Source organism: Paenibacillus praedii, assembly GCF_049725345.1.
Classification (GTDB): Bacteria; Bacillota; Bacilli; order Paenibacillales; family Paenibacillaceae; genus Pristimantibacillus.
In genome coordinates this window covers 57672-115342 of sequence record NZ_JBMWAM010000004.1, presented here as the reverse complement: position 1 = coordinate 115342, position 57671 = coordinate 57672, and the positions used below count along the sequence as shown (strand labels likewise).

Sequence of the window (57671 nt, the reverse complement as noted above, 5' to 3'; positions counted from 1 at the left end):
TGGACGAAGGCTACGAATTCCGCTTCCAGCAGAACGAACATCCCGGCGAGGCCAAGAAACACGGCCGCCATTGAAATAACCATATGAACGACCTTCTCCAGGCTAACCATCAGCACGGCTCCGCAAATCATAATCGCCGATATAATAAAGAAAGCGACAAACTCGCCTGTAAAATCAATATTGAACAACTATTTGCCGCCTCCTTTGGCCGGCGCGCCGATGTTGTTATTGTCCTCCCGTACGAGCGTGTTATTATTCGTCAGCCATTCTACATCCTTAAATAAATCATCGCGGCTAAACGTCGACAGCTCAAAGTGATTCGTCATCACAATCGCCTCAGTCGGACAAACCTCAGTGCACAGGTCGCACAAAATGCATATTTCAAAATTAATATCAAACGTGTCGATAACCTTCCCCTTTTTGTCCGGATCCGGGTTCGGCTTGCCTGTCAGCGTGATGCAATCGGTCGGACAAATACGCGCGCATTGGTTGCAGACGATACACAAATCTGGAATGAAATGCTGAATGCCGCGGAATCGATCCGGCATGTTAAATGGCACGTCAGGGTAAGAAGTTGTCACTTTAGGCTCCGTCATCGATTTGAGTGTTACGCCTAATCCTTTAATCAATCCGTTCATGTTGCTCGCCCCTTTGCTATCTTTTGATAAACAGCTCCAAATAGGCAGCGGTCAGAAACACGTTCAGCAGCGCAACCGGCAGCAGCACCTTCCAGCCAAGCCCCATTAACTGATCAACGCGTACGCGCGGGAAGGTCGCCCGAATCCAAAAGAGGAAAAACACGATAAACGCAAACTTAAGCAGAAACCAAATGATTCCCGGAACAAAATCGAGAAACGGTGCCGGCGCATGCCAGCCTCCCAGGAACAGTACTGTCGTAAGCGCAGCAATCGCATACACATACACGTATTCTGTAAGCATGAAGAACGCGAATCGAAACCCGCTGTACTCGACATGATAGCCCGCAACAAGCTCCGACTCCGCCTCCGGCAAATCGAATGGCGTACGGTTGAGCTCTGAGACCGCCGCAATGATAAAGACGACGAACCCGATAATTTGGGGAAGGAAGTTCCAATTCCAAAACCAGCCCCCATCCTGCGCCGCCACAATATCGCGCAGATTCAGGCTGCCGCTGAGCATCACTACACCGACCACCGATATAACGAGCGGCACCTCATAGCTGATCATTTGCGCCGCCGAGCGCATACCGCCGAGCAAGGCGTATTTGTTATTCGAAGCCCATCCTCCAAGCACAATCGCAAGCGTCGAAATGCCTGACAACGCCACATAATAGAGCAACCCGACATTCAAATCGGCGAAATAAAGATTTTGCGTATAAGGAAGCACCGCCAGCACGGAGAAGGCAGGGATGTACGCAAGCACCGGAGCAAGAATGAACAGCATCCTATCCGCCTTGCGCGGAATCGTATCTTCCTTAAGAAGCAATTTTAATATATCTGCAACCGTTTGGAACAGTCCCAGCGGCCCTACCCGATTAGGACCGATACGCAACTGCATCCAGCCAATAACCTTGCGTTCGAAATAAATTGCGTAAGTCACGAAGCCAAGCACGATGAATAGAAAGACGACCGCCCACAAAAACAGTACAAGCGCATTGCCCCATGTGAGCGGTTCACTCAGCCATGGCATCAGCAATCGACCTCCCCGACGACAATATCGATGCCGCCCAGAATCGTAATGAGATTCGTCATCGTTTCACCGACCAGCAGCTTCGGCAAGATTTGCAAATTCACGAAGGATGGCCTGCGGAACTTCAGCCGATACGGCTCAGCCTTTCCTTTCGAGACGATGTGGCAGCCGATTTCGCCGCGCGGTGACTCAATACGAACATAAACCTCGCCTGCCGGCGGCCTGATCACCCTCGGCACCTTGCCCATTGTTTCGCCGTTATTCGGAAACTGCTGGACTGCCTGCTTCAGAATGCGCAGGCTTTGCCTGATTTCCTCGAGCCGAATCCGGTAACGATCATAGCAATCGCCCTTTTGTCCGAGCGGCACGTCGAATTCAAATTGGCTGTATAAGCTGTACGGCTCCGCTTTGCGGAGGTCCCAATCGACACCTGTGCAGCGAAGATTTGCGCCTGACAAGCCGTAATCGATCGCGGTCGCCGCATCGTATTGACCGACTCCTCTGATCCGGGCAAGAAAAATTTCATTGCCGCTGACCAGTCTGTCGTACTCCTCCAGCTTCTTCTCCATATACGGAATAAAGTCGCTCACCTTATCCATCCAGCCTGGTGGAGCATCCCATTTGACGCCTCCAACACGCATATAGTTATAAGTCAATCTCGCGCCGCACAGCTCATTAAACAAATCGATAATCATTTCCCTGTCGCGGAACGCATACAGGAACGGGCTCATCGCCCCAATATCGAGCAAATACGTTCCCCACCATACCAAATGACTTGCTACGCGCTGCAGCTCCATCACAATCAGCCGGAGAAATTCAGCGCGCTGCGGCACCTCAAGCCCCATCATGGTCTCAACCGCATGAACAAGCACATAGTTGTTCGTCATGGCCGAAACATAATCCATCCGATCCGTATAAGGAATAATTTGCGTGAAATTCAAGTTTTCCGCGATCTTCTCAGTGCCTCTATGCAAATACCCCATGACCGGCGTCGCCTCGGTAATGACTTCTCCATCAAGCTTAACGACGATACGGAATACACCATGCGTGCTGGGATGCTGAGGACCAACGTTTAAGAGTAGCTCTTCTGTACGGATCAAGGGCTGCTTACACCTCCGAGTCTAACGGTTCATAGTCCTTGCGAAGCGGATGCCCGACCCAATCATCCGACATCATAATGCGTCGCAGATCAGGATGTCCAGAGAAATCGATGCCAAGCAAATCGTAGATTTCACGTTCGTTCCAATTCGCTGTCGCCCAGACCGGTGTCACGGAATAAACAGAGGCGTTCTCCCTCTCCGTCTTCACCTTAACGGCAGCCTCACGCTTACTGCTTAGCGATACCATATGATAAACCACTTCCATATGCGTCTCATAATCGACGCCCGATATATTCCGCAAGTAGTTGAATTGCAGCTGCTCGTGCTGCTTAAACAGCCTGGCGGCATCGCGCCAATGCGCATTGCTCACAACGAGGGTCGGCATATCACCGTTCAGCTCATTGACATAGGCATCCTCCACCGCTCCCTCCGCAAGCTGCTCCTTGAGCAGTGCCGTGATGGCGTCCAGCTCAGGCTGCTTCGGTGACGGCTGCTTCGGTGGCGGCGGCGCTTCCGCCGCTTCGGCATCAGCCTTTTCCTTCGCAGCCGCTCGTGCTGCTCGCGCTTCCGCCGCTGCCTTTAGCTTGGCCTCCCGCTCTGGGTCGACAGGCGTATCCGTAAGCGCTTTCTCTTCTTTCTTCTCCTCGCTCATCTGCCGGTCACCCGCTTCCCGGTTTTCGCCTCGTAGCGAATCTTCTCTTGCAGCTTATTTATGCCGTATATGAGCGCGGCAGGATTAGGCGGGCAGCCAGGAATATACACATCTACAGGCACGATCTGATCCACGCCTTTAATAACCGCATACGACTTAATATACGGCCCGCCCGCAGTAGCGCAGGAGCCCATCGCAATTACCCATTTCGGCTCCGGCATTTGGTCGTATAAGCGACGGAGCAGCGGTCCCATTTTCTTCGTTACCGTACCGGCTACGATCATGACGTCAGACTGGCGCGGCGATGTACGGAACATCACGCCAAAGCGGTCTAAATCATAATGGGAGGCACCCGTCCCCATCATCTCGATCGCGCAGCAAGCGAGCCCGAAGGTTAGCGGCCATAAGGAGTTGCTTCTTGCCCAAGCCTTCAATTGCTCGAGCGTGCCCATAAAAACATTCCGTTCCAGTTCTTTGCGTTCTTCCAGTGAAATCGACTCTAAACTGAATTCCATTTGAGCACCTTCTTCTTCCAGGCATATAACAAACCAATGAGCAGCATGCTGGCAAAAATCAACATTTCTACGAGCACAAATAAGCCGAGCTTATTATATGCAACGGCCCACGGATATAGGAAAACGGTTTCTACATCAAAAATAACAAACATTAATGCAAATAGGTAATACCTGATGTTAAAACGGATCTGTCCTTCACCTACGGGCAAATTGCCGCTCTCGTAAGTGGTTTGCTTGGACGCTGTCGGCTTATTCGGCCGCAGCAGCCGGCCTACAGTCAAAGCAACAACCGGCAGCATAATTCCCAAAAAAATAAAAATAGCCACGACGACATAGTTATTGGCGTAGTTCTCCACACAATCGCCTCCGTCAATAGAATTGGTACGGACCGTTGCCGCTTGGTCAATTTTCCTCACAATTATAACAAATGCTTCCACAGTCGTCTATGACGGAGTTAGGCATGCTGGAGATGGCTGCTTGTCCCGCGGAACAGCAAAGCCGCAGGTCCATTTTCTCAATGATACCCGCGGCTCTTCATGGTCATCTCATTCGTGATTCCGTCAGCTTGAATTGTCCGACAAGCTGCTGCAGCAGTGTCGTAATCGATTCTACCCCTTGGGATGTTTGCCGTACATTGGTCATTTCACCAATGAGCTCCTGCATGTTCCCCTCCACATCTGAAGACACTCTCCGGTTTTCTCGGCTGACCAATGCAATTTTCTCCATGAGCTGGACAACCTCGTCGACGACCTGCGTCTTGCGCAGCTCATCCGCATGCGCTGCCGCAAGAATGCTTGCCGCTGCAGCCACGAGCTGATTCCCTTCATCTACAACCCGTGTTCCCTCATCCATAGAAGCATAGGCCTGCTTCGCATCATTATAGATGTGGCCTGTAATCGCGTGTACCTCCTCGGTCGACTTCTTGGTCATATCGGAAAGCTTGCGAATTTCCGAAGCGACAACGGCAAAGCCTCTTCCTTGCTCACCGACCCTTGCCGCTTCTATAGAAGCATTAAGCGCCAGCAAATGCGTCTGCGCCGATATCTGTTCAATGACTTGAAGGACGCCTTGGATTTCCTGCACCGTCTCCATAAATTTATGAATCGTTTCGTTTGTTTCGCCAACCTTCGCAGAGATATGGTGCATCTTGTCACCGATTCGATCCACCTCGGTTTTGGCGACCGCGATTTGCTCGGCTGCCTGCTCTTCGATTAGCCGCAGCGTCGAACGCATATCACCAGCTGCGTCCTTGGCCATATCAATATCCTTTAGCTGCAGCCTGATGCTGCCGATCATGTCATTGACCTTTTCACTAACCCGCTCAGTGGATGCGGCCGTTACGGCAGCCGATTCATTAAGCACAAATTGACTGGATAACACATCTGTCGAAGCCTGCTGCACCTTGATCATAATGCCCTCTAAGGAATCGATCATATTGTTTATCCATTTCGCAAGCTCCTTTGATTCATCATTGTCGAATTCGCTGAGCGTCAGCCGCTGCGTCAAATCACCTTTACCTTCCGCATTCATTCGTATAAAGCTGTTTATTTTGCGTAAATGCTGAACGACACGCTTCGATTCCTTCTTCTGGAACGCCCCGCTGTATAGCAAACCGAATAATAAATTAAAGCCTCCCGCTGCCGCTGCTGTAACCCACGGAGAAGCATTCATCGCAATAAGCACAACAAGCAGCGCAGTCAGCATACTTAAGCTTAATACAGCGATCAACTGCAGCTTGCGTTGTCTCCAGCCAATGCTTCGGATGCGGTACACCTCCTCTAAATCGCCTTCGCACATCATGCCCCACATGTCCGGACAATGCGGAAGCTGGAAGGTTACTCCTTTCCCGATAACCGGGATGTGACGATAATCCGAATAGCCCGGAAATTCGACAAACAGATTACTGCCGTTACGTATCGTATTCGCTACACCTGGGTGCAATTGGCCAGTTGCCGGATCAGTGAACATAATTTCAAGCTCTGTATGCTCCCGAATTGACACCTTACCCCAATCGGTCGTAACGCCGTCCTTCAGATTCTCGCCATGTGTGAAGGTCTGATCTTCGAAGCGGCTGCGCGATAAGGCGGTGCCCGGCTCGATATGTGTATTTAAAGCAGCCTTCGCCATAAATAAATAGTTGTCTCCGGAATCCGGATAAACATGACCGGATTCACGTTGTATTAAATCACCTAACACATCGTTTGGCACTCGTCCGCATAACGTTCCGACAAATTCCCCTTCTATTTGAAGAGGAAGCAGGAACATTAATGTCATTTTGTCGTGAAAAGAAGAAGAGCGCGGTCCGAGCTGCAATGTGACAGGATCGCTGTAAGGCCCGAATAAACATTTCTGCAGTTTGCCTTTCTGATTTGAATACGCTAGCCCCTTTTGCAGGCAGCTGATTGACAGGTAGGCCGTTCCTTTGTGAGACATATTCGTTGAGATGACAACGTTGTGTCCCTCATCCAGGAGGAAAATTTCAGTAAAATCAATGGCTCTCGCATAAGCTCTCTCAAACAAGCGTTCAATATTGAGTTGTGCGGAGGCGCTGCTAACCCTCTCTCCCGGTACAAGCACCCCTGACACTTGCTCAGCCAGTCGATCCATATGATTCCAATAATCTTTTGCCCAGGCGTCCAATAGCTCCTTGCGTGTTTCTGCAATCCCTTCGAAGCTTTGCTCGACATCCTCCTTAAGATCCTTGTTAAGATGCCATGAGACCCAAAGCGGCAATCCTGCCTTCATCCCTAACCAGTCAAACATGTTCCCTTCCCCCTGCCAATATACCTATTTATATGTAAATTATAATAACATACAATTTACACACCTTAATACTGAATATTAATGAATTCATCAAAAAAAGACACATAATGACGGATTTTTCGTCAAATGTATCTTTAAATACGAATATTAGATGAGAGATAACCTGTCTTCGAGCGGCTCGCAACATCGATTACAATTTCATCACCACTAGAAATACGTTGATAAATTTAAAAAAAGCACCGTTCCTGCATGGTTAGCGGGAACGATGCTCCTTATTCAATTATTTCTGCTTCGTGTTTATTCGGTTCATAGCGCGCTGCAGAGCCAGCTCTGCGCGGCGATAATCAACCTCATCACGCTTAGCCGCAAGACGCTGCTGAGCACGCTGTTTAGCAGCTTCAGCACGTTCAATATTGATATTGGCAGCGATCTCCGCGCTCTCAGCAAGGATAATAACCTTATCCTTGCGTACTTCAACGAAGCCGCCGTTTACCGCAACAACATCTACTTTTCCATCGCGTTTAATGACCACTGGAGCGATGCGAAGCGGCGTTACGAGCGGAATATGATTTGGCATAATACCAAGCTCACCTTCAATGCCTGTTACGCTAACCATGTTCGCAGTCTCCGCGTATACTTTACGCTCTGGAGTTACGATTTCTACCAAAAAGGTACTCATGTGGATTCCTCCCGCCTTTCGCTATTAAAGCGTTTTGGCTTTCTCCACGGCTTCTTCAATCACACCAACATATCGGAAAGCTTCTTCCGGAAGGTCGTCATGTTTGCCCTCGAGAATTTCTTTGAAGCTGCGAACGGATTCTTTAACAGGTACATATTTACCTTTAATACCTGTGAATGGCTCAGCAACGTGGAACGGTTGTGACAGGAAGAGTTGAATTTTACGTGCGCGAGACACGGTCAATTTATCTTCTTCGCTCAGCTCGTCCATACCAAGGATCGCGATAATATCTTGAAGCTCTTTGTAGCGCTGCAGAATTTTCTTAACGCCTTGAGCCACGTTATAGTGCTCTTCACCCAAAACCGAAGGGCTTAGGATACGGGAAGACGATGCGAGCGGATCTACCGCAGGGAAGATACCCATCTCAGAGATTTTACGCTCAAGGTTCGTCGTTGCGTCCAAGTGGGCAAAAGTCGTAGCAGGAGCCGGATCCGTGTAGTCATCGGCAGGTACGTAGATCGCTTGGATTGAAGTAACCGAGCCTTTTTTCGTCGACGTGATACGTTCTTGCAGTTGACCCATTTCAGTTGCCAGCGTTGGCTGATAACCTACCGCGGAAGGCATACGGCCTAGAAGGGCAGAAACCTCGGAGCCTGCTTGCGTGAAACGGAAGATGTTATCGACGAACAATAGAACGTCTTTGCCTTCTTCGTCACGGAAATATTCAGCCATAGTCAGACCCGTCAAAGCAACACGTTGACGTGCGCCTGGCGGCTCGTTCATTTGTCCGAATACCATCGCTGTTTTGCTAAGTACGCCGGAGTCTTTCATCTCGTGGTAAAGGTCATTACCTTCACGAGTACGCTCACCAACGCCAGCGAATACGGAAATACCGCCGTGCTCTTGTGCGATGTTGTTGATCAGCTCTTGAATCGTAACCGTTTTACCTACGCCCGCGCCGCCGAAGAGGCCGATTTTACCGCCTTTTGCGTATGGAGCGAGAAGATCGATTACTTTAATGCCTGTCTCAAGAATTTCCGCTTGCGTGGACAATTCGTCGAAAGCAGGTGCCGCGCGGTGAATCGGAAGGTTAATTGCCGATGTAGCATCGCCAGCTTCGTCAATTGGTTGGCCAAGTACGTTAAATACACGGCCAAGAGTTGGAGCCCCAACCGGAATGGTGATTGGTGCGCCTGTATCTACAGCGATCATACCGCGTACAAGACCGTCTGTCGTACTCATAGCTACGGCACGTACCTTATTGTCACCGAGGTGAACGGCTACTTCAAGCGTCAAGTTAATATCAATGCCGCCTGCTTCGCCCTTTTGCTCGATTTTGACAGCGTTCAAAATTTCCGGCAAATTGCCGCGTTCGAACTCTAAGTCTACGACCGGACCCATGACGGATACTACGTGTCCTTTTTTCATGGTTTTCCCTCCTGGTTCCTTCTTGTTACTGCACGCCGGTCAGCTTATCACAAGCGCCTAGCCCTTGCAGTGTATAGGTTACGATTGAGCATTTGCCCCTGCAACGATTTCAGAAATTTCCTGCGTAATCGCCGCTTGACGCGCTCTATTGTAAGTGAGTGTCAATTGGTTAATGATCTTCGTCGCATTTTTCGTTGCGCTTCCCATGGCAGTCATACGTGCGCCAAACTCACTTGCTTTACCGTCTAGTACCGCGCTATAAATGAGCGTTTCCGCATATTTAGGCAGCAGCACTTCAAGCACGCCTTCTGGAGATGGCTCGTATTCATACGATGTGACAGATGCGTTTCCACCCACTTCTTCAAGCGGCAATAAACGTAATGCTGTCGGAATTTGAGTAATCGCATTAACGAATTCGTTATAGTACAAGTAAAGCTCATCATACGCGCCTTCAGAGAAATTCTTAACCGCGGAATAAGCAACCGATTTGATGTCAGCAAAAGTCGGTGCGTCTGGCAAGCCAGTCACTTCCTCAACGATGGGCATGTTACGGCGACGGAAATAATCGCGACCCTTCCGTCCGATAACGAACAGCACATACTCATCGCTCGACTTATGTTTTTCACGAATCGTTTGCGTTACTTTACGAAGAATGTTCGCGTTATAGCCGCCTGCAAGACCACGATCGGAAGTAATAACGAGATAACCCGTCTTCTTCACCGGACGTGTCTCCAGCATCGGATGCTTCACATCTTTTGTACCGGCTGCGATGCTAGCTACAACTTCCTTCAGCTTCTCAGCGTACGGACGCGCTGCTTGCGCTGCCTCCTGCGCTTTTCTTAAGCGGGAAGCGGCAACCATCTCCATCGCCTTGGTAATCTGCTTCGTATTTTGTTTACTCTTGATTTCGCGTTTAATATCGCGCATACCTTTTGCCATTTGGTTTCACCCGCCTTTGTTGCTTTGGACCTGCTCCAAAGCCTGGTGTTGGTGGAGTAAGTAGCCTAAGCCCGAACTTTATGGACGGGCGTAGGCATATATTGAAATATAAGACGGTATAAGGTTCACCAGTACACGAAGCTTATATTTCACCGCGAAACACAAGCCTCGCCACAGAAGTGGCGACAGCTGTCTACGCTTGTTTATGCCGATACGGAGAAGCTTTTCTTAAATTTATTGATTGCATCAACGAGAGCTTTCTCGTTATCAGCAACAATATCCTTCGTATCGCGGATCGATTGGCCGATTTCAGGGCTATTCGAATCCAGGTACGCATGGAACTCTTTCTCAAAGCGAAGGATATCCGAAACCGGAATCTCATCCAAATGACCTTTAACTGCAGAGTAGATCGAGATAACTTGCTTCTCAACCGGCATCGGCTGGTTAACGTCTTGCTTCAGAATTTCCATCGTACGCGCACCGCGGTTAAGACGGGCTAGCGTCGATTTATCAAGGTCTGAGCCGAATTGCGAGAACGCTTGAAGCTCGCGGTAAGCCGCAAGATCCAGACGGAGCGTACCCGCTACCTTCTTCATCGCTTTAATTTGAGCGGAGCCACCTACACGGGATACGGAGATACCAACGTTAACCGCTGGACGCTGACCCGAATAGAATAGATCTGCTTCTAGGAAGATTTGACCATCCGTAATCGAGATAACATTCGTAGGAATGTATGCTGATACGTCTGATGCTTGTGTCTCAATGAATGGCAATGCAGTCATTGAACCGCCGCCTCTAGCGTCACTTAGCTTAGCAGCGCGCTCAAGCAAACGGGAGTGCAGGTAGAATACGTCACCTGGGTATGCTTCACGACCCGGTGGACGGCGAAGCAAGAGTGAAAGCTCACGGTAAGCTGCTGCTTGTTTCGATAAGTCATCATAGATAACTAGAACGTGTTCGCCTTTGTACATGAAGTACTCGCCCATTGTGCAACCAGCGTAAGGAGCCAGGAAGAGCAATGGAGCCGGCTCGGAAGCACCTGCTGTTACGACGATTGTGTACTCAAGAGCGCCGTGGCGGCGAAGAGTTTCCACAACGTTTGCTACAGTAGATTGTTTTTGACCAACGGCAACGTAAATACATTTCACGCCGTTGCCTTTTTGGTTGATGATCGCATCGATCGCGATCGCTGTTTTACCCGTTTGACGGTCACCGATGATAAGCTCACGTTGACCACGGCCTACCGGTACCATCGCGTCGATTGCTTTGATACCTGTTTGCATTGGCTCATGAACCGATTTACGGTCGATAACGCCTGGTGCTTGAGATTCAATCGCACGGAATTGAGTTGTATTGATTGGTCCTTTGCCGTCAAGCGGCTGACCAAGCGGATTAACCACGCGGCCAAGAAGCTCTTCGCCGACAGGTACTTCCATGATGCGGCCAGTACGTTTTACTTGGTCGCCCTCGCGGATGTCTGTGTAAGGTCCAAGGATAACGACACCGACATTGCTTTCCTCAAGGTTCAAAGCCATACCGACAACACCGTTAGCGAATTCGAGCAATTCGCCCTGCATCGCGTTTTCAAGGCCGTGTACGCGAGCGATACCGTCACCGACATTGATGACAGTGCCGACGTCTACGACTTGAATTTCGGATTTATATTGTTCGATCTGTTGTTTAATCAGCGTGCTGATTTCATCAGGTCTGATACTCAATTCGTTCACCCCTATCTACAGTGCATTAGATTTTAATCGATTTTTGTAAACGATCCAGCTTGCCGGACAAGCTTCCGTCATATAGACGGTCGCCAATGCGTACTTTCACGCCGCCGAGCAATTCTGGCTCTAAGATTTGCTGTGCGATAATTGTTTTGCCGGTCAATTGTCCAAACTGGGCTGCTACCACAGCAAGCTCTTCTTCAGACAGTCGTTTGGCGGAATAAACCGTCGCATGCGCCTGACCGAGCATTTCTCCGGCAATCTTCGTGTAAGCGGCATAAACAGCAGCAATCACACCGTGGCGTCTGCGAGAAATAAGCAATTCCAACGTATTAAGCACGAGCGCAGAGATATGATCACCAAAAGCTGATTTTAGCAAAGCAGCTTTCTTCTCCGCTTCGACGTTAGGCAAGGATAAAAACTTTTGAATCTCTTGATCCTGTTCAATAGATTCGGCGACCAGCTTCAGCTGAGCCTCAACCTCGGCCACAACCTGCTGCTGGGAAGCTAGTTCAAACAAGGCTTTAGCGTAGCGCTTCGCTACGACCGTATCGCGGCTCATTTGCTGCCAACTTCTTTCAGATATTGATTAACCAACTGCTCCTGCGATTTCTCGTCAACCTGCTTCTCCATAATTTTCGAAGCGATTTTGACTGAAATATCGCCAACCTCCGTACGGAGAGCTGCAATTGCTTTATTCTTCTCAGACTCAATATCTTTGACCGCATCATCTTTCAGACGAGATGCTTCATTTTTAGCCGATAGAACAATATCATCCGCTTGTTTCGTGCTTGTTGCTCTCGCTTGCTCGATGATTTCATAAGCTTCCTTGCGGGCTTGATCAAGCGCCGCCTTCTGCTCTGACATCGCTTGCTCTGCTTGCTTACGGCTGGATTCCGCTGTATTCATTTGCTCGAGCACCAGCTGTCTGCGCTTCTCCATCACGCCGAACAAAGGTCCGAATGCAAATTTATTCAAACCCCAGTATAAAAGCAGGAATGCAATGATCGTAATTACCGTCGATGACCATACAAAATCCAAAGCTGCCACTCCTTTCTTAACCTGCATAATGGCCTTTAATCAAAACAAAGGCGAAGAGGGCTAGGCCTTCCCCGCCAGTCGTGTATGTTGCCTATTAGCTGAAGAATGCTAGGAAACCGATAACAACGCCGATGATAGGTACAACTTCGACGATACCGGCACCGATAAACATTGTTGTTTGAAGAGCGGCTTTTTGTTCTGGTTGACGAGCGATACCTTCAACCGTTTTACTTACGATCATACCGTTACCAATACCTGCGCCAATCGCGCCCAAACCTACTGCAATAGCTGCTGCCAATACTTCCATTTGAAAAATCCTCCTCAGAATTAAATGTATTTTATTTGGTGATATCTATTCGGTCTAGCTCCTATTCGACGAATTGCTATCAATGCCGCCGTTCTAGAGCTAAAGCGTAACCTTAGTGTTCCTCATCATGCACTGTTGCTTGTGAGATGTATACCATTGTAAGAACTGTAAACAAGAAAGCTTGAATGGCTCCGATAAAAATACTGAAGCCTTGCCATACAACCATGAACGGTAAACCGAACCAGCCAAGCATGATGATCGTTGAGATTAGAACCTCACCCGCATAAATGTTAGCGAATAGACGAAGAGCCAACGTAACCGGCTTTGCAACCGTCTCGATAAGGTTTACCGGCAAAAATACCGGGTACGGATGGAAATAATGCTTCAAGTAATGCTTTTTGTTCAATCTCATCCCCAGATAATGAACGAGAACGAACACAATGAGCGCAAGACCCGCTGTCACGGATAAGTCCGCAGTAGGGGATTTCCACCAAGCAACGTGAGCTGCTCCGCCATGGGAATCAAGATAACTTTGCGTGATGCCGATACCCGGAAAGGCTTCATGGAAGTCCGTAACGATCAGCAAAGGCAGTCCCAGTAAGTTGGAAATAAAGATGAACATAATAAGCGTCATCCCTAATGCCAGATAAGGTCTTACTTTATGGACTGGCATCGAGCTTGCAATGGTGGAATGTATGAATTCTACAGCCCATTCCATAAAGTTCTGCATCTTGGTTGGGTTGTCCACCGACAAGTTGCGAACGGCAAGTCTTGCCACTCCGAACGTGATAATAACGGAAACGAGAATCGCAAGAATCGCAGCGATATCGAAACGTATGCCATTCCACTCCGCCATGGGAAACAAATGCATATAACTATTTCACCCCTTTCCGTTATTATTTTCTTTCACATTGTGAATAATTGCTGCAACTAAAATCACAAACGGCATGACCATACTGCCAATTAATGCAGCAGGCATATTTAGAGTCTCTGGATAACGATAAGCAAGCATCGCCACCAGCAGAACCGTCGCTATGCGGCTGCCAAATCCCAGACCGCGTTTCCGAGAACCCTCTTCCAATGTTGCTTGTGCGAGCATATTCACTCTGCGCTTTAATAAAAACGCATTCATCGCACTTGCCGCCAAGCCTACCATTAGACCAAGTGTTACCGTTTGCCATTCCGGTAGAACAGCCCACAAAATGAGACAAGCCGACATCATGTAGATGATTGTGCGTATGGCCGACCTCATTATTTTATCCATCGGAATCCTCCATAACCTTCTTCACGAGCAGGATGGCTGAGAGTAATCCGACAGCCAGACCGACTAGTATGCCTGCGATCGTCCATCCCTTTCCATCGCCTAAGCGATTATCCAGGAATGACCCGAACCAATATCCGAAAAAGATACAAACAGCGACCTGAATGCCCATTGCACCGACAAGAGCGGCGGCAATAAGCGGATTGTCTCTTTTGTTCTTTTTGTTCATAGGCGTATACCCCTGTCAATCCTCATTTATTTTATCGAAGCGGCGTAAGGTTTGTCAATTGATATAACTGCAAAATTTCCGTGAACAGATTGATAAAATCCCTTGATATATATGCATTTAGAGCCGCAATAACCGTACAGTACTACTGTATGCTGTATATTCTGGGGACAGGTCTCTGATTTAGTGTGAACTATGAACGTTGTGTGAACACGTCAGGACGTTCGCTTCGTTTGCCAAAATGATGCAATATCGCATCTACGATGCGCTCTGATGCGCGTCCATCGCCATAAGGATTAGCTGCCTGGCTCATGCGGCCGTAAAGCTGGGCATCGTTCAGCAAAGCTTTGGCACGGCTGTAAACCTGTTCCTCATTGGTGCCCACCAGCTCTAGTGTGCCCGCTTCAATTCCCTCCGGCCGTTCTGTCGTATCGCGAAGCACCAGCGTCGGCACGCCGAACGATGGAGCCTCCTCCTGCAAGCCGCCGGAATCAGTCATAATCATGTACACATGCGGGTAGAAATTGTGAAACTCGAACACATCAAGCGGCTCAATCAGACGAATCCGAGGATGATCTCCAAGAATCTCATTCGCAGGCTCTCTTACAGCAGGGTTCGGATGCACGGCATATACAATCGCTACATCCTCATGCTCATCCGCAATTCGTTTCACCGCGCGGAATATATTCCGATGCGGCTCACCTAGCGCTTCGCGGCGATGAGCGGTCATCAGAATCATCCGCTTGCCTTTCGCCCAATCGATGACCGGATGCGAGAACGATTCATCCACCGTATATTGGAAAACATCGGCAGCCGTATTCCCAGTCACATAAATGGCAGCATCCGACTTGTTCTCTTTACGCAGGTTATTCGCCGACCATTCTGTCGGAGCGAAATGCACATCAGAGAGCACGCCCGCAAGCTGCCGATTCATTTCCTCCGGATACGGAGAGAGCTTGTTCCAGGTACGAAGGCCCGCCTCAACATGGCCTACCTTTATTTGCTTCAGGAACGAAGCATAGCTTGCAAGAAAGGTCGTCTGCGTATCGCCATGCACGAGCACAATATCCGGCTTCGCCTGCGCAAGCACGGGATCGAGCCCTTCAAGGACGCGAACCGTTGTCTCAGTCAGCGTCTGACGATCCTTCATCACATTCAAATCATAGTTCGGATGGATTTCAAAAAAATCAAGCACCTGGTCCAGCATTTGCCGATGCTGAGCCGTCACGCAAACGATCGATTCAATCTCTTCCTCTCGTTTTTGCAGCTCAAGCACGAGCGGCGCCATCTTGACCGCTTCCGGGCGCGTCCCGAAAATCGTCATTACCTTCAGTTTAGACAAAAGATTCCACTCCTAAGATGAATTCGCGCCGCGAAGCGCTAATTTGTGCCGAACATGCGGTCTCCGGCATCGCCGAGACCAGGCACGATATAACCTTTCTCGTTCAGACGCTCATCCAGAGCAGCGATATAGATATCCACATCCGGGTGAGCGTCCTGCACCGCCTTCACGCCTTCCGGCGCGGCGATCAAGCACATAAGCTTGATTTGATCGCACTTATGATTTTTTAATGAGTTAATCGCCGCAATTGCCGAGCCTCCGGTAGCAAGCATCGGATCAATCACAATCAGCAGACGATTAGGAGCGTCCGTCGGCAAATTAATGTAGTACTCCTTCGGTTGAAGCGTTTCGTGATCGCGCGCAAGTCCGATATGCCCCACCTTCGCCGATGGGATCAGCTTCAAAATACCATCCACCATGCCAAGTCCTGCTCGCAAGATAGGAACAAGCCCAAGCATCCTTCCGGAGATGACCTTTGAATCCATTTCTGCGACAGGCGTTTGCACCTTAATCGTCTCGAGCGGAATTTCCCTCGTAAGTTCGTATAGCATTAATGTAGCGACTTCATCAACCAATTCCCGAAAATCTTTCGTATTCGTCTCTTTATTCCGAATAAAAGTCAGCTTATGCTGAATTAACGGATGGTCGCAAATGATTAGTTTGCTCATGGAGCGGTATTCCTCCCGTTTATAGTTGTAGGCATGGACACAATCTTGTATATTATAGCATTGTAACTAGACCGTTGCATCTTGCGTTTTACATGTTGCTCTCCAATTGAATAAATACGGAGGGTATGATACAAAAGAGCAGCGCCCGATAGCGCTGCTCTTTTCATTAAGGATTTTACAGGGCCTCTCTTTATCAGCATGGTCATCTCTGAAAGCCGCCTGAAAAGTAATGGCAGATGACCAACCCTTAACTGCTGCTGCAGCCGCCGCCGCTGCCACAAGAGGGGCCTCCGCCCGAGCCTCAATCGTCACCTCCGGCAGCTTCTCTGCCGTCATCTGAGGAGCCGCTGCAAACGTAGATGGAGTCGCCGCTCCCGTTCGCTTTGCGTTCCTCCTCCGTCAGTTCCCGGTCCATTTGCTGGGCGAAGGCATCAGGACTGGTTATCGAGTGGTAAATAAGCAAGCCGGAGAGCATCCCCGATGCTCCGAGAACAGGATCATAACCGTTGTTATACACGGAGCGTCCTTCTCTCCTAAATGATTTGTTATTGCTGTGAGCGGCCGCCAGATTTCCCATTATCCATATATTAACACATTGAAGGAGAGGGCTTTTAAAAACTGTCGCTGTAAAAAAGGAAATCAAGGATACCGTTTATCCATGTCAAATCGTCCTCATGTAAAAAAGGCCGTACCGCAGCAATCTGCTGACACGGCCTTCTATGTTATACAGATGCATAATGACAAGCGGCAAAATGCCCTTTCTTCACTTCCAGCAGCGCCGGTGCATCCGTCTTGCATTTATTCGTTGCAATCGGGCAGCGCGTATGGAACTGGCAGCCAGTCGGCGGATTGATCGGGCTTGGCAGATCGCCCGCAAGAACGATACGCTCACGAGATTCCTCCACTTCCGGATCGGCAATCGGAATCGCCGATAACAAAGCGCGCGTATAAGGATGAGCAGGATGAGCGTATAGCTCGCTGCTCTCTGCGATCTCTACGATTTTGCCGAGATACATTACCGCAACGCGGTCACTTATATGCTTAACCATCGACAAATCGTGGGCGATGAACAAATAAGTCAGGCCCATTTTGCGCTGAAGATCCTGCATCAGATTGACGACCTGCGCTTGAATGGACACGTCCAGCGCAGAGATCGGCTCGTCCGCGATAATAAATTTCGGATCGACCGCCAGCGCTCTGGCGATCCCGATTCTCTGCCGCTGGCCTCCGGAAAACTCATGCGGGTAGCGTGTTGCATGATCGGGATTGAGACCAACTAAATCAAGCAGGTCTTCCACTTTGCGCTTACGTTCCGCACCGCTTCCAGCAAGCTTATGAATATCAATGGCTTCGCCAATGATGTCCATGACCGTCATACGCGGGTTAAGCGACGCATACGGGTCTTGGAAAATCATTTGCATATCCCGGCGCAGCGCCTTAAGCCCGGAGCCCTTCAGTTTATAGATATCCCGTCCTTCAAAAGTAACGCCGCCGCTGGTCGGCTCATACAGCCGCATAATTGTGCGTCCTGCAGTCGACTTGCCGCAGCCGGATTCACCGACTACGCCAACAGTTTCGCCTTTTCGAATGGATAGGCTTATATCATTAACCGCCTGAAGCGTGGCTCCCCCGCCCAGGTTGAAAAATTTGCGCAGATTGTTTACTTCAACCAAAGTCTTGCTCATAGCGACACCTCCTGTTTGGCATAAGGATGCGCCATCCAGCACGCAGAGGCATGCGATTCATTGCCGTCCACCGGAAGCAATTCAGGATCATTGTCCACGCAGACTCTCATTGCTTCATCACACCGGGCACAGAAGCTGCAGCCCTTCGGCGGTTTAATTAAATCCGGCGGCATGCCGTTTATCGGAATAAGCGGCTCGTCCTTTCTTTGATCGAGGCGCGGTACCGAACGGAGCAGCCCTTTGGTATACGGGTGCTTAGGGTTTTTGAATATTTCCCATTTCGTTCCTGTCTCGACCACTTTGCCAGCATACATGACGATAACGCGATCGCACATATCTGCTACAACGCCCAAGTCATGTGTAATCAGAATGATGGAAGTGCCCATCTTCTGCTGCAGATCTTTCATGACGCGCATAATTTGTGCCTGAATCGTTACATCAAGCGCCGTCGTCGGCTCATCCGCGATTAACAGCGACGGATTGCAAGCAAGCGCTATGGCGATCATTGCCCTTTGCCGCATCCCCCCGGAAAACTGATGCGGATATTGATTGATCCGCGCCGGAGCGTTCGGAATACCGACAAGGTTTAGCATTTCAATGGCCCGCTCGCGCGCCTTCGCGCCGCTCATCCCTTGATGCTTAATCAATCCTTCTGTAATCTGGGTGCCGATCGTCAGCGTAGGGTTAAGCGATGTCATCGGATCCTGAAAGATCATCCCCATCTCTTTGCCTCGGATGTCTTCCATCTGACTGTTTGACAATTTCAATATTTCTTGGCCTTTAAAATTAATCGAACCGCTAATCACCGCCGGCGGCGATGGTATCAAGCGCATGAGCGATTGAGCGGTCACGCTCTTGCCGCAGCCAGACTCTCCGACAATAGCCACAGCCTCGCCTTTATTTACATGAAAGTTAACGCCGCGTACCGCTTGCACGATGCCGCCGCGAACTTTGAAATTCACACGAAGGTCTTGAACATCAAGTATCCGTTCCATTATTCGAACCTCCTACTTCTTCATCTTCGGATCCAGCGCGTCTCTGAGGCCGTCACCAAATATATTAAAACAAAGCATCGTAAGACTGATAATGACCGCAGGGAAGATCATTCTCCACGGGTACAGCGTCCATGCCTTTATCGCATCGTTAATCATCGTACCGAGCGATGCTCCAGGAGACTGCACGCCCAATCCTAGGAAACTGAGAAAAGCTTCGGCGAAAATAGCGCTTGGCACCGTCAGCGTCAGTGTAACGATAATCGGTCCCATGGCATTCGGAATGAGATGGCGGAACAGAATACGTGCCGAGCTGGCTCCCAGAGCCTGTGCGGCCATGACATATTCCTGATTTTTGAGCTGCATGATCTGCCCTCGTACGATCCATGCCATGCTTATCCACCCGGTTATACTAAGAGCAAGAACGATCGTGAACATGCTCGGATTCAGTACAACCGTTAGAAGAATGATAACCAGCATACTCGGAATAGAGTATAAAATTTCACAGAACCGGTTTAGAATTTCATCCACCCGGCCGCCAAAGTAGCCCATAATTCCGCCCATAATGACGCCCAGCACCAAGTCGGCAAGAGCGGCATATAAGCCTACCTGAAGCGAGATACCCGTTCCCATCCAGGTACGGGTGAACATGTCGCGGCCAAGATCATCCGTGCCGAACCAGAAGGCAGCCGAAGGCCCTTCATTTTTTTCCTTCAGGTTATTCGTTTGATAATCATGTCCGGAAATCATCGGGCCGATAATGGCCATCAGAGCGATTATGATAAGGATGACCAGACTCGCCATCGCCATTTTGTTGGAACGCAGCCTTAGCCATGCGTCTTTCCATGCAGATATACTTTCACGGGCAATCGTTTCCGGCTGCTTCTCTTCTTTGCTGAGCTTGGCAAACTGATCTGGCGTTAAAGTGTTATCCTTCATCCTTTAACCCCCCTTCCCTTTGGAAAGCTTAATTCGCGGATCGATTAAGCCATAGGCAACATCAGTTAAAAACCGCGTAGCCATCAAGATGATTCCATAAAATAAGGTAAGCCCCATTATGAGCGTATAGTCACGGTTACTAATACTTTGCACAAAGTATTTCCCAATTCCGCCGATACCGAAAATCTGTTCGACAACAACGGACCCGGTAATAATGTTCGCCGCCATCGGTCCAATATAAGTGACTACGGGCAGGATGGCATTGCGAAGCGCATGGCGCACTAAAATAATTCGACCGTTCAGCCCTTTAGAGCGCGCGGTCTTAATATAGTCGGCAGAGAGCACCTCAAGCATCGTTGAACGCGTCAAACGCGCGATAAACGCCGCCGGAAGGAATGATAGCGCAAGCACCGGCATAATGAAATCAGTCGGATCATTAAGACCAGATACATCGAGCAGCCGCAGCTTGCTGCCTAATACATACTGCAAGATCGAAGCTGCAAGAAAATTGGGGATCGAAACCCCAAGCACGGCAATAATAATGGTAACGCTATCCAGCCATTTGCGATGATTCAGCGCGGCTACTATACCCAGAATAAGGCCTGCAGCCAGCGACAGGATAATGGCAAAAATTCCGATCTGCGCTGAATATATAAAGCTTTCTTGAATAATTCGAGTAACAGACATATATTGCTGCTTCATTGACATCCCTAGATCTCCATGAAGCAGATTGTTAAGATACATCAAATATTGCTTCCATATCGGCTGATCGAGGCCGTACATGGCGAAGAGATGCTCTCTAATTTTCTCGGGAATGGCTTTCTCCTTGAGAAAGGGATCGCCCGGCAAAATTTTCATAAGAAAGAAGGTGGCCGATGCAAGCACAAACAACGAAACAAGCATAGAGAAAAACTTCTTGGAAATATATTTTATCAACGCAATGGACACCTCCTTGCATAATATAGACAACTCGATTGATTCACGTAACAAGAGCGGACGGACCAATAAGCTAGGGATATATGCGGCACCCCGCATATATCCCTAGCTTCAGGTGCCGGAAGGACGACTATTGTGCTTCGTAATATCCTCTTGTATAGTCGATATCGCCTTTATAATCCAAGAAGATGTTTTTAAAGCCAGGCTTCAGCATGTAAACACTGCTGTAGTAGTAGATCGGCATAATCGGCATTTCTTCCATCAGAATCTGCTCGGCTCTTGTCATAGCCTCAATACGCTCTTTCTGATCGTCGGTAGCGTAAGCTTTCTTGATCAGTTCGTCGTATTCTGCAGAAGCGAATCCGGTTTTGTTCTGTCCGCCGTTCGTAACGAACATATCCATGTACGTCATTGGATCGTTATAGTCCGCTCCCCAGCCTGCGCGCTGCATTTGATAGTTCATGTCCGTACGGTTTTTCAGCAGTACAGGGAACTCCTGGTTCTCAATGCTTACTTCGATACCCAGGTTTTGACGCCACATTTCGACAATCGCTTCCGCAATTTTTTTGTGGCCGTCGCTTGTGTTGTAAGTCAAAGTGACTTTCGGGAAGCTTGTAAGGTTCTGCTCAGCAAGACCTTCAGCAAGCAGCTTCTTCGCTTCTTCTACATTCTCGGTGAAGTAATCATCCTTCACTTCTGTACGGAAATCTTCGTTAAGACCTTTGATACCTGGCGGAACAAAACCGAAGGAAGGTATTTCTCCTGCCATTGTTACATTCTCAACAATCAATTGACGGTCAATCGCCATCGAAAGCGCCTTACGAACCTTCACGCTCTTGAATGGCGCTTCCTCTGTGTTAAACATGTAGTAGTACGAGCTTGCGATACCTTTTTGATAGAACTCATCCTTCTTGGAATCTTTAAGGATAGGCACTTGGTCTGCAGGAATTTCGCCAGTCGGCTTACCAGTGTAATCGAGCGCGTCAGTCTCATAGTTTGCCAATTCTGTAGCAGAATCCGCAATCATTGTAAAATTAACGCCAGCAAATTTAATTTCGTCTTTTGCATAATAATTTTCGTTAGGCACCAAATTGATCGATGTGTTGTGCTTCCATTCACTAATTTTGAAAGGACCATTAGCTATAATCGTAGCCGCATCCGCTGCCCACGCGTCATTGTCCTTAGCCGATTGGTGTGTCGGAAAATACGTATAGAACGAAGTCAGGCTCAAGAAATAAGGTGTCGGCGATTTAAGCTTAACCTCCAGCGTCCCAGCATCAAGCGCTTTAATAGCAACGCCATCAGCATTAGCCGCAGTGCCCTCGTTGTATTCTTGCGCGCCGGCGATGTAATAGAACTGATAAGCATAGGTAGAGCCAGTTGCAGGATCAAGCGCACGTTTCCATGCAAATTCGAAGTCATTCGCCGTAACCGGGGCTCCATTGCTCCATTTCGCATCCTTACGGATCGTGAACTTGTAAGTGAGTCCGTCTTCAGACACATCCCACTTCTCAGCCATACCAGGAATGATTTGACCATTCTCGTCTTTACGTGTCAAACCCTCATAAATACCCGCTGCAATCGTACCCGACACGTTGTCTTCCATTAGTGCTGGGTCAAGCGACGAAGGCTCCGAGTGCATGTTCATACGGAATACTTTCGCTTCCGCTGCCTCGCCATTTGCGCCGCCGGTGTTCGCACCATCGTTGTTCTTCGGTGTACAGCCAGTAACAACAATCGCGAGAATGAGCAAAGCAGCAATAAATGAAAATGCAGACTTTCTTGTTCTCATTGAAAATCCTCCCGTTTTGTCTACCATGTTTTGATCGGACCGAAAAGCTCACTTTATGTCGAAAATACAAACGTTTGCATCGTTTTTGTAGCCTGTCCAACACAAAACCTGTACTCCGCATTCCATGAGCGCTCTTTCCACTCAAACATCTAGAGTGATGTGAATTAATAATTTTCACTATACATCCATGTTAAATTTTTATCAATATTTTGTTAGGTGTAAATTTGTGTATTTTCACAAAAATAACGCATTACTTTAGTGCTTCGACGCGTTTATTCAAGTTTATATTAAAGCTTTACAGCGTTTATTGAATTAATTGTATTTAATGATTTCATTCTTCGAAGCATATGAATACAATATAATCCATAATAAGATTTATATGAGATATATGAAATCAGGCTGTCTTTCATCATAGTTCCCAATTTTCTATTGAATAGATTGTTCGCACCTGTTCTTGTTAAGCTCCAATCCTGTTTTTTAACAAGACTTCTTATCTATCGAATACTTCTCATGTAAATTATTTATTGACTTATTTCGGTATTAAATATTTTATTACTAAGAATAAGTGCTTGTTTTTGGAAATCGTTTGCACCATAATTTATGCCGCAAACTTTTACAAAGGAGCACAAAAAAAGACCCATTCGGCAGTTTAACACCGAATGAGTCTTTTGGGATAGCTGAAAGATTTGGTATTTAATAACTCATGCCTGGGTACAATGGGTATTGCCCCGTAAGGTCGCGAACCATGCCGCGGGCCTTCTCAAGCACTTCTTGATCCTGCGGGTTTTTAAGAACAAGCGCGATAACCTCTGCGATGACCTTCATCGCCTTCTCGTCCATGCCCCGGGCTGTTGCAGCCGGCGTGCCGACGCGGATACCGGATGTAACGAATGGGCTGGTAGGGTCAAACGGAATAGCGTTTTTGTTAACGGTGATGCCGACTTCGTCAAGCACATGCTCTGCTACTTTTCCCGTAATGCTCAGGTTACGCGTATCAATTAACATGAGGTGATTATCGGTGCCGCCGGATACGATATTGATGTCTCTGGCCAACAGCTCTTCAGAAAGCACCTTCGCGTTATTTACGACCTGCTGTGCATATTTCTTGAATGCCGGCTCTAACGCTTCGCCAAGAGCGACAGCTTTTGCCGCAATAATGTGCATCAAAGGGCCGCCTTGCGAGCCGGGGAATACCGCTTTATCGATTGCAGCAGCCCAAGGCTGGCGGCAAAGGATCATACCGCCGCGAGGTCCGCGCAGCGTTTTGTGGGTAGTTGTCGTTACAAAATGCGCGTGCGGCACTGGGCTTGGGTGAAGGCCTGCAGCTACAAGACCGGCGATATGCGCCATATCGACCATGAATAATGCGCCTACGTCATTAGCGATTTTGCCAAGCTTCTCGAAATCGATAATACGCGGGTATGCGCTCGCGCCTGCCACGATCATACGAGGACGGTGCTTGAAAGCAAGCTTGCGCACTTCTTCGTAATCAATCGTGAAGGAATCCTCTTGCACGCCGTAAGCAACGAAGTTGTACAGCAAGCCGGATGCATTAACCGGGCTTCCGTGAGTCAAATGTCCGCCATGCGCCAAGTTCATACCAAGAACGGTATCTCCAGGCTGCAGAGCAGCAAGGTATACGGCCATGTTCGCTTGCGCGCCGGAGTGCGGCTGAACGTTCGCGTGCTCAGCACCGAACAGCTCCTTCGCGCGGTTTCTAGCAATGTCCTCTACGATATCCACATGCTCACAACCGCCGTAATAGCGTTTGCTTGGGTAGCCTTCCGCATATTTATTCGTAAGTACCGATCCCATTGCTTCGAGCACTGCTTCGCTTACGATATTCTCCGATGCGATAAGTTCAATGTTGTCACGCTGACGCTGAAGCTCAAGACCTAGCGCTTTTAGTACTTCCGGATCTTGTTTACGCAAATTTTCCATTTTAATAATCCTCCTCAAATTGGTTGTGCTTATCTATTAATTTAGAACATAACATCCAAACCTCATCATTCCTGAATCATTATTCACAAGTGCCGGCAGATTGCTCCGGCTTTATATTGGTCTCCAGCTCGTACACCGCACGAGCGCCGCCGATCAGCTTCGGTCTCGTCACCGCCATTGTGACATGCGCCGCGCCAATGCTGCGAATGGAAGGGCGAACAGGCACCGCGACACGCTTCAGATGCATGCCGATAAAGGTGTCGCCGATATCAATGCCTGCATGGGCTTGAACGGCTTCTGCCAGACACGGCTCTTCCAGCTGGCGATATGCGTAAGCGGCCATTGAACCGCCTGCCTTCGGCACAGGAACCGCAGCGACAAGCTCCAGTCCATAACGCTCGGCAGCGGCACGTTCCATTACAAGCGCGCGGTTCAGGTGCTCGCAGCATTGGAAAACCGGCACGAAGCCAATCTCTTTGCGGACAGCCTCTACGCCTGCGTAAATTTGCTCAGCCGCTTCTACCGTGCCAGCCGTGCCAATCCGCTGTCCCAGCACCTCACTGGTGCTGACGCCAATGACAAGCAGCTGACCCCCAGCCAGCCTGCCTGCGGAGGCTAGCTCACGAACGATCGTCTCCACCTGTGCAGCTATGTTATACAGCTGTGAATCATCGTTTATTGTCATCGTGATAAGCTCCTCAATTAGGACTTTCCGGCATACTTATCTTCGATTTGCTTCACTTTATTCAAACGTCCAACATGACGTTCGCCGCCCGAAAACGGGGTTTCGAGCCAAATACGCACAATTTCCTCGGCTATGCCGGGACCGATAACACGCTCGCCCATGGATAGGACATTCGTATCGTTATGGTCGCGAGTCGCTTGCGCCGTGAACAGGTCGTGCACCAAGGCGCAGCGGATGCCCCTTACTTTGTTCGCCGCAATCGACATGCCGATTCCCGTTCCGCAAATCAATATCCCCCGATCTGCTGTTCCGCTCGTAACAAGGTCGCATACAGGCAATGCGTAATCCGGATAATCGACCGATTGTTCACAGCTGCAGCCTACATCCTCAACCTCGTGACCAAGCGATTTCAGAAAAGGTACGATAACTTCCTTCAGGCTGTAGCCGCCATGATCAGCACCAATAGCAATTTTCAACGGAAAAGACCTCCTTCGATATGAAACCTCACAGCTCTAGTATACCTATTTTTGCGAAAAAAGACGAAAAAAGAGCAAGACATGCTTATCAGCATGCTGCTCTTTGCCCAGGCGACCGGCCGTATATTCCGATGCTCCACCGTGGTTAGCCCACTTCCGTCGCCAGTTACATCGGAAACCGTATATTGTTCTTTTATAATAGCCTAAGCGTCCGGAAAAATCAATCCATAACGAAGAAGTAAACCACTTAATTATCGCTTTGCCAGCTTGTCCAGCAGACTCATAAGCGCCGTCTCAATCTCATTGGCGCAGCTCTCATAGACGGACAGCGTGCCGCCGAACGGGTCGACAATATCAAAGCTAGGAATGCGCCGCTCCAGCTCGAGCAGCCGATTGCGCTCTCCAGCCGTCAGCTGCTGTCCAAGCGCTTGCTTCATATGCAGCTCTGTATACAGCCCCTCGAGCTCCTCGATATCCGCTTGCACCTTTTCATTCTGATGCGCGTATTCCTTCAGCGTGTAGGTCTTGTCAATCGCGTCCGGGAACCACTGCAGCAGTCCCCGCTTATGGTTAGCCGTCATGGTCAATATAAGATCCGCCCAACTCACAGCCTCGCTCGTTAAGGCCAGCGAAGTGCTTGCATGCTCTATCTCGCGCTGCCGCAGCGTCGCCGCAGCATGCGCTGAAACAGGCAGCCCGTCTACGGTCGAAATGCCCGCCGAGCGCACTGCAATAGTAATCCCTCTATATGCAGCCATACGCCGCAGCATCGCTTCCGCCATCGGTGAACGGCATGTATTGCCTGTACAAACGAATAATATGCGCTTCATACTGCCAGCCCCTTTCAACCCATGATGAGCAGTCATTCATTTCAAAAAATAAAAAAAATGCCAAATATGAGCAAAATCGCCCCTCCGCACGCCTCACCATACTCGCCGAGATTGCCGCTTACTTTACGTCCTAGCATTAAGCCCAGCACCGACATTAGACCGCCAAAAAAACCAAATAACATAACCGTTACCCATATATTCGCCGCAAACATGCCTAGTGTGATCCCGACAGAAAAGGAATCGACACTAACACTAAGCGCCAGCACAAGTAATCCCCACAAGGAGCGATGATCGAAGGATTGCACCGCCTCCCCGCGCAGCGAGCTGTAAATCATATGGCCCCCGAGCAGCACAAGCAAAATTCCAGCGGCTGTCGTAGCCACATCCCCTAATAAGCTGCTTACAAATTGCCCTGTAACCATGCCTGCCAAAGGCATAAGCATATGAAAGAAAGCAATGACGACTCCCAGCTTCAAAATATCTCTCAGTCTTATACCCTTAAGGCCAATACCCAGTCCAAGCGAGAAAGCGTCCAGCCCAAGCGCCAGCGCTATAATAAGCAGCGTCAAAAGCTGCCCGACCTGCAATTGTGCTTCGATCAAAGCCGATCTCCCCCCATATCCGCCCATATTCTCTACCAAACATATGCGGACATGAGGACAAACATACTAAATGCCGTGACCAGCTAATGTAAACTTTAAAGCCTCAAACACTCACCTATACTCGCACGATTCGATTGCCTGCTGCCTTCGCCATCCGGTTCATAAGCGCTGCACCGATGCCCTTTTCTGAGCAGCACTCCGCCCAAATGCGCTGAGCTCCCGCCGAATCAAAATCCCTTAGCGCGGCGTATAGACGCTGCGCTGCCGCTTCGGGCGCAAGCTCGCTGCCGAGGGACAAAACCTTGTCTGCCGAGTAAGCGGGCAGGCGCTCCTCGAATGCCAGCACACCCGTTACCTGGCTGCGCTGCCGAGCCGCTTCCGTCTGTGCTTCAATATAGCGCACAACGTCCTCCGGCTCGCCCTGTACAAGCTCAAGCTCCCCTTGGGGCGCATAATGCGTATACTTCATCCCAGGCGAGCGCGGAGCCGCTTCCGGCGCTTCAATTGATACGCTGTCAATTAGCGCATTCGGAGCGGCTTGTTGAAGCGCCTCTTGCGTTACGCCTCCAGGCCGAAGAATACGGATCCCCTCTTCACCAATAAGCTCAATAACCGTTGACTCGAGGCCAACGCCAGTAGGACCATCGTCGATAATGCCGTCCATACGGCCATCGAGATCCTCCAGCACATGCGCGGCCTCCGTCGGGCTTGGCCTGCCTGAGCGATTGGCGCTCGGAGCAGCAACCGGACAGCCTGCCAGCGCCAGCAGCTCCAGCGCCGTTCGATGATCGGGCATTCGAACGCCTACCGTATTCAGTCCCGCTGTCACAAGCGGTGACAGCGTATTAGGACGAACTGGAAGCACGATTGTCAGGGGACCAGGCCAGAAACGGTCCATTAGCTTGCCGGCCAGCTCCGGATAAGACAGAACCCAATCCTCGAGCTGCCTCCGGTCCGCGATATGCACAATCAGAGGATTATCAGAAGGTCTCCCCTTCGCCGTGAAAATTCGCTCTACCGCCGCTGTGCTGCGAGCATCTGCTCCAAGCCCGTAAACAGTCTCTGTCGGAAAAGCAACAAGACCGCCATTGCTTAGAAGCTTGGCCGCATCGGCAAGCTTGTCTCGGCGCTGAACGTCATTTCCTTCATAGACGCGCCATACTTTTGTTATCGTCATCTCTATTCTTCAATCCTTGCAATAAAATTAAAATGTCCAATCACACGTTAATTATAGCATATGTGCTGAAAAACGAGCAGAAACGACAGCGTCTCTTTGTAAAAAAGACAAACTGTCGTTTCTGTGCCCCGCGGTTTCATGCATTAGAACAATGACTTGATCCAATCGATTAAATTTTTAAGCATTTCCCAGAGGAAAAACTTCGCTTCCGGCGCCTCTCCTTGCGTGGAAGCCGCTGCTTGGACGACCGACTTCTCGGAAGTGCTGCCTTCTGCCGATCCAGGTACCGATACGGATGCCGAAGCTTCCCCGCTCACAGCATCAACGAAGCAAAGCGGCGGGAACAGCACACACCACCAGTTTTGGCCGCTGCCCTCGCCAAGCGTTATGCGGAGCGCTTCGTAATCGCCGGCCGGGTACACCTTGCTGCCGTACATTTTTGTAGGAAATGCAACTAAGCCCAGCTCAGCAGAGGAGCCGTAATCAAAGCCACGGCTGAGCAGCACCTCTGCTGTAATTCGCTCAATCTCAGGCATATGGCCGATGATCGTCTGGCGCGCTTCCTCAATCGTCTGAGGAGCTGTGACCCATCCATTCATCGCTTTAACGATCTCATCACGCACGATGCGCTTAACCAGTTGATCGGCGGGACTATCGGAATTAGCTAAAATACGCAGACGAATCGCTTCCTGCGGAATATCGCTACCGGCGACGGCCGCATCCATTTGCTGAGCTTCCCAGCTCATCATTAAAAGAATAAGTGCAAAAATAATAAAACCATAGGATTTGCGATAAGGAAATTTATAGGAATAAAAGCGGGACATACACACAAGCTCCTCTCGTCGCACCCGTCAGTGCGTCTGCTTGCGTTCCGGAACGTTTCTATCCGTCAGTATGTCCGCTATTGGAAATATATAAACCTAGCAATCTCGTTTTTACGGTTTCTAGCGTTTGTTGCTGCCGATTATGAGGTCCCGCGTTTTTTGCTCCACTATCCCCTCTGCTCAGGAACAGGATGCGTCATCGCCAAACGAGACATTCAACGGTAGGGAGAGTGCACATTTTTACGAAGCAAAATTTTAACGATAAAGAAGGACGTTGGCTTGGATGATCAAGCCAGCGTCCTTCTTATCGTTATTCCGTCTGTACCGCGATGACATGCCGTTCAATACCGGCATAATCGCTGATGATGCGTATGTCGTTCCATGCGCCTAAGCTGCGCAGCAGCTCGGCGACGATGCGAGGCTGGCCTATGCCGAGCTCAAATGCCACGATGCGGGGCAGCTTGGCAAGCAGCGGCAGTTGCTCCAGCATGCGGCGGTACGGGTCGAGGCCGTCCGCCCCGCCATCCAGCGCGAGGTGCGGCTCATAGTCGCGCACCTCGCGCTGCAAGCCCTGCAAATCCGCCGCCGGAATATAGGGCGGATTGGATACAAGCACGTCGACGGCTAAGCCAACGTGCGGGGCAGCAGAGCTGCCCAAGGGCTGCCCGCGCCCAGGGATGAAGGGCGCGAGCAGGTCGCCCTGCACGAACGCCATTCGGTCCGCCGCTTTATGGCGGGCCGCGTTCGCGCGGGCGACTTCCAGCGCGTCCGGCGATAGATCGGACGCGCACACGCGCCAGCGAGGACGCTGCGAAGCCAGCGTCACGGCGATGGCGCCGCTGCCTGTGCCGACGTCAACGACCGTCGGCACCCGGCCATCCGCAACGGCCCCCCATTCATAGAGTGAAGCCGGTTTTGGTTTGCTGCCGACGCCGCGGGGGCCGAGGTAATCGCCTTCCGCTCCGCCCTTTCTGTCGCCGGCATCCTCCCTGCTCGCCGCAGGCCAGAGCCGATCAGCCGCCTCGATTACCGCCTCGACAAGCAGCTCCGTCTCAGGGCGCGGAATAAGCACGGCAGGCGTTACAGTGAACGGTCTGCCGTAGAACCACTGCTCGCCGATCATATACTGCACCGGCTCTCCCAGCGCTTTACGCCGTACCAGCTGCTCCCACTCGGCCAGCCGTCCTGCGGGAAAAGGCTCTCCTCCATCCCGAAGCAGAGCTGCCCGGTCAATCCCCAGCACATGCATAAGCAGAAGCTCCGCATTGTTGCGCGGCTCTTCAACGGCTTCCGCTTCTAATATAGCTGCCGCGCGCATGCAGGCCGCGCGAATCGTTAACGCCCCCGTAAACCATGGCTCGTCTATCGGACTGCTCATCCCATCAAACGCCCCTTCCACTCCTCATTTTCTATGCTTCACTCGTCCATCAAGCGCGAATAGGTGCAAATCCCCTATTACAACCGAGCTTCATTCCCTAGATGTTCCAAGCAAAACAAAACGCCGGACCGCAGCTTGCATACAGCAAGCTTCCAGCGGCCCAGCGCAGCTTTCTTACACCATTTCACGTTCCATCAGATCTGCTTGCTCCGCGATCGTAAGCGACGAAATGATCTCGCTCATGTCGCCGTTCATTACCGAATCAAGCTTATGCAGCGTCAAGCCGATACGGTGATCCGTTACACGACTTTGCGGGAAGTTGTACGTCCGAATCCGCTCGCTGCGGTCGCCCGTACCCACCTTGCTCTTCCGCTCGCCCGCATATTTCGCCTCTTCTTCTTGACGGCGAACATCGAAAATACGCGCACGCAATACTTGCAAAGCTTTCGCCTTATTCTCGTTCTGAGACTTGCCGTCCTGACAAGTCGCCATAATTCCGGTCGGTACGTGCAGCACGCGAACCGCGGATTTCGTCGTATTAACGGACTGTCCGCCTGCTCCGCTGGAACAGAACGTATCAACCCGAATATCCTTGTCAAAAATTTCAACCTCAATATCTTCTACCTCCGGCATGACCGCTACCGTGGAGGTCGACGTATGAATGCGGCCGCCCGATTCCGTAACCGGAATACGCTGTACGCGATGCGCGCCGCTCTCAAACTTCAGCTTGCTGTAAGCGCCCTTGCCGTTAATCATGAAAATAACCTCTTTGAAGCCGCCCAGGTCATTCTCGCTGAAATCCATCAGCTCTACGCGCCAGCCTTGCGTATCCGCGAACTTCGTATACATACGATACAACTCATAAGCGAAGAGAGCCGCTTCATCTCCCCCGGCAGCGCCGCGAATTTCAACGATAACATTCTTATCGTCATTCGGGTCCTTCGGAAGCAGTACGAGGCGAATCTTCTCATCAAGCTGCGCTTTGCGCTCGCTTAACTCGTCGATTTCCATCTTCACCATTTCGCGCATTTCGTCATCGAGCTTCTCTGCCTGCATCAGCTTCGCATCATCGAGCTGCTCAGACACTTGCTTATATTCCGTAAAGGCATCATACGCCTCTTGTAAATCCGATTGCTCCTTGGAAAGCTCTCTAAGCCGTTTCGGGTCGCTGGACACGTCCGGATCACACAACAGCTCACTCAGCTTCTCATATCGGTTTGCGAGTGCTTGTAATCGATCTAACACAATCAGTCACCTCTGTTTATTCCAAATAGGATATTCTTCATTATAACATATCAAAGGCATTCTTTCGATACTCTTCCTACATATGCTCGTCAGCCACTTTTTGCTACAGGAGCAGCTAGCCGGGCTCTGCAAAGGCCCCGCAAGCGCAAATACGCGCCTGCAGGGCCTTATCAACGTTCGAAGCTATTTTTATACGTTAAAACGGAAATGCACAACGTCGCCGTCACGCACCACGTAATCCTTGCCCTCGAGTCGGACCTGACCCTTCTCGCGAGCCGCTACCATGGAGCCTGCCGCTGCGAGATCAGTAAAGGATACAACCTCCGCCCGGATAAAGCCGCGCTCGAAGTCGGTGTGAATGACGCCTGCGGCCTGCGGAGCTTTCGTGCCGGCGCGAATGGTCCATGCGCGAACCTCCTGCACGCCAGCTGTAAAATACGTATACAAGCCAAGCAGCTTGTAAGCCCCACGAATCAGACGATTCAGCCCTGATTCCGCCATGCCAAGCTCCTCGAGGAACATTTCCTTATCCTCGCCCTCAAGCTCGGCAATTTCCGATTCTACCTTCGCGCTGATCGGAACGACCTCGGCGTTCTCCTGTGAAGCAAATTCACGGACCTTCTGCACATACTCATTGCCATCCGTGTCAGCGACTTCGTCCTCGCTCACATTCGCCGCGTACAGCACAGGCTTCATCGTCAATAGATGCAGATCGCGAACGAGCAGCTTTTCATCGTCGCTAAGCTCCAGGCTGCGCGCCGGTTGATCGTTATACAACGCTTCCTTGATGCGCTCAAGCACCTCGACCTCTTGCGCGATCTTTTTGTCGCCGCCTTTTAAGTTTTTGCGGGAGCGCTCGATCTTCTTGTCCACCGAGTCAATATCCGCCAGAATCAATTCCAAATTAATCGTCTGGATATCGCTGATCGGATCTACTTTACCGGATACATGCGTAATATTCTCGTCCTGGAAGCAGCGCACCACATGAACGATCGCGTCAACCTCGCGGATATGCGCCAAAAACTTGTTCCCAAGTCCTTCGCCCTTGCTCGCGCCTGCCACCAGGCCGGCAATATCAACAAACTCGAACGCTGTCGGAACGATGCTCTTCGGGACCACAAGCTCAACCAGCTTGTCCAGACGCTCATCCGGCACCTCGACAACGCCGACGTTAGGATCTATAGTGCAAAAAGGATAATTGGCCGACTCCGCGCCCGCCTGAGTAATTGCGTTGAACAAAGTCGATTTGCCGACGTTCGGCAGTCCGACAATACCTGCTTTTAATGCCATGCTGTAAGACACCCCTATTTCCGAAAATAAATGACTCCCGCTATTATACCCCAGTGACCCCTACTTTGAAAGTCCCAGCGCCTAACCGACACCGCCTCGTCCATGCCGCCCGCCTCGGAATGGTTCAACCCGCACTGGAAATACTACCGAGGCGCACGCTCGCTTCATTGAAAGCGTATTGGCCAAAAGCCAAGCCTGCGGCCGCGGAGCACAAGCTGCAGCACTAACTTTAAAGGAGGTGATGATCAGATGGAAAATCAGACGCATCAGGGAAACTACAAGGGCACGACGAACATGCATGCCAAAAATCAGGACATGGCGTTCGTGAACGACACTATTGAGGGCACCAAATCCGTGTCGAACTACACGACCAAGAAGAAAAAGACCGATAAGTAGCGGCAGCGGTTAAACCATAAAACGGCTGCCCGCAATTGGGGCGTCCAACGAGCCATGCCGCTGGATTTCAAAAAAAATAAGCCCGGAGCTTGCCAGCTCTACGCTGGATCCCTCCGGGCTGATGTGCTGTTTGCTATACATCAAGCAGCACAACTTCTCAACGCTACATCCGCAAAGGCGCCTCCTGCAGATCAGCTCTCGATTGCAGGTAGCGGAAGAAGGACACCGAAGCTTCAGCGCGCGTCACTTGTTTCTCAGGCAGGAACTTGCCCTCTGACAGGCTCATAATTTTTACTTCCGACTTTCTTTACTTACGCCGTTTTCCGGGGTCTTATCATACCTCTTAGTTTCTCCAGCATATAAACAGCGAGCCACGAGAACAAAATAATAAATAACGGCATGACCGTAAAATTATAACGATACTCCGGTACAAATAGCAGTCGAATCATGGACATGATGATGATGACGACAACGAGCATTACCGCCGGATGCCTCCAGCGCCATAAAAGCAGCAATATAGGAATCAAGCTGCCATATACGATCAACTGATGAATATTATGCCCTCTCGGATAGACCGTAAAGCCTGGCTCATGACCCGAGCCGAAGAACATCCGGTTGTATGTATACTCCAGCTTGCCGATCGTATACCATTTCACATACTTCCAGGTTTGCTGCGTGAAACCGGCCTTAATGCGGGCCAAAGCGACCTCGTTCTGCGTCAATCCCGTTGGATCCACGATTTTGTCACTGTAATCCTTGTCCGGATAAGTACCGGCCTTGAACGGATTCGTCTGGGAAGCGGTCAATACAAATTCATTCAGCGTCACAACATTCCGTATCCACCAAGGCAGCATCGTCGCGGACAGACATAAGCCAGTAATAATGCCGAGCAGAGCCACTCTTTTGAAAACAGCTCCTCTTTTCACCGGTGCAGCGGCCTTGCGCTTCATCTTGCGCGGAAACCATTGCTGCAGCAGGAACACGCCATATAAAGGCACAAATATTGGCAGAAACTCCGCTCTTACGAGAACCGTAATACCAAGCAGCAGCCCTGCAATCGCGGCATCTCGCTTCCGCTGCGTTTTAAACGCATAAATTTGCATCGCCAGATAGCACATTAAAAAAAATAAAGCGAGCGTTTCCGTCAGTACAGCGCCAGTCGCCCAAATAAACGGATGATAAACCGCACCTAGAAAAATCGCAAAGGTGGCCACCCATTTGTTTCTCGTGACGAGCATCGCAATGATGAACATTGGAATTAAAGAGGCTACGCTGATCAAAGCCTGCACCCATCGGATGAGCGGGTACAGCTCGACATTCCTCTGATCGGCAACGAGATACAAGGCCGTCATAAACAATGGATAGCCAGGCGTTACTCGCGCATTTGGCACCTCTTCCTTATAAGCATAAATACCTTTATCCAATAAACGTTCCACCATTTCCATATAGTGGTTCGTATCATGCGATACCTTATGCTTGACCGAGGTTAAAAAATCAGCTCTTAGCCATAATGCAAGCAAAAAAATAAGGACGATCAGAATCGTCACCGTTTTATTCCTTCTTACCCATTCAACCACGTAGACTTCCTCCTCGTTCCTTGCCGCCGACTTACTTCCAGGCCAATACAACAACGCCAACTAAAATAATAGCCGCACCAATCCAGCGCTGAAGCGGTACTGATTCATTGAATATGAAAACAGCTGCAATTAGAGCAATGACATAAGCCATGCTTTGCAGCGGATAGGCTAAGCTAAGCGGAAGCTTCTTCAATACATACAGCCACATGACTGTGGCGACTCCATATAGAACAAGCCCTGACCAAATGTGTGGAGACCATAACAGCGATACCCAAGAATCTCCCTTGGACGTATCCAGCCTGTTCATACCCGCTTTCCATAACAATTGGCCCGAAACAAGCAGCAGCACATTAAGAAACAATACAATATAAGCGATCACGAATCCGACCTCTTCCGCTCATGTAATTCATGCTGTAAAATGCCTAATTCCTGCGTTAGACGTATAACCTTCTCCGATAATTTCGATACGATGACCGTAAGATGCAAAATCAATGCCACACAGAACAAAATCCCAACTAGAAATAACAACGCCGGCGCGTAAGCAATGCCGACAGCATCCGCCAGCGAATCAATAATTTGTACCCTAACCGACAAAATTAGCATCACGACGCCAAACAGCAGCCAAAGCATCGAATACTGCTCCCGAAGCAATCTACGATTAATTAACACAATGAGTACGAATAAAAAAGCTACACTTGTGATAATCCACAAGACTTGCATGGTATATCCTCCCTCTTCTCACTACGATTGAACCTGCGCCGGCTTCGTTGCCTTCAAGCTGCGAATGAACAACGACAGCGTAACCTTAATCATATAATAGACCGAACGCATCGCATTTATAGAAGAAGTCCCTCCTGTACGAGCCTCCATCACAACAGCAACCTCGCTCGTGCGCAGTCCGCTGCGATGAATGAGAACAATCGAATCAACTTCCGGATAGTCCGTAGCATAATCACTCTGGAATACTTCGATCGCATGTTTGTTGGCAGCGCGAAATCCGCTTGTCACATCAAGCACACGCTTATGCGTCATGGCACTAACGATCGTTGACAAAATTTTAATACCGACACGGCGCGTCGCCGAGGACAGGAAGCCTGTCTGATCGATAAATCTGGAGCCGATTGCAAGATCCGCTTTCCCTTCCAGCACTGGCGTTAAAATGCGGTGAAGCTGCTCTGCCTTATGCTGACCGTCCCCATCAACTTGGATCGCTACATCATAGCCGTAACGATACGCATATCGATAACCGGTCTGCATCGCGCCCCCTATGCCAAGATTAGTTGGAAGTGTGATCACAGACGCGCCATAGGCTTCCGCAACCTCTTGCGTACGGTCCTTCGAGCCGTCGTTAATAACCAGAATATGAGCAGAAGGACAATGCATCTTAACATCACGGATCACATGGCTTATGCTGTGCTCCTCATTATAAGCCGGTATAATGATCAATATCTTCGCTGAAGCAAGACCTTGCCGCAGGGACTCCTCTGTAACCGCGACGCCCTCTTTCGTCATAACTGCGTTCACTCCATCATCACTCCTTAAATCAAAGTTGGGCACGCAAATGTACACAATTATATCAATTTTACATAAACACTCTCTTAGAAAGCAACTAATAATATTGTGAATTTGTGTAAAAAATGTATATAATCTTAGATAATGTATACAAATAACTACCTAATTTGGAAATCACTTCATTCGTGGGAAGGATGGCGCCATTTTAATCATTATTAAGTCTTTAAACAAAAATACCGCCTGGTAATCAGCAATAAGCTGATACCAGACGATATTTAGACGTGTGATCACACGATAATGTTGCTTACAGCTGACCGGAAATTTTCGCTTTCAGAGCATCTTTGCTTTGTACGCCGACCATTTTGTCAACGGGTTGACCGTCTTTGAACAAAATCAATGTCGGAATACTCATAACACCAAATTGGGATGCTAGCTCAGGCTCCTCGTCAACGTTAATTTTCGCGATTACAGCTTGACCTTCCAGCTCAGTGGAAAGCTCCTCTACGATCGGAAGCTGCATTTTGCAAGGTCCGCACCATGGTGCCCAGAAATCAACGAGCGCCACACCGCTCTCAACGCTTTGTGTAAAGTTTTCTTTTGTCAATGCTACTGCCATTTCAATCATCCTCTCCAAACAATGTGTATGATAAAGGGAATACCCGTCTCACCGATCTTTGAATCATGACCTGCTAACCGCAATCATGAATTTGCTTAAGCACATCCTGGATCGTTATCGCGCTAAAATGGTTTTCCAGCTGCTTCTCCGCCGTGCAGAAGATGCCGAACATCACTTGATTCATATTCGATCCGACGACGCAATCCATGTCTGGATTACCCGAGCACCAGCTCGGAATTAGCGAGCCTTGTGCCATCACGCGATAAATATCGGCTAGCGTTACAACACTCGGATCAATTGTCAGCCTATAGCCGCCGCCTGACCCTTCGCGCGTATCCACATATCCACTGCGTCGCAAACCGCTCATGACCTTACGAACGCGGGCGGAATGCGTTCCGACGTTTTCTGCAATCATTTCGCTGCTCGCCATGCGATCCGGCAAATAAGCCAAGTAAACGAGACTGTGTACGGCAATCGTAAATTCGCTGTTCACTGTGTACGGGCCTCCCTGCTTTGTACTGTAATTTTATCCGTTACAGTTACATTTGTCAATAGTCAGGTCACCGAAACCCTTCCTTAGCATACGACACCGCCACCGCTCTTATTCTCCGCTACATTTTGGTATGGATCAAATCCGAACAGAATACATATAAATTGTGCATCTTAATCAGTTTTGCTTAGCAAAACTTTAACGAGGTGAGACGCATTATGGCATTTTGGAATCGTTGGAGTTCAGTACGAACGGAAGGTGGCTCTCGATCGGAATTAATTGATCGGCTGCAGGAGCATTTCAAAGCAAATGGCTTAAAAACGAAGGTTACTCTTGAAGGCAATTCGTTAAAACGGATCCATGTGCTGAAGAAGGACGCTGACAAAGCCAAGCAGCTGATCGAAACATTCGATGAAGAGCATTAAACCGATGAAGCCAACGTATGACGAAGGCTGCGCTAAGCAGCGGCCCCTTTGCGGGAGCCGCTGCTTTTCAATAGAAGATTAAGACGAGCTTCCCGTGATTGAAGAATGCTTCAGCAAGCGGTAACCTTTACGAACGCCATTCATGACCCACTCAGGTACCGCAATTGGTTTTTTGGATAAAAAAGGCATATAGATACGATTATACGCTTTTTTCAAGTCGTCCCACATCATGCACGGCTCTTCTTTGAGAAAATCAGAAATATCGAGTACAATGCCGCGCCCCTCCTTTACCATGACGTTCTTACCGTGTACATCATGGGGATGAAGTCCTCGCGAGCGGGCATAGTCCAGCGCCTGGTCAATGTCTTCAATAACACTTTTCGAGATCGGGATACCTTCCAGTACACACTGATACAGCGTTTTTCCCTTTAGTCTTTTCAATATTAAATAGCGGTGACCTCTATGTTCACCCGCGTGATAACATACAGAGTAAGCAGGATGATTGCCAATCCGCCGGTATACCTCACATTCGCTCTCCCAGCCCTCGCGGCCGGGCGCATATACCTTAACAGCAATATCCGAATGCTCCTGATGCGTGAACACCCCCGCGTAATTGCCCGCTCCGAGCAGACTCCATCCCCTTGGCACAGCATCGACCTGAATAGGCTCCCCATGATCAATGCTTCTCAGCTTGAGCTCCACGAGCAGCGACTGCTCCGTTAGCGCAATGAGCTCCTGAGCCCTCTTTTCCTCCATCATATGGGGCGCTCCCTTCTTACCATGCGTAACGATGTACCTTACCATTGTAAGACGCGGCGCAATGAAAATAAAGACCGGGATAAACGGCCGCTAAACCCTCATCCCGGTCTTATTATTCCGTTCAGATTTAATGCTCGCCGCTGACTACTTTAAGGCCGATGACCCCAATAATAATCATCGATAAGAATACTAGCTTACGCCAATCCCGCGATTCGCGGAACAGGAACATACCAAGTATCACACTGCCGACGGAGCCAATACCGGTCCATATGCCGTATGCCGTACTGATCGGTATAGACTGCAGCGCCTTCGATAAAAAATAGAAGCTGACAAAACCAGCCGCTATCGCCCCCATCGTTCCCTTCCAGCGCCTGAAGCCGTCAGACAACTTCATAAAGGTTACGCCTGCAACCTCGCCGAGGCCTGATATAATCAAAAATAACCACGCCATATTAAGACCCCGCCCTTTCATGCTCCCGACTGTCTTCGCTTGATGCCGACGCAGGTTTTTCCTTCGATACAAGCTTCAATCCGACAATACCGGCTACTAATAGGGCAATAAAGAAGAGCCGCCAGAAGTCTGCGGGTTCATTCAGCACCACAATACCGGCAATAACCGTGCCCACCGTCCCAATTCCCGTGAACATGGCATAGGCGACGCCAATCTCAATCCTCCGCATGGCCCTGGCGAACAGCATAAAGCTCGCCCCAAGCAGCACAACCGTAGCAAGGCTAGGCACCAACTGAGTGAAGCCTTCTGAATATTTAAGGCCAAATGTCCAGCCGATCTCTAGAAAACCGGCCAGCAGCAACAAAATCCAAGGCATTTGCGTTCAATCCTCTCTTGGTGTCATCGTCAAAAGCTGCCATAATGCTAACCAAATCATTTGTTTTCTTTCGTCGTACAGCTTTTCTTCATATAATTGATTTTCCACGAGCAGCCCATCCACACATACGTAAAAGACCGCAATCATACGTTCCTTGTCCTTTCCAGGAAACAGCCCCCCCTCAATTCCTCGGGTCAATACTGCCGCCAGACCTTCCGTAAGTCCGTTCTCATGCCGCAAAAAATCCTGTCTCAGCTGCTCCCGCAAATGACGCGGCGGCACTAGAATCGTCCGCTTCAGAAACGCCTGACCGGTCGTCAAATGACTCAGATCGGTGAAAAAATCGAATACCCGATAAATCTGCTCCTTGACTGGCTCGCGCTCAAGCTCTTCAAGCAGCGCTGCATACTGCTGTCGTTCTTCATCTATAACCTCATGAATGAGCTGAAGGAACAGCTGCTCCTTCGACTTGTAGTGCGCATAGATTGAAGGCGTCTTAATGCCCACTGCCTTCGCGATTTCAGAGAGCGACGCCCCCTCATAGCCCGACTCTGTGAACATGGTCAAAGCAGCCTGCTTAATACGTTGCGCTGTAGAACTATTCGTATTCATATCTTCCACCTCTATCACACGCCATTCGTTCCCTTGCCTAACGAACGTTAGTTAAACGATATTTTAAGCCTGAATGAACAAAATGTCAACACAAAAAAGGAACGTTTCTCCCAGGCTAATAGCCAGAAATGAACCGTTCCTTTTCATTGTTGTCTTATTCAGTCGGACGCTTCAGCTTTTTCCAAAGCATTAAAAATCCGTTAATACTCATCCCGAGCGCAATCCCGACTAAGATAACCATCAGATTTAAGATCAAGAAATAGAAAAGCATCAGCGCCAAATCCTGCTCCCCAGAGAGCGGAAGCACACGACTCAGCAAAAAGGCAATCAGAACGCTAAAGGGGATCCAAAACAAAAAAATGAATAGCGGAAAATACCAGTGCCGATTCCGAAACAGCATGACGACCGGTAACGCAAAGGCAATAATCATTATGACGCTTATCAAATAGCTCCACTCAATAACGTTGTTATTATAATAGCCAGAATAAAAAAATATATTTCCTGCCAGCGCGTAGACCACGCTCAGCAGCAGCACCAAGCGCATTGATCTTCGAACAAGGACTTGCTCCTCCGTTTTTTCCTTCATCTATTGGCCTGTCAATTCTTGAAGCGCCCGAATAAAGGCATTCATCTCTTCGTCTGTTCCGATGCTGACACGCAAATATTCATCAATACGCGGCTGATCAAAGTAACGAACGAGCACACCCTTATCGCGCAGCTGCTGGAAAATGGCTTTCGCCGCTAACGAAGGATGCGAGATAAAGACAAAATTCGCCTTGGAAGACGTTACCTTGAAGCCCAGCTCCGCAAGCTGGCCCGAGACGCGATCCCTTGTTGCGATGACCTTATCCGTGGTTTCACGGAAATAAGCCTCATCCTCGAGCGAAGCGACTGCGCCTGCCAATGCAAGACGATCAAGCGTATAGGAGTTAAATGAATTTTTGATTCGGTTCAGCCCGTCAATGAGCTCCTCGCTGCCAAAAGCTAACCCGACGCGAAGTCCCGCGAGTGATCTGGATTTCGAAAGCGTCTGCACGACAAGCAAATTCGGATATTCCGAAATCAGCTGCACAGCCGATTGCCCGCCAAAATCGATGTACGCCTCGTCTATGATAACGACTTGATTCGGATTGCGATCAAGAAGCTTCCTGATTTCGTCCAGCGGCAGCAGCTGCGCTGTCGGGGCATTCGGATTCGGAATAATGATGCCTCCGTTGTCCCCAGCATATTGCTCCACCTGCACATTAAACTGGTGGTCCAGCGGAATAAGCTCGGTCTGCAGGCCATAGAATTTGGCGTACACTTTATAGAAGCTGTAGGTGATATCCGGAAATAGTAGCTTTTTCGCCGGATCGAAGAAGGCTGCGAAAGCAAAAGCCAATACTTCATCCGACCCGTTGCCGACGAATACCTGCTGCGAGGGAAGTCCATAATAGTTGGCCGCCGCCTGTACGAGTACCTCGCAGGTGGGGTCGGGATATAAGCGCAGATCAGCGTCCGCCGCAGCCTTGATCGCCTCTATAACCTTAGGTGAAGGAGGGTACGGATTTTCGTTCGTATTCAACTTAATATACGTCTTGTCCTTCGGCTGCTCGCCTGGCACGTAAGGGACCAGCGACGCCGCTAGCGGGCTCCAAAATTTACTCAAGGGTTGATCTTCCTTTCCTTATTAAGCATTTTGAATCATTGCTTCTATATTAACATCAACAGGATTGAAGATAGTAGTGCAGAGTGCAGGATATAGCTCTAGGACCGCCAATGAAACATCAACCCTCACCGAAATAACGCTGCCGGAAAATAATCGCCAAACCAGATGTCCGGCATCCCATGAATATCGCTTACCACAAGGTTCGCTTCATAAACGCCTCCCCAAGATGACCAAATCGCGTTCCACGCCGTCCAGCACTGCTACTTTCGGCAGCAGCCCCCACTGCTCGAAGCCAAATTTGCGCAGCAGCATCAGGCTGGGCTCATTATGTCCGAACACAAAGCCGACCAGCGCAGTCAGTCCTAAACGCGGGCATTCCTTAATCGCCTTTTCTATCAGGATGGAGCCTAAGCCGCGGCCGCGATATTCCGGCGCGATATAAATGCTGATTTCAGCTGTCGCATTGTAAGCGGGCCTTCCGTAAAACGATTGATAGCTAAACCAAGCGGCAATTTCCCCGTCTATACGAAGCACCCATAATGGCCGAAAATCCGGCGAATGCTCATCGAACCAAGCCCGCTTGCTCTCCACTGTTGCCGGCTCCAAATCGGCCGTCACCATCCTGCTTGCGATTGTCGAGTTATATATGTCAACAATCCGCGCCAAATCACTTAGCTGCGCATCGACGATTTCATACTGTTGACTGGACATGCTTGCCATCTCTTTGCCCTCCCCTTTTTAAACCTTTTAAGTGTTGCTTAAGCCTCCAAATATTTCTCCAAATACCTCTTATAATCATCTTGTGTATTCAAATTTGCGAATAAGGTAGAGGAATCCGTTTCTAAGGAAGGAAGCTCTGCGGTGTGAAGCTGACGAAGCAGGCTCATTAATCGATAGTCTTTTGCTTCGAGCGCTGCTTGTATTTGCTCGGACGTTCTTGTGTGATAAAGCGCATGGAAGGGCTGACCCGCAGTATGAATCACATCGGCGCCGCTCTCTCTATGTGTTGCTAGCAACTGGAACACCGGCAGCGATAACGTTGGCATATCGCATGCGATAACGAATACATATTCGGCCTTTATATGAGACAAGCCCGCGTGTAAGCCCGATAGCGGTCCGCAGCCGGGAAAGCGGTCAACCACAAATTCTACTTCATTAGCATATTCGCCAAGCGCTTCACGATATCCCGTTTCCCGTTCCAGGGAGCCTATGGAAACCGTGATCGATGCTGTTAGTGCGTATAGCTGCTGAACAAGCCGATAGAGCAGCGGCCGCCCATTCATCTGCAGCATTGCTTTGTCTGTGCCCATCCTCAAGCTTTGTCCGCCCGCCAAAATCAAGCCGACAATCTCCTGCCGCTGTTTCATTTTTCAACCTCCTTATAATATAGAAAGAAAGCCCGCCGAGTAAGTGATGCTCGGCGGGCTGCAGGTTGCGTTCAGCTTAGGCTTTGGACGGATCGAACGAGCTCTTCAGCGATACGATCCGGTTGAAGGCCAGCTTCTCAGAGGTGGAATCCTTTGAATCGACATTAAAGTAGCCGTGACGGAAAAATTGAAACTTGTCGCCGCCCTTGGCATCCTTCATGTTAGGCTCGACGAAGCCTTGCAGCACCTCAAGGGAATTCGGGTTAATGCACTCGAGGAACGGCTTGCCTTCCTCCTCCGCTTCACTCGTAATGAGCGGCTCAAACAACCGGAAATCGGCAGGCACCGCTTGCGACGCCTCAACCCAATGGATCGTGCCTTTTACCTTACGCTCGTTAAACCCTGTTCCGCTCTTCGTTTTTGGATCATACGTGCAGCGCAGCTCGATAACGTTGCCGCCTTGGTCCTTGACCACCTCTTGGCAGACGATGAAATACGCATGCTTGAGGCGCACTTCATTGCCGGGGAAGAGACGGAAATATTTGCTCGGAGGATTTTCCATAAAATCGTCCTGTTCAATGTAAATCTCGCGTGAGAACGGAATTTGTCGGATTCCCATCGCTTCGTTCTCCGCATTGTTCTCCGCATCCAGCAGCTCGGTTTGACCCTCGGGATAGTTCGTTATGACCACTTTGAGCGGACGAACGACAGCCATCGTGCGAAGCGCCTTCAGCTTAAGATCTTCTCTAATAAAATGCTCCAGATTCCGTTCATCGACAAGACTGTTGCTCTTCGAAACCCCGATCTCGCGGCAGAACGCGCGCAGCGCTTCCGGCGTGTAGCCTTTGCGGCGAAGTCCGCTGATCGTCGGCATGCGCGGATCGTCCCAGCCTGCTACAACCGCCTCGTCTACCAATTGCTTCAGCAGACGCTTACTCATCACCGTATTCGTCACGTTCAGACGAGCAAATTCGTATTGACGCGGCGTTGCATCCATCTCGCATTCCGCGATCGTCCAATCGTACAGAGGACGGTGATCTTCAAATTCCAGCGTACAGATCGAATGCGTAACTCCCTCAATCGCATCGCTAAGCGGATGTGCATAATCGTACATCGGATAGATGCACCAAGCGTCGCCCGTCCGGTGATGATGCGTGTGCGAAATACGATACAGAACAGGATCACGCAGCGTAATGTTCGGCGACGCCATATCGATTTTGGCGCGAAGCACCCGCTCGCCATCTTTAAACTCGCCTGCGCGCATACGCGCGAACAGATTTAGATTTTCCTCCACACTGCGGTTGCGATAAGGGCTTTCCTTACCCGCCTCGGTCAACGAGCCCCGGTACTCGCGCATTTGCTCTGCATTCAGATCGCAGACAAACGCTTTACCTTTCTTAATAAGCAACACGGCCCGATTATAAAGCTCTTCGAAATAATCGGAAGCGAAACGAAGCTCGTCCCACTCGAAGCCGAGCCAGCGGACATCCTCTTGAATGGATTCCACATACTCGGTATCTTCCTTCAGCGGATTCGTATCATCGAAGCGAAGGTTCGTTCTGCCTTTGAACTCATCGGCGAGCTCAAAGTTTAGACAGATCGATTTCGCGTGACCAATATGCAAATAGCCGTTCGGCTCCGGCGGAAAGCGGGTGACAACCTCCTGCACCTGGCCGCTCTTCAAATCTTCTACTACTATGGTTTTAATAAAATTAGAGGATGAGGACTTATTCTCCACTGTATTCTCCATCTGCGACCAACCTTTCCTACGGAAAATATTCATCCTCTTATAATACACAAATTTTGCCGAAATTATAATACTCTATATCTCTGAACGGCTTCCTTAACGCCTGCACTAATAGGAATAGGTAAACAAGTCCCAATGGACGGTAACAGGTGACGAACAGCTTAGATCTTCAGAATGCCTGCTGAATAGAGAAATACGAGCAAAACGAGCAAAGGTGCGACGTATCGCAGCATGAATAGCCATAACCGGAACCACCAGGCCGAGAGACCTGACTCCTCGGCCGCGCCGCGCCATACATAACCTACAAATAAGGTAATAACCAATCCCGCAAGCGGCAGTACGATATTGGAGCAGACAAAATCGACCCAGTCAAATAACGACTTGCCGCCGAATGTGAGCCATGGTGCCTTGCTTCCTAATGACAAGGCTAGTGGCACTCCAACAAGGAAACATAGCAAGCTTAGTACAACAGTCGAAAGCCCGCGGCTCCAGCCAAATACATCCCGAACAAAAGCAACGGGCACCTCGAGTAAGGATACCGCCGAGGTGAGCGCTGCGAACGCAAGCAGCACGAAGAATAAGCCGCCGAATAATGCCCCTAACGGCATGGCAGAGAAGGCTGCAGGCAAAGCGACGAAGACGAGCCCCGGTCCTTGAGAAGCCTCGAGCCCGAAAACAAAGGTCGTCGGAAAAATAATTAGCCCCGCCAGAAAAGCGTAGATCAGATCGCCAAGCCCGATTGCCAGCGTGGCACCCCCAAGCGATTGCCGTTTATCGACATAAGCTCCGTAGGTGATCATCGCGCCCATGCCCAGCGATAAAGAGAAGAAGGCATGCCCAAGTGCAACAAGCGCCGATTCAGCCGTTAGCTTAGAAAAGTCGGGCCTCAGGAAAAAGGCTGCCCCCTCTCCCGCTCCAGGAAGCGTCAATGCCCGAATGGCAAGCACCACCAGTAAAACAACCAGTCCCGGTATAAGTACCTTATTAAACCTTTCGATTCCAGCCGATACGCCTCGCATGATGATTGCTCCTGTCAGAAGCATCACGATAAATTGCCATACGACCGGCATCCAGCCCCCGACAAACTCGCTAAATAGACCAGCGAAATCCTCACTTGCAAACAGCCTGCCCGTAAACGACAGGACTGCGTAATGCAGCGTCCATCCTGCCACTACCGCATAAAAGGATAAGATGATGAAGGGGCCCAATATGGCGATAAATCCAAGCCTGCCCCAAAACTTACTGCCGCTGAGACGAAAAAGCGAGGTTGATGGATTACCGCGCCCTCCTCTGCCAACCGTAAGCTCTGCAAGCAGCACCGGTATTCCGACTACAAGCAAACATACGATAAAGAGCAAAAAAAATGCCGCTCCCCCATATAAGCCCGTGATATAAGGAAACTTCCACATGTTCCCCAGCCCGACTGCGCTTCCTATTGCCGCCAATATAAACCCCGAGGACGAAAATCTCTCTCCCTTGCTTTGCTCCTTCACGCTGCTGATCACCCCACAATTAGATGCTTGCGACGAGAAATTCATCGATTTGATGGGTAGTATAACCAGTTTTTTAAAAATATATCTGTTTGCACACTGCGTTCTCGCCTGATTTTTTATGTCACAGTTTCACCCTTTGGATTGACAAGTAAAGAAAAGACGTTGCACTAAAACACTTTGCTCTGTGCTCGCTCATTGCCATAATCTATCTCTTAAATTTTGATATGTAATCACCTAAAATAAAAAATGGCCATTTTGTTTTTAATATATAAATAAAACAAGTAATATCAAGATAAAGGTATATATTACGCCTTCACATACTTTCGATTTATTATATTTTTTTTGCACATTTAAAACTTTTATAAATTAAATAGCAACGACTTTAAGCCGATGCTTCCCATCCACCTCGGCATAAAAAAATGGACAGAACGGCAATGCCGTTTCTATCCATTTTCACACTGTTATTTCGGCTTGCGCCCGATTGAATGACTAGTGCGCCAATATGAAGTTGATCTGATAAATAATCGTACTCCGTCAGACTTCATCAAATGGTATAACCGCTCTGACCCACTCGCTCTGTTTCCGTTGTCGTCCTCGGTCCGTAATCGCTTCGCAACGTCGCTGGGCGAGCTGTTAGATCACTCCAAAGCCCGCTATGAACAAACGGAAAACGTCATACACTGCTCTTAATCGACGGAAATAACCAATAAATGGGGCGTTTTTCGCCATGAAGTCCCATCAATTTCATTTTTGGGTGAGGGAGCACTACAGCAATTGCTCAATAGCAGCCTTCATATCAATTGGTTCAGTGGTCGATTCGAAACGATTGACGACGTTGCCTTCCCGATCGATCAGAAATTTTGTGAAGTTCCATTTGATCGAGTTGCCCTCAAGGTAATGAGGGAGCTCCTCCTGTAGGAAGGCATTCAGCATTTTGCCGCTTGGTTCATTTGTATTGAAGCCCTCAAAGGGCGCCTCCTCTGTCAAGTATTTGAAAAGAGGATGAGCTGTCCTGTCACGCACATCAGTCTTCGCAAACAAGGGGAAGGTCACACCGTAATTAATTTCGCAGAAGCTCTGCACATCCGAATTCGCGCCTGGCTCCTGTTCACCAAACTGATTGCTTGGGAAGCCGAGAATTTCCAGTCCTTGCTCTTTGTACTCCACATACAGCTTTTGTAAATCGGCATATTGCGGTGTAAATCCGCATTTACTTGCAGTATTTACCACGACTAATACCTTTCCCTTATATTGTTCCATGCTCACCTGTTCACCATGGATCGTCTCTACTTCAAAAGAATGAATACTCATTGCTGACTGCCTCCTCTAGTTCGATATACATTTTAGAAAATTTAATTGTATGCAATTTATAATATAACAAGAATACCACGCCAGTAAACAAGCTGTCAAACAAACGGATGCTGGGCATACTATAAACGATGACAAAAAAACCACTTCCCCTAATAGCCATTGGCTAGAAGAAAGCGGTTCTTTTCATTCGTTTTACCCGTTATAAACTTCGAATTCCTATTCGTTTTCCCCTCACAGCCTACGACTCTACCTTTTGCAGCCTCATATAGTCGCTCACCATAGCAAGACGCCATGGAATAATCATGCCGAACGCAACCAGATAGAAGATTGCTCCCGTCTGCGGGATCGACATATATTGCTCCACGACGCTATGAAGCGATAGCCGCACCGCAAAAAGCGTGATCATAATGAACAGGAATGCTTTGGAGCGTCTCACATAAATCTCGGACTGCACCCGCTCCAATCTCGTAGTCACTATTAAAGGAAATGCGAAGATCAGCAATCCTGTACCGAATGCGGATAACCCCCACAACCACGGAATATGCGTGGCCGAGAAGGCGAACATGATAAATCCGGTAGCCATACCCAGCGGAGGGATGATGATTTTCCGCAGGGAGGTCGGTTGTTTTCCCGCCCGCAAGCGAAGGATCATAAGTGCAGTAAACGCTAGCAGCGATACGATGATCGAGCCGGCCTGGATCATTTCTGTAGACAGCATCACCTGTCCCTACCCCCATTTTCCTGGTGTAGATGCCCTTTTATTTCTCTTATCGTACTTCAAAACGATATGATGCGCAAATGGGGATTCACCTGGAAAAGCGGCTCACCAGCAGTCCGATAACTTAGCTCGATAAATACTCTGCTTAAGCCATTCGTTTTAAACTGTTGCGATCAAACGTCTGATCTTCAACCGGCTCAAATATATCCATACTGTACCGGTCCACGATGACTCGACCTTCAAACATTTTCTTAATAACGATTTTCTTGGTTGCCTTAAGAATGGTGGCAGCTCCCGTAATACCCCCTACATACATGGCAGATATGGTATCTCCCGCTTCAAGCTTGGAACCTCGACATACGGAGTTATCCAAAAAGAAAATGATATTCCCTGCTGAGTAAAGATCACATTGGATTACGCCTTCTCTTCGAATCAGAATATCCCCATTCGACTTTAATGTGGATTTTTGACCTTGGTTAATGTTGATCTGAACATGTGATTCCTGACTTAATGCGATTCTCATGAAGGCTTCCTTCAAAACACGCATAAAATCTTCCATTCTCGGAGCTGTCATCATCTCAACAATTTTAGTGGGCTGCAAAAATAAATCCAAATAGTATTTCAGTTGCTGCAATGCGTCTTTATTATAAGACTGTATACTTGAAATCACGCCAAGCAGTTCCTTCACAATACCCCATACTTGCTGGTATTTACTCTCCGTAATGAGCAGCAGCACCTGCCCATATCGTATCTGTATATTCTTCTTGCCTGTTTCATGGAGTAACATTTTTACGCTTTCCATCATTTTCTCGAGAATGTCCTTTAATTGTTTAGAACTGTTATAAAGCCTGTTGTATAACATCCCGAAATATCCAGAATACAAATTGCTTCCTATGACGTTTCCCTTTACCGCAATACTTCCCGTAGCGGTTAAGGTCGAATTAAAAACACTGCCAGCCACGTAAATATTCCCAAGCGATTCAATAATCATGTTATCCATAACATCACCGTAGACAATCACGTCACCGGAAAATACAATATTTCCGGTTTGTAAATCAACATTACCGGGTACTAAATAAGCAGTATTAATATCAAAGTATTTTATCTGATTCCCCGTAACTCGAGGTCTCCCCCCTTTCAGAGCGATGACAGTGGAATCTGCTGTAATTTCCACGTTATCCTTCCCTGCAATACGAATGTCATTGACCGGATCGGAGGGCAACACATTTCCATACACATCATACCCCGCCTGCCCTTCAACAGGCGGGGTTTTCTTCGCAATGACATCTCCTCTTTTGACGGAAGGAATGTTTACATAATTTTTATAATCAACTACACCTCTTACCTCGGTAAAAATATTCTCGATATTTTCTGAAAAGAACAGATCCAACTGGGCATCTTGGCCTTGAACAGGGAGTTTGCCTTCCGCAATTTTCACAGGTCGATATGAAGGCTGAAGGATCTCCATTTGCACAGCTGGCACATCAAGATTTATCCTAATATTTTTATTTTCAATTTCTGTAAGAACATCTTGCAGATTCACTGTTTCTAAAATGATTGATGTATCTTCCTCCGCTATAAGTGTTACTTCCAATGCCGGCGCCTTTTCCGCTAACGACCACGCATATCTCTTTGGTCGATGGATGGTTAAAAATGCATTAATCTTATTTTCGGATACCGACACTTGAAATAGGCACTGCTCTTCGACTTTCCAATCTATTACGCTTTCAGAAGTAACCTTTGCCTCTGTAAAGATCTCTTGTTCATCGACAAACAGCCTAACAGGAGGCTTTGCCTTGATGACCGGGAACTTCCCCCCGTTTAACGGATTCATAACAATAATTTTTCCATATTCAACCTTAATATATCCGTTCTCTACCTTATCATCTATGTTAAGATCAGTTGTTGAAGATGCCCTTATCCCTTCTCTTTCCTCTGCTCGAGAATCTTGGTCGAGTATCTTTAATAAATTCAATATTTCTTGCTCACTCATATGATCTGACATAGGAATCACCTCACCTTCGGTAACTTGGCGGCCATAGAATGTTCTTCCTTAGGTCCATAGCTTTGCGTCCCTACTTTTCAATAGGTTTGCCGTTTCGATTGAGCATTATATAGTTCAATTTAACTATATTATATTTGCAAATCGTAAACCTTACAACAGATTGTAGTAGAATCGACACTTTGACGGCTTATAATTTATGAAACTCATAATGGAACAATGACCATTTCATGAAAAACTGGCGCATGCTCACTAGGAGCATGCGCCAGTTTTTAGGTTTATTGTTAATGGTCGTGGCCATCCGCAATTCGGTAACCCACGCCGCGTACAGTTACAATGTACCGTGGTGAAACCGCGCTGTCCTTAAGCTTTTTGCGCAAGCTCTTAATATGGGCATCCACCAGATTGCTGCCTCCGAAGTACTGCAGCCCCCATACATTGTCTAGCAGCGATTCACGGGAGAGGACCGAGCCGTCCGACGAGATAAAATGAAGCAGCAGATCGTATTCCGTCTTTGTCAGTTCGATGCGGCAGCCGCCGCGATCAACCGTCATTTTTTTTAAATCGATGCGAATGTCCTTAAACACGCGGATATCCTCGGTGAGCATGTTCATTGCGACTGCAGGTCGATTCTGAAGCATGCGATTAATCAGCTGAACGGCCTCCTCCGGCTTCGCCGGCCATACAAGAAGCTCCGCTGCTCCAAGGGCAGCTGTCTCACGCTTATCAAAGGATTGTTGATCCAGCAGGACGAGAACCGGCACAGCGTGACGCTCGGCTGACTGCAGCAGCTCCTGTCCTGCTTGCAAAGTGTTTCCGTCTGATGTGTTAATAACGGGGATGGCATCATAAACGAGAAGCTCCGGCTGCAGGCTTTGCAGCATGTTCTTGTTGAAATCATGCAAGGAAAACACGTCGAAGCATTCCGCAGAAAGCGCTATGAGCAGGCTCTTCACGCGCTCGGGCAGCGGGCTAATAATCATTATCCGCTGCGTTAGCGAACAGAGCGTCCCGCTTTGAACCTCTTTATCTCCGGAATAGCTTGCTGGATCAAGACTGTCGAATACGGCGCTCACACTTATATTTATCTCATCTGTCAGCATTATTTTGTCATCGCGCATTGCTCACAAACCCCCTCTAAAACGACCTGTGCATGCTCGATCGTATATTTCGTTTCCAGAGCCACCTTCTTCAGCCATTCCTCCGGCAAATCAGCGAGCACCTCATCTACTCTTCCACACTTTGTGCATACGATATGCTGGTGCTCGTCCGTTCGGGCATCATAACGGCTTACCGTTTCACCCAGCTTCAGCTCGCGAATTAATCCGACATCTGTTAAATAACGCAAAGAATTGTATACCGTTCCATATGCGAAGTTAAAGCCCTTGCCGCGCAGTCTCTCAATGACATCGGCTGCCGTTGGATGGTCTTGCGCATGCTGTACCACTTCAAAAATCGCTTTACGCTGCACCGTCAAATTGATTTTGTTCATCATGCCAACCCGCCTTCATTTTAATGATTTAGACTAAGTATAAATATATATTCATATTTGGTCAACCTTTAAAATAGCATCCTCAGCTGCCGTTATAGATAGTCGCAGGAAAAAAGCCTGACAGCTTCTTGCAGCTGTCAGGCTTCAATTTTATGTATAATCAGAATCCAACTAACTGCGGCTGCGCTGTTGGCTTACCGAAATAGTACCCTTGGAACCACTCATATCCAAGCTCCTTAAGACTTTCCATGTCATCGCGGCTCTCGATGCCTTCGGCCAATAATTTCGCCCCTTTGTCCCCGGCAATTTTCGCTACCTCCATAGCTACCTTCCGTTTGGCAGGATCATTGCTGACACCCTGCACAAACTCCATTGCCAGCTTCACAACATCAGGCTCCAGCTCGGCAAGCACCTCAACACTGTTAAAGCCTGTCCCAACATCATCGAGCGCGTATCGGAACCCATATTCACGATAATAGTTCAGAATGCTCTTCAGATGCTCCAGATTTTTCACTTCGGCGCTTTCCACAACCTCAAATACTATGGATTCCGGCGATATGCCGATCTCTTCAACCAGCTTAACGGTAGATTGCAAGCAATGCTGCGGATTATAAATAGAAGTTGGCAAAAAGTTAATAAACGCCATCTTCCCCTTTACTTGTCCCGCATTCCTTACCGCTTCCAAACGGCATGCTCGGTCGAGCGCGAACAAACGATTTCGCTGCTTAGCAGCCTCGAACATATCGTATGGGGAAATCATTTTCCCATCCGCCGACAACCCCCGTGACAGCAGTTCAAAACCAATCGGTTCAACGTCGGATCCCTTCATCGCAACGATAGGCTGGTAATAGGTTTGAATAGATGGCTTGCGAATGACGTCATCGATCCAATGCGCATCACGCTCCTGCTGGAACTGCTCAATAGGCCGCAGCCTGTCGATGGCAGCTGAAGCCGCTTCTCGCTTCGCTTCTACAGCCTTGATTCCGCCAACGTTCAAGTGTGCAAGTGCATAATCAAGCATATTATAAAATAGTTTCTCATGCAGCCAATAAAACTGGTCATTGATTTTAACTTGCTGCGAAGCTGGATAGTTCGCTACGTACTTGTCGAGAAACGCCGCTTCCGAACGTTTATCAAAGTAGACGCTATATCCCTTCTCTTCCACCAGACAGCTCTCACATTGCATCGCATACAACCTTCTCTCCACCTGAATTTACAGTCTTGCTTGCAAGACTCAACCCGTTACTACTACTACTATCATACGGAATCTATGAAGCGGTTACAATTTTTTTGTCGAAACAAATAAACTGAATATTTACAAAATTCAAACAATGTTGTATACTTAGCCTATACCAAGCGAAAGGGGATAGCCCATTGGACTACGTTAGCGAAGCATGTCTCTGAAACTCGGAGATCGATAGCGAGTTAGCAATTAGGACATGCGGGGACCCGGTTTAGCAATAAAGCAGGATGATTCTTGTAAGTTGTAAGTAAGTAATAAGTTTAGAGCGTTACAGTAATACACGGTTACTTGATAGGTACTTATCAACAGGGAAAGGATTTGTAGCAAATCAAAAGAAATTTGATTAAGGTCGGTAAGCTTATGGATCAAGGTCGAAATGGTTTGTAACAAGTCGAAAGGAAAAGAGATTAAGCAGTGTTTAGAAGCGGATTGGAGCGTTAGAATAAATTGAATAGTTGTTTAACAAGCACGTGAAGGGATTCTGGTTATCATCGATAAGCAGAATCCCTTCGTACGTGTTTTTATGTTTTTAGAGAATCGGACTGAGCAATCTTGAAATCGATTCTTTAAAGCGATTCATCAAAGGACGAGCTTGATACAACTCGATGGTGAGCAGTTTGCTATGCTCCTGATCAATTTCAAATATACGTTGCAGTTCCGCTGCTGTCTGCGTATCATAGATAAACGCATTCATCTCAAAATTCAGCTTAAAGCTGCGAATATCGAGGTTAGCCGTGCCAACGGACGCCACCTTGCCGTCAATGACAAGCGTCTTGGCATGGAGAAAGCCTTTCTCATACATGTAGCATTTGACTCCGCCTGACAGCAGCTCTCCCAAATACGAATGAGTCGCCCAATACACGAAGAAATGATCTGGCATGCTGGGCAGCATAATCCGGACATCGACGCCGGATAGGGCCGCGATCTTCAGAGCGGCCATAAGACTCTCATCTGGCACGAAATAAGGCGTCTGCAGACAAATTGTTTCTTTGGCCGCATAGATCATTTTGATGTAAGCATCCTTAATTTGTTGATACTCCGTATCCGGACCGCTCGCCACCAGCTGCATACCGATTGTACCCGTCTCTTCGCTAATAATAGGGAAATAACGCTCATTCAGCTCGATTTTGCTGGAGGCTGCGAGATTCCAGTCCATAAGAAACTGCGCCTGCATTTGCAGCACCGCATTGCCCCGCACCTTCAAATGCGTATCCCGCCACTCGCCGAAATGCTCATCCAGTCCAAGATACTCATCCCCGATATTAAAACCGCCGATATAGCCCACATGACCATCAATAATAACAAGCTTGCGATGATTGCGATAATTAATCTTCAAATTAAGATAAGGAATACGCGATGGAAAAAATGCCGCTTCCCGGCCACCCGCTGCCTTCAGCTCATTGAAATATCGTCTTGGCAGATTCGTGCTCCCGATATGATCATACAAAAATTTAACCTCTACGCCCTCAGCAGCCTTTTCAGCCAGGGCCTTCACCAGTCTTCTGCCCAGTTCGTCATCTCGAACAATGTAGTACATGAGATGAATATGATGTTTGGCCTCTTTCATGTCCTGCAGCAAGGCATCGAACTTCTGAGTGCCCTCGGTAAAGATTTCAACGCTATTATTGCTCGTAAACACCGCATAGCTTGTTTTCAAATTCATATAAATCATGTCCTGATAATCCTGTGTCGCCCGATCTTGGAATACGAGCTCTCGATCACGAAGCTGGCGTTTCTGCCGTTCCACCGTGTGCTCAATAATTCGCTGGCTGTCGCCGAGCAGCTTGTACAGCTTTCTTTTCCGAACCTTCTGCCCCAAAATCAGATACAGTATAAATCCGATGACTGGAATAAAGAACAGCACCATCACCCAAGCCCAGGTGGTACTGACATTCCGACGTTCGAGAAAAATAACAGTCAGCGCCAAAAAAATATTAAGCAGCGTAATTAGTGCGTATGCATTTTGCATAATAGCCATGTCATTATAGCACCTCAGTCATCTCTACAAGTTAATGCGATCATACTCTATGGAAGATTTATGTTCAAGCATGAAAATATGCTACAATCTCAACAAGCACAAGAGGTATTGGAGGGACTACGATGGATAAACGAAAACTGCGGCTTGATGAGAAAACGCTTGGAACCTTCAGTGAAGAACGCGATGAATATGAACGCGATTACGCAAGACTGATTCAATCTCCTGCCTTTCGGCGTCTGCAAGGAAAATCCCAGGTGTTCGGCGCAGGCTCAGGTGATTACTATAGAACAAGATTGACGCATTCCCTTGAGGTGTCTCAAATTACGCGCGAGGTCGCCCGCCGGCTTGGCAAGCAATACGAGTTTCTATCGCGCAAGGAGCACCCGGGCCTCGTATTGGATCCGGCGGTTGTGGAGATTGCCGCACTCGCGCATGATCTTGGGCATCCTCCATTTGGTCATAAGGGTGAGGAGGTGCTTAATCATCTGCTCATGGAGGAATATGGCATTCCTTATGAAGGAAATGCGCAAAACTTTCGAATTCTGATGTTTCTAGAGAAACGAGCAGGCAGCGGAAGCGGCCTTGATTTGACGGCTGCTGTTCTGCTAGCGGTTAACAAGTACCCGTTTGGGCTTGATGAGCCTGGCAGACTAAAGGGTGTCTACGGCACGGAGTGGGGCGAAATTGAACAGCTTCGCCGTTTATGGGGCATGCCAATTGGCTGCTCGACGCTGGAGGCGCAGCTGATGGACCTTTGCGATGATATCGCGTATTCCACCCATGACATCGAGGATGGTATCCGCGCCGGCAAAATTCAAATGAATCGCACATTTTTCGAGGACAGCAGGCTCATTGACCATCTCGTTCAGGAAATTGTCGATGATAAGGGGAATACAGGCATCGGCTGGGGCGAAGTCGATATTCCGGCTATGGTGAAGCGCGTGCTCGCTTCCTACCTTGAGCAGTGGGAAGCCTTATATGTAAGCTGCGACCGCGAATCGTCCCGTACAAGGCGGGAGATGAAAGCGCGCTGGGTGAGTATTTTTGCAGGGAAGGTTGGCATTATTGACGATCAAACACGCGGCTGGAAGAAGGTTACGTTCGTCAATAACGGGCAGCAGGATATCGAATTGCTCCGTACAATGGAAATATTGAAGAAGCTTGCTTGGGTAACGCTTATCAAGGACTTCCGCGTGCAGCGACTGCAAATGCGCAGTGAAATTATGGTCCGCCGGCTCTGGGACAGCTTTAAGGTGCCGGATTACGGACGGCTCATTATTCCGCCGGATTGGATCGAAAATTATGAGCATCATAAAAACAGGTGGAGCTGGCCGCGTTTCGTAGCGGACTATATCTCGGGCATGACCGATGCTTATGCCGAGAAGGTGTATGCTGAGCTTTATGCCAGCAAGTCGGGTTCAATTTATGAGATGGATTAGGCCCGAGCACGCAACATAAACGCTGCCTTCTTACTGTGTATAGGTATAAAACGATATATCGTTTGCCTATCCTATAGCTGTGGAGGTGAATACTCAATGGCCAAGGATGTATTGTGTGAAGTCAATTCGTGCAAATATTGGGCGGCAGGGAATCAATGCGCGGCATCTTCTATTTATGTAGTCAGCCGCGGCAAGCAAGCCAGCCACTCTGAAGAAACAGATTGCAAAACCTTTGAACCAAAGCTCTAAAGAGGTGCCTCACCACTAGCATGCAGCGCAGGTCTTTTCGCAAAGCTTGCGCCGCTACAGTGCTTTAGCTAGCTGTTCACAGGGACGGCATCGTAATATTCCTCCAGCGTCTCGCCGCTTGCTTCAAGCTCTTCAGCAAGCTCCATTCCCACATATCTCAAATGCCAAGGCTCATACTGATAGCCGGTAATGGTTTCCTTACCCTTCAAATAACGGATTATATAGCCGTACTCGTGCGCATGCGCCTCCAGCCACTGCGACTCCTCCGTATTCGCAAAGCAATCTGCTGCCGCGCATTTGCCATCGCTGCCGGATACGTCAATGGCTAAGCCCGTTTCATGCTCGCTAGTGCCGGGAAAAGCGCTGTATGTTCTGGCCTTCTCAAGCCCATCACGATCAACATAACGCGCAAACAACGTCTTCTGTGTGCTGTGCGAACGATAAGCAGAAACGCCTGCCAAATGAATACCGTTATCCTCCGCTGCCGCGAACATCTTCTCGAGCGCCTCAGCTGCTTCCTTACGCAGTTTACGTTTTTCTATTTTCTCTGAAAATAAAAAACGAACATCGGGATACTCTAAGTCTGATGGATTATAATCCTCGGGCAGCTTATGCTGCTTATTCACGAGCACCGCAATATTTGCAGGCTCGGCAATAACAGCCAAACC

Annotated in this window: 66 protein-coding genes and 2 riboswitches (2 of these 68 cut by a window edge); of the genes, 4 read left to right on the top strand and 62 right to left on the bottom strand. The window is 48.9% G+C overall.

The features are described from left to right. The 36 genes from ACO9K6_RS05895 to ychF all read right to left on the bottom strand — a co-directional run. A protein-coding gene (locus ACO9K6_RS05895) for an NADH-quinone oxidoreductase subunit J (RefSeq protein WP_424766611.1) crosses the window boundary here: on the bottom strand, positions 1-188 show its beginning. It extends 328 nt beyond the left edge of the window; the window shows 188 of its 516 coding nt (coding positions 1-188); its start codon is at positions 186-188; the stop codon falls past the left edge of the window. After that, positions 189-638, bottom strand: a complete 450-nt coding sequence (gene nuoI, locus ACO9K6_RS05890) for an NADH-quinone oxidoreductase subunit NuoI (protein WP_424766610.1) — start codon at positions 636-638, stop codon at positions 189-191. It lies immediately after the preceding gene. A 16-nt stretch (positions 639-654) separates the two neighbouring features. Further along, positions 655-1668, bottom strand: a complete 1014-nt coding sequence (gene nuoH / locus ACO9K6_RS05885; protein ID WP_424766609.1) for an NADH-quinone oxidoreductase subunit NuoH — start codon at positions 1666-1668, stop codon at positions 655-657. After that, a complete protein-coding gene (locus ACO9K6_RS05880) occupies positions 1668-2768 on the bottom strand; it encodes an NADH-quinone oxidoreductase subunit D (protein ID WP_424766608.1) in 1101 nt (366 codons plus the stop codon). The genes nuoH and ACO9K6_RS05880 overlap by 1 nt, the downstream gene beginning before the upstream one ends. A gap of 7 nt (positions 2769-2775) precedes the next feature. Next, on the bottom strand, positions 2776-3420 hold the full coding sequence (locus ACO9K6_RS05875) for an NADH-quinone oxidoreductase subunit C (protein WP_424766607.1): 645 nt from the start codon (positions 3418-3420) through the stop codon (positions 2776-2778). Continuing rightward, positions 3417-3935, bottom strand: a complete 519-nt coding sequence (locus ACO9K6_RS05870; protein WP_028608290.1) for a NuoB/complex I 20 kDa subunit family protein — start codon at positions 3933-3935, stop codon at positions 3417-3419. Before ACO9K6_RS05870 ends, ACO9K6_RS05875 begins: the two co-directional genes overlap by 4 nt. Beyond that, positions 3920-4234 (bottom strand): NADH-quinone oxidoreductase subunit A, encoded by a 315-nt coding sequence (locus ACO9K6_RS05865; RefSeq protein WP_424766696.1) that lies wholly within the window; start codon positions 4232-4234, stop codon positions 3920-3922. The genes ACO9K6_RS05870 and ACO9K6_RS05865 overlap by 16 nt, the downstream gene beginning before the upstream one ends. A gap of 241 nt (positions 4235-4475) precedes the next feature. After that, the gene (locus ACO9K6_RS05860; RefSeq protein WP_424766606.1) at positions 4476-6698 is read right to left on the bottom strand and encodes a methyl-accepting chemotaxis protein; all 2223 of its coding nucleotides are present in this window, start codon (positions 6696-6698) and stop codon (positions 4476-4478) included. Positions 6699-6978: 280 nt separating this feature from the next. Next, a complete protein-coding gene (locus ACO9K6_RS05855) occupies positions 6979-7377 on the bottom strand; it encodes a F0F1 ATP synthase subunit epsilon (RefSeq protein WP_424766605.1) in 399 nt (132 codons plus the stop codon). Between the two features lie 24 nt (positions 7378-7401). Then, complete coding sequence (gene atpD / locus ACO9K6_RS05850) at positions 7402-8805, bottom strand: F0F1 ATP synthase subunit beta (RefSeq protein WP_424766604.1); 1404 nt, start codon at positions 8803-8805, stop codon at positions 7402-7404. A 78-nt stretch (positions 8806-8883) separates the two neighbouring features. Next, the gene (gene atpG, locus ACO9K6_RS05845) at positions 8884-9744 is read right to left on the bottom strand and encodes an ATP synthase F1 subunit gamma (protein ID WP_424766603.1); all 861 of its coding nucleotides are present in this window, start codon (positions 9742-9744) and stop codon (positions 8884-8886) included. Positions 9745-9947: 203 nt separating this feature from the next. Beyond that, entirely contained in the window at positions 9948-11462 is a 1515-nt protein-coding gene (atpA, locus tag ACO9K6_RS05840) for a F0F1 ATP synthase subunit alpha (protein WP_424766602.1), read from the bottom strand. Between the two features lie 25 nt (positions 11463-11487). Next, positions 11488-12027, bottom strand: a complete 540-nt coding sequence (locus ACO9K6_RS05835; RefSeq protein ID WP_424766601.1) for a F0F1 ATP synthase subunit delta — start codon at positions 12025-12027, stop codon at positions 11488-11490. After that, on the bottom strand, positions 12024-12506 hold the full coding sequence (gene atpF, locus ACO9K6_RS05830; protein ID WP_424766600.1) for a F0F1 ATP synthase subunit B: 483 nt from the start codon (positions 12504-12506) through the stop codon (positions 12024-12026). Before atpF ends, ACO9K6_RS05835 begins: the two co-directional genes overlap by 4 nt. A gap of 94 nt (positions 12507-12600) precedes the next feature. Further along, positions 12601-12813, bottom strand: a complete 213-nt coding sequence (atpE, locus tag ACO9K6_RS05825; RefSeq protein ID WP_028608302.1) for a F0F1 ATP synthase subunit C — start codon at positions 12811-12813, stop codon at positions 12601-12603. 112 nt (positions 12814-12925) lie between these two features. Beyond that, the gene (gene atpB, locus ACO9K6_RS05820) at positions 12926-13684 is read right to left on the bottom strand and encodes a F0F1 ATP synthase subunit A (RefSeq protein ID WP_424766599.1); all 759 of its coding nucleotides are present in this window, start codon (positions 13682-13684) and stop codon (positions 12926-12928) included. A 9-nt stretch (positions 13685-13693) separates the two neighbouring features. Beyond that, complete coding sequence (locus ACO9K6_RS05815; RefSeq protein WP_424766598.1) at positions 13694-14077, bottom strand: ATP synthase subunit I; 384 nt, start codon at positions 14075-14077, stop codon at positions 13694-13696. After that, positions 14070-14303: an AtpZ/AtpI family protein gene (locus ACO9K6_RS05810; RefSeq protein WP_424766597.1), complete on the bottom strand. Its 234-nt coding sequence runs from the start codon at positions 14301-14303 to the stop codon at positions 14070-14072. The genes ACO9K6_RS05815 and ACO9K6_RS05810 overlap by 8 nt, the downstream gene beginning before the upstream one ends. A gap of 190 nt (positions 14304-14493) precedes the next feature. Beyond that, entirely contained in the window at positions 14494-15642 is a 1149-nt protein-coding gene (gene wecB, locus ACO9K6_RS05805; protein WP_424766596.1) for a non-hydrolyzing UDP-N-acetylglucosamine 2-epimerase, read from the bottom strand. A gap of 38 nt (positions 15643-15680) precedes the next feature. After that, on the bottom strand, positions 15681-16310 hold the full coding sequence (gene upp, locus ACO9K6_RS05800) for a uracil phosphoribosyltransferase (protein WP_424766595.1): 630 nt from the start codon (positions 16308-16310) through the stop codon (positions 15681-15683). A 301-nt stretch (positions 16311-16611) separates the two neighbouring features. Then, positions 16612-16827, bottom strand: coding sequence for a hypothetical protein (locus ACO9K6_RS05795; protein WP_424766594.1), 216 nt, complete (start codon positions 16825-16827; stop codon positions 16612-16614). A gap of 205 nt (positions 16828-17032) precedes the next feature. Then, positions 17033-17995 carry an ABC transporter ATP-binding protein gene (locus tag ACO9K6_RS05790; RefSeq protein ID WP_424766593.1) on the bottom strand — a complete coding sequence of 321 codons (963 nt, stop codon included), beginning with the start codon at positions 17993-17995 and terminating at the stop codon, positions 17033-17035. After that, positions 17992-18990 carry an ABC transporter ATP-binding protein gene (locus ACO9K6_RS05785; RefSeq protein WP_424766592.1) on the bottom strand — a complete coding sequence of 333 codons (999 nt, stop codon included), beginning with the start codon at positions 18988-18990 and terminating at the stop codon, positions 17992-17994. Before ACO9K6_RS05785 ends, ACO9K6_RS05790 begins: the two co-directional genes overlap by 4 nt. 12 nt (positions 18991-19002) lie before the next feature. Beyond that, on the bottom strand, positions 19003-19926 hold the full coding sequence (locus tag ACO9K6_RS05780) for an ABC transporter permease (protein WP_424766591.1): 924 nt from the start codon (positions 19924-19926) through the stop codon (positions 19003-19005). Between the two features lie 3 nt (positions 19927-19929). Then, the gene (locus ACO9K6_RS05775; RefSeq protein ID WP_424766590.1) at positions 19930-20862 is read right to left on the bottom strand and encodes an ABC transporter permease; all 933 of its coding nucleotides are present in this window, start codon (positions 20860-20862) and stop codon (positions 19930-19932) included. Between the two features lie 130 nt (positions 20863-20992). Next, positions 20993-22654, bottom strand: a complete 1662-nt coding sequence (locus ACO9K6_RS05770) for a peptide ABC transporter substrate-binding protein (protein ID WP_424766589.1) — start codon at positions 22652-22654, stop codon at positions 20993-20995. Between the two features lie 693 nt (positions 22655-23347). Then, complete coding sequence (locus ACO9K6_RS05765; protein ID WP_424766588.1) at positions 23348-24595, bottom strand: serine hydroxymethyltransferase; 1248 nt, start codon at positions 24593-24595, stop codon at positions 23348-23350. 79 nt (positions 24596-24674) lie between these two features. Further along, positions 24675-25280 (bottom strand): TIGR01440 family protein, encoded by a 606-nt coding sequence (locus ACO9K6_RS05760; protein WP_424766587.1) that lies wholly within the window; start codon positions 25278-25280, stop codon positions 24675-24677. A 17-nt stretch (positions 25281-25297) separates the two neighbouring features. Next, positions 25298-25756 carry a ribose 5-phosphate isomerase B gene (gene rpiB, locus ACO9K6_RS05755; RefSeq protein WP_424766586.1) on the bottom strand — a complete coding sequence of 153 codons (459 nt, stop codon included), beginning with the start codon at positions 25754-25756 and terminating at the stop codon, positions 25298-25300. Positions 25757-25854: 98 nt separating this feature from the next. Then, positions 25855-25936: riboswitch (ZMP/ZTP riboswitch) on the bottom strand. Between the two features lie 71 nt (positions 25937-26007). After that, positions 26008-26586, bottom strand: coding sequence for a low molecular weight protein arginine phosphatase (locus ACO9K6_RS05750; protein WP_424766585.1), 579 nt, complete (start codon positions 26584-26586; stop codon positions 26008-26010). 41 nt (positions 26587-26627) lie between these two features. Continuing rightward, complete coding sequence (locus ACO9K6_RS05745) at positions 26628-27188, bottom strand: manganese efflux pump MntP (RefSeq protein WP_424766584.1); 561 nt, start codon at positions 27186-27188, stop codon at positions 26628-26630. A 115-nt stretch (positions 27189-27303) separates the two neighbouring features. After that, a complete protein-coding gene (locus ACO9K6_RS05740) occupies positions 27304-28365 on the bottom strand; it encodes an L-threonylcarbamoyladenylate synthase (protein WP_424766583.1) in 1062 nt (353 codons plus the stop codon). 143 nt (positions 28366-28508) lie between these two features. After that, entirely contained in the window at positions 28509-29189 is a 681-nt protein-coding gene (spoIIR, locus tag ACO9K6_RS05735) for a stage II sporulation protein R (protein ID WP_424766582.1), read from the bottom strand. A 310-nt stretch (positions 29190-29499) separates the two neighbouring features. Beyond that, on the bottom strand, positions 29500-30567 hold the full coding sequence (locus ACO9K6_RS05730) for a N5-glutamine methyltransferase family protein (RefSeq protein WP_424766581.1): 1068 nt from the start codon (positions 30565-30567) through the stop codon (positions 29500-29502). A gap of 174 nt (positions 30568-30741) precedes the next feature. Next, positions 30742-31812, bottom strand: coding sequence for a peptide chain release factor 1 (prfA, locus tag ACO9K6_RS05725; RefSeq protein ID WP_424766580.1), 1071 nt, complete (start codon positions 31810-31812; stop codon positions 30742-30744). A 189-nt stretch (positions 31813-32001) separates the two neighbouring features. Then, on the bottom strand, positions 32002-33102 hold the full coding sequence (gene ychF / locus ACO9K6_RS05720; protein WP_424766579.1) for a redox-regulated ATPase YchF: 1101 nt from the start codon (positions 33100-33102) through the stop codon (positions 32002-32004). 249 nt (positions 33103-33351) lie between these two features. Here ychF and ACO9K6_RS05715 point away from each other — a divergent pair, with 249 nt between their 5' ends. Beyond that, positions 33352-33498: a hypothetical protein gene (locus ACO9K6_RS05715; RefSeq protein ID WP_424766578.1), complete on the top strand. Its 147-nt coding sequence runs from the start codon at positions 33352-33354 to the stop codon at positions 33496-33498. A gap of 9 nt (positions 33499-33507) precedes the next feature. Here ACO9K6_RS05715 and ACO9K6_RS05710 read toward each other — a convergent pair whose 3' ends face one another. The 8 genes from ACO9K6_RS05710 to ACO9K6_RS05675 form a co-directional block, all read right to left on the bottom strand. Further along, positions 33508-33642, bottom strand: a complete 135-nt coding sequence (locus tag ACO9K6_RS05710; RefSeq protein ID WP_424766577.1) for a hypothetical protein — start codon at positions 33640-33642, stop codon at positions 33508-33510. 19 nt (positions 33643-33661) lie between these two features. Further along, positions 33662-33784, bottom strand: a complete 123-nt coding sequence (locus ACO9K6_RS05705) for a hypothetical protein (RefSeq protein WP_424766576.1) — start codon at positions 33782-33784, stop codon at positions 33662-33664. A 25-nt stretch (positions 33785-33809) separates the two neighbouring features. Next, positions 33810-35075, bottom strand: a complete 1266-nt coding sequence (locus ACO9K6_RS05700; protein ID WP_424766575.1) for a hypothetical protein — start codon at positions 35073-35075, stop codon at positions 33810-33812. Between the two features lie 31 nt (positions 35076-35106). Next, entirely contained in the window at positions 35107-35454 is a 348-nt protein-coding gene (locus ACO9K6_RS05695) for an EamA family transporter (RefSeq protein WP_424766574.1), read from the bottom strand. After that, positions 35451-35795 carry a DUF2304 domain-containing protein gene (locus tag ACO9K6_RS05690; protein WP_424766573.1) on the bottom strand — a complete coding sequence of 115 codons (345 nt, stop codon included), beginning with the start codon at positions 35793-35795 and terminating at the stop codon, positions 35451-35453. Before ACO9K6_RS05690 ends, ACO9K6_RS05695 begins: the two co-directional genes overlap by 4 nt. 21 nt (positions 35796-35816) lie before the next feature. Further along, the gene (locus tag ACO9K6_RS05685) at positions 35817-36599 is read right to left on the bottom strand and encodes a glycosyltransferase family 2 protein (RefSeq protein WP_424766572.1); all 783 of its coding nucleotides are present in this window, start codon (positions 36597-36599) and stop codon (positions 35817-35819) included. Positions 36600-36891: 292 nt separating this feature from the next. Next, positions 36892-37203: a thioredoxin gene (gene trxA / locus ACO9K6_RS05680; protein ID WP_424766571.1), complete on the bottom strand. Its 312-nt coding sequence runs from the start codon at positions 37201-37203 to the stop codon at positions 36892-36894. A gap of 73 nt (positions 37204-37276) precedes the next feature. Further along, complete coding sequence (locus ACO9K6_RS05675) at positions 37277-37696, bottom strand: RrF2 family transcriptional regulator (protein WP_424766570.1); 420 nt, start codon at positions 37694-37696, stop codon at positions 37277-37279. A 215-nt stretch (positions 37697-37911) separates the two neighbouring features. Here ACO9K6_RS05675 and ACO9K6_RS05670 point away from each other — a divergent pair, with 215 nt between their 5' ends. Further along, positions 37912-38118 (top strand): hypothetical protein, encoded by a 207-nt coding sequence (locus ACO9K6_RS05670; RefSeq protein ID WP_424766569.1) that lies wholly within the window; start codon positions 37912-37914, stop codon positions 38116-38118. A gap of 78 nt (positions 38119-38196) precedes the next feature. Here ACO9K6_RS05670 and ACO9K6_RS05665 read toward each other — a convergent pair whose 3' ends face one another. From ACO9K6_RS05665 to cls, 17 genes are all read right to left on the bottom strand, one after another. Beyond that, entirely contained in the window at positions 38197-38877 is a 681-nt protein-coding gene (locus tag ACO9K6_RS05665; RefSeq protein WP_424766568.1) for a serine/threonine-protein kinase, read from the bottom strand. 127 nt (positions 38878-39004) lie between these two features. Further along, entirely contained in the window at positions 39005-39328 is a 324-nt protein-coding gene (locus ACO9K6_RS05660; protein WP_424766567.1) for a DMT family transporter, read from the bottom strand. Between the two features lies 1 nt (position 39329). After that, the gene (locus ACO9K6_RS05655; protein WP_424766566.1) at positions 39330-39704 is read right to left on the bottom strand and encodes a DMT family transporter; all 375 of its coding nucleotides are present in this window, start codon (positions 39702-39704) and stop codon (positions 39330-39332) included. A gap of 6 nt (positions 39705-39710) precedes the next feature. Further along, the gene (locus ACO9K6_RS05650; RefSeq protein ID WP_424766565.1) at positions 39711-40316 is read right to left on the bottom strand and encodes a TetR/AcrR family transcriptional regulator; all 606 of its coding nucleotides are present in this window, start codon (positions 40314-40316) and stop codon (positions 39711-39713) included. Between the two features lie 154 nt (positions 40317-40470). Beyond that, positions 40471-40902 carry a hypothetical protein gene (locus ACO9K6_RS05645; RefSeq protein ID WP_424766564.1) on the bottom strand — a complete coding sequence of 144 codons (432 nt, stop codon included), beginning with the start codon at positions 40900-40902 and terminating at the stop codon, positions 40471-40473. Next, on the bottom strand, positions 40903-41964 hold the full coding sequence (hisC, locus tag ACO9K6_RS05640) for a histidinol-phosphate transaminase (RefSeq protein WP_424766563.1): 1062 nt from the start codon (positions 41962-41964) through the stop codon (positions 40903-40905). 207 nt (positions 41965-42171) lie between these two features. Beyond that, a complete protein-coding gene (locus ACO9K6_RS05635) occupies positions 42172-42675 on the bottom strand; it encodes a GNAT family N-acetyltransferase (RefSeq protein ID WP_424766695.1) in 504 nt (167 codons plus the stop codon). Between the two features lie 47 nt (positions 42676-42722). Then, entirely contained in the window at positions 42723-43331 is a 609-nt protein-coding gene (mobA, locus tag ACO9K6_RS05630; protein WP_424766562.1) for a molybdenum cofactor guanylyltransferase, read from the bottom strand. A gap of 76 nt (positions 43332-43407) precedes the next feature. Continuing rightward, a complete protein-coding gene (locus tag ACO9K6_RS05625) occupies positions 43408-45081 on the bottom strand; it encodes a glutamine--tRNA ligase/YqeY domain fusion protein (protein WP_424766561.1) in 1674 nt (557 codons plus the stop codon). Positions 45082-45239: 158 nt separating this feature from the next. Continuing rightward, complete coding sequence (locus ACO9K6_RS05620) at positions 45240-46616, bottom strand: sodium-dependent transporter (protein WP_424766560.1); 1377 nt, start codon at positions 46614-46616, stop codon at positions 45240-45242. 720 nt (positions 46617-47336) lie between these two features. Continuing rightward, entirely contained in the window at positions 47337-47882 is a 546-nt protein-coding gene (locus tag ACO9K6_RS05615; protein WP_424766559.1) for a glutathione peroxidase, read from the bottom strand. A gap of 238 nt (positions 47883-48120) precedes the next feature. After that, positions 48121-48600: a CcdC family protein gene (locus ACO9K6_RS05610; protein WP_424766694.1), complete on the bottom strand. Its 480-nt coding sequence runs from the start codon at positions 48598-48600 to the stop codon at positions 48121-48123. 145 nt (positions 48601-48745) lie between these two features. Further along, a complete protein-coding gene (locus tag ACO9K6_RS05605) occupies positions 48746-50605 on the bottom strand; it encodes a DUF342 domain-containing protein (protein ID WP_424766558.1) in 1860 nt (619 codons plus the stop codon). Between the two features lie 15 nt (positions 50606-50620). Further along, positions 50621-50706, bottom strand: a riboswitch (cyclic di-GMP riboswitch). A 180-nt stretch (positions 50707-50886) separates the two neighbouring features. Further along, a complete protein-coding gene (locus ACO9K6_RS05600) occupies positions 50887-51723 on the bottom strand; it encodes a winged helix-turn-helix transcriptional regulator (RefSeq protein ID WP_424766557.1) in 837 nt (278 codons plus the stop codon). Beyond that, on the bottom strand, positions 51705-52094 hold the full coding sequence (locus ACO9K6_RS05595) for a Fur family transcriptional regulator (protein WP_424766693.1): 390 nt from the start codon (positions 52092-52094) through the stop codon (positions 51705-51707). Before ACO9K6_RS05595 ends, ACO9K6_RS05600 begins: the two co-directional genes overlap by 19 nt. A 160-nt stretch (positions 52095-52254) precedes the next feature. Continuing rightward, on the bottom strand, positions 52255-53280 hold the full coding sequence (locus ACO9K6_RS05590; protein WP_424766556.1) for an EAL domain-containing protein: 1026 nt from the start codon (positions 53278-53280) through the stop codon (positions 52255-52257). A gap of 586 nt (positions 53281-53866) precedes the next feature. Next, entirely contained in the window at positions 53867-55315 is a 1449-nt protein-coding gene (cls, locus tag ACO9K6_RS05585) for a cardiolipin synthase (protein ID WP_424766555.1), read from the bottom strand. A gap of 122 nt (positions 55316-55437) precedes the next feature. Here cls and ACO9K6_RS05580 point away from each other — a divergent pair, with 122 nt between their 5' ends. Both ACO9K6_RS05580 and ACO9K6_RS05575 read left to right on the top strand, forming a co-directional pair. Then, positions 55438-56754, top strand: a complete 1317-nt coding sequence (locus ACO9K6_RS05580; RefSeq protein WP_424766554.1) for a deoxyguanosinetriphosphate triphosphohydrolase family protein — start codon at positions 55438-55440, stop codon at positions 56752-56754. 96 nt (positions 56755-56850) lie between these two features. After that, positions 56851-57003 carry a DUF1540 domain-containing protein gene (locus ACO9K6_RS05575; RefSeq protein ID WP_424766553.1) on the top strand — a complete coding sequence of 51 codons (153 nt, stop codon included), beginning with the start codon at positions 56851-56853 and terminating at the stop codon, positions 57001-57003. A 68-nt stretch (positions 57004-57071) separates the two neighbouring features. Here ACO9K6_RS05575 and ACO9K6_RS05570 read toward each other — a convergent pair whose 3' ends face one another. Continuing rightward, on the bottom strand, positions 57072-57671 hold the 3' portion of the coding sequence (locus ACO9K6_RS05570; protein WP_424766552.1) for a M15 family metallopeptidase. It continues 315 nt past the right edge of the window; only the last 600 of its 915 coding nucleotides appear in the window; its start codon lies off the right edge, out of view; its stop codon occupies positions 57072-57074.

Bases quoted from the DNA above. Each gene is read 5' to 3' on its own strand.
- atpG (WP_424766603.1), bottom strand. From the start codon at position 9,744: ATGGCAAAAGGTATGCGCGATATTAAACGCGAAATCAAGAGTAAACAA.
- ACO9K6_RS05650 (WP_424766565.1), bottom strand. From the start codon at position 40,316: ATGAATACGAATAGTTCTACAGCGCAACGTATTAAGCAGGCTGCTTTG.
- ACO9K6_RS05865 (WP_424766696.1), bottom strand. From the start codon at position 4,234: ATGCTGCCGGTTGTTGCTTTGACTGTAGGCCGGCTGCTGCGGCCGAAT.
- atpD (WP_424766604.1), bottom strand. From the start codon at position 8,805: ATGAAAAAAGGACACGTAGTATCCGTCATGGGTCCGGTCGTAGACTTA.
- spoIIR (WP_424766582.1), bottom strand. From the start codon at position 29,189: ATGTCCCGCTTTTATTCCTATAAATTTCCTTATCGCAAATCCTATGGT.
- ACO9K6_RS05620 (WP_424766560.1), bottom strand. From the start codon at position 46,616: ATGAATTTCTCGTCGCAAGCATCTAATTGTGGGGTGATCAGCAGCGTG.
- atpB (WP_424766599.1), bottom strand. From the start codon at position 13,684: ATGCATTTGTTTCCCATGGCGGAGTGGAATGGCATACGTTTCGATATC.
- ACO9K6_RS05665 (WP_424766568.1), bottom strand. From the start codon at position 38,877: ATGATGGAGGAAAAGAGGGCTCAGGAGCTCATTGCGCTAACGGAGCAG.
- ACO9K6_RS05580 (WP_424766554.1), top strand. From the start codon at position 55,438: ATGGATAAACGAAAACTGCGGCTTGATGAGAAAACGCTTGGAACCTTC.
- ACO9K6_RS05575 (WP_424766553.1), top strand. From the start codon at position 56,851: ATGGCCAAGGATGTATTGTGTGAAGTCAATTCGTGCAAATATTGGGCG.
- ACO9K6_RS05625 (WP_424766561.1), bottom strand. From the start codon at position 45,081: ATGGAGAATACAGTGGAGAATAAGTCCTCATCCTCTAATTTTATTAAA.
- ACO9K6_RS05595 (WP_424766693.1), bottom strand. From the start codon at position 52,094: ATGAACAAAATCAATTTGACGGTGCAGCGTAAAGCGATTTTTGAAGTG.
- ACO9K6_RS05655 (WP_424766566.1), bottom strand. From the start codon at position 39,704: ATGCCTTGGATTTTGTTGCTGCTGGCCGGTTTTCTAGAGATCGGCTGG.
- nuoH (WP_424766609.1), bottom strand. From the start codon at position 1,668: ATGCCATGGCTGAGTGAACCGCTCACATGGGGCAATGCGCTTGTACTG.
- ACO9K6_RS05690 (WP_424766573.1), bottom strand. From the start codon at position 35,795: ATGCAAGTCTTGTGGATTATCACAAGTGTAGCTTTTTTATTCGTACTC.
- ACO9K6_RS05870 (WP_028608290.1), bottom strand. From the start codon at position 3,935: ATGGAATTCAGTTTAGAGTCGATTTCACTGGAAGAACGCAAAGAACTG.
- ACO9K6_RS05875 (WP_424766607.1), bottom strand. From the start codon at position 3,420: ATGAGCGAGGAGAAGAAAGAAGAGAAAGCGCTTACGGATACGCCTGTC.
- mobA (WP_424766562.1), bottom strand. From the start codon at position 43,331: ATGAAACAGCGGCAGGAGATTGTCGGCTTGATTTTGGCGGGCGGACAA.
- ACO9K6_RS05660 (WP_424766567.1), bottom strand. From the start codon at position 39,328: ATGGCGTGGTTATTTTTGATTATATCAGGCCTCGGCGAGGTTGCAGGC.
- cls (WP_424766555.1), bottom strand. From the start codon at position 55,315: ATGGCTATTATGCAAAATGCATACGCACTAATTACGCTGCTTAATATT.
- ACO9K6_RS05860 (WP_424766606.1), bottom strand. From the start codon at position 6,698: ATGTTTGACTGGTTAGGGATGAAGGCAGGATTGCCGCTTTGGGTCTCA.
- ACO9K6_RS05610 (WP_424766694.1), bottom strand. From the start codon at position 48,600: ATGCTGTCTACAGAAATGATCCAGGCCGGCTCGATCATCGTATCGCTG.
- ACO9K6_RS05785 (WP_424766592.1), bottom strand. From the start codon at position 18,990: ATGGAACGGATACTTGATGTTCAAGACCTTCGTGTGAATTTCAAAGTT.
- ACO9K6_RS05730 (WP_424766581.1), bottom strand. From the start codon at position 30,567: ATGAGCAGTCCGATAGACGAGCCATGGTTTACGGGGGCGTTAACGATT.
- ACO9K6_RS05670 (WP_424766569.1), top strand. From the start codon at position 37,912: ATGGCATTTTGGAATCGTTGGAGTTCAGTACGAACGGAAGGTGGCTCT.
- upp (WP_424766595.1), bottom strand. From the start codon at position 16,310: ATGAGCAAACTAATCATTTGCGACCATCCGTTAATTCAGCATAAGCTG.
- ACO9K6_RS05770 (WP_424766589.1), bottom strand. From the start codon at position 22,654: ATGAGAACAAGAAAGTCTGCATTTTCATTTATTGCTGCTTTGCTCATT.
- ACO9K6_RS05645 (WP_424766564.1), bottom strand. From the start codon at position 40,902: ATGAAGGAAAAAACGGAGGAGCAAGTCCTTGTTCGAAGATCAATGCGC.
- ACO9K6_RS05790 (WP_424766593.1), bottom strand. From the start codon at position 17,995: ATGAGCAAGACTTTGGTTGAAGTAAACAATCTGCGCAAATTTTTCAAC.
- ACO9K6_RS05810 (WP_424766597.1), bottom strand. From the start codon at position 14,303: ATGAACAAAAAGAACAAAAGAGACAATCCGCTTATTGCCGCCGCTCTT.
- ACO9K6_RS05835 (WP_424766601.1), bottom strand. From the start codon at position 12,027: ATGAGCCGCGATACGGTCGTAGCGAAGCGCTACGCTAAAGCCTTGTTT.
- ACO9K6_RS05605 (WP_424766558.1), bottom strand. From the start codon at position 50,605: ATGTCAGATCATATGAGTGAGCAAGAAATATTGAATTTATTAAAGATA.
- ACO9K6_RS05600 (WP_424766557.1), bottom strand. From the start codon at position 51,723: ATGCGCGATGACAAAATAATGCTGACAGATGAGATAAATATAAGTGTG.
- ACO9K6_RS05815 (WP_424766598.1), bottom strand. From the start codon at position 14,077: ATGGATAAAATAATGAGGTCGGCCATACGCACAATCATCTACATGATG.
- ACO9K6_RS05765 (WP_424766588.1), bottom strand. From the start codon at position 24,595: ATGGAAAATTTGCGTAAACAAGATCCGGAAGTACTAAAAGCGCTAGGT.
- ACO9K6_RS05615 (WP_424766559.1), bottom strand. From the start codon at position 47,882: ATGAGTATTCATTCTTTTGAAGTAGAGACGATCCATGGTGAACAGGTG.
- ACO9K6_RS05780 (WP_424766591.1), bottom strand. From the start codon at position 19,926: ATGAAGGATAACACTTTAACGCCAGATCAGTTTGCCAAGCTCAGCAAA.
- ychF (WP_424766579.1), bottom strand. From the start codon at position 33,102: ATGGCATTAAAAGCAGGTATTGTCGGACTGCCGAACGTCGGCAAATCG.
- ACO9K6_RS05740 (WP_424766583.1), bottom strand. From the start codon at position 28,365: ATGACGATAACAAAAGTATGGCGCGTCTATGAAGGAAATGACGTTCAG.
- ACO9K6_RS05760 (WP_424766587.1), bottom strand. From the start codon at position 25,280: ATGACAATAAACGATGATTCACAGCTGTATAACATAGCTGCACAGGTG.
- nuoI (WP_424766610.1), bottom strand. From the start codon at position 638: ATGAACGGATTGATTAAAGGATTAGGCGTAACACTCAAATCGATGACG.
- ACO9K6_RS05750 (WP_424766585.1), bottom strand. From the start codon at position 26,586: ATGAAGCGCATATTATTCGTTTGTACAGGCAATACATGCCGTTCACCG.
- ACO9K6_RS05590 (WP_424766556.1), bottom strand. From the start codon at position 53,280: ATGCAATGTGAGAGCTGTCTGGTGGAAGAGAAGGGATATAGCGTCTAC.
- ACO9K6_RS05855 (WP_424766605.1), bottom strand. From the start codon at position 7,377: ATGAGTACCTTTTTGGTAGAAATCGTAACTCCAGAGCGTAAAGTATAC.
- ACO9K6_RS05715 (WP_424766578.1), top strand. From the start codon at position 33,352: ATGGAAAATCAGACGCATCAGGGAAACTACAAGGGCACGACGAACATG.
- atpE (WP_028608302.1), bottom strand. From the start codon at position 12,813: ATGGAAGTATTGGCAGCAGCTATTGCAGTAGGTTTGGGCGCGATTGGC.
- ACO9K6_RS05635 (WP_424766695.1), bottom strand. From the start codon at position 42,675: ATGTCCAGTCAACAGTATGAAATCGTCGATGCGCAGCTAAGTGATTTG.
- ACO9K6_RS05705 (WP_424766576.1), bottom strand. From the start codon at position 33,784: ATGAGCCTGTCAGAGGGCAAGTTCCTGCCTGAGAAACAAGTGACGCGC.
- trxA (WP_424766571.1), bottom strand. From the start codon at position 37,203: ATGGCAGTAGCATTGACAAAAGAAAACTTTACACAAAGCGTTGAGAGC.